54 protein-coding genes (1 of these 54 cut by a window edge) are annotated in these 55,686 nt (G+C 71.2%); 29 read left to right on the top strand and 25 right to left on the bottom strand.

The annotated features are described in order from the left end of the window. Both P0Y48_10825 and P0Y48_10820 read left to right on the top strand, forming a co-directional pair. Positions 1–143, top strand: the final stretch of a protein-coding gene (locus P0Y48_10825; GenBank protein WEK12952.1) for a DnaJ C-terminal domain-containing protein. 850 nt of this gene lie to the left of the window's left edge; 143 of the gene's 993 nt are visible here — the last part of the coding sequence; the start codon falls outside the window, past its left edge; the stop codon is at positions 141–143. Beyond that, a complete protein-coding gene (locus tag P0Y48_10820; protein WEK12951.1) occupies positions 140–577 on the top strand; it encodes a MerR family transcriptional regulator in 438 nt (145 codons plus the stop codon). The genes P0Y48_10825 and P0Y48_10820 overlap by 4 nt, the downstream gene beginning before the upstream one ends. A gap of 49 nt (positions 578–626) precedes the next feature. Here the strand turns inward: P0Y48_10820 and P0Y48_10815 are convergent, their stop codons facing one another. Both P0Y48_10815 and P0Y48_10810 read right to left on the bottom strand, forming a co-directional pair. After that, positions 627–1,976 (bottom strand): DUF2252 domain-containing protein, encoded by a 1,350-nt coding sequence (locus P0Y48_10815; protein ID WEK12950.1) that lies wholly within the window; start codon positions 1,974–1,976, stop codon positions 627–629. A 4-nt stretch (positions 1,977–1,980) separates the two neighbouring features. Further along, entirely contained in the window at positions 1,981–2,706 is a 726-nt protein-coding gene (locus P0Y48_10810) for a potassium channel family protein (protein WEK12949.1), read from the bottom strand. Between the two features lie 46 nt (positions 2,707–2,752). On the opposite strand from P0Y48_10810, the gene P0Y48_10805 reads away from it, so the two are divergent. Further along, a complete protein-coding gene (locus P0Y48_10805; protein WEK12948.1) occupies positions 2,753–3,754 on the top strand; it encodes an FUSC family protein in 1,002 nt (333 codons plus the stop codon). 3 nt (positions 3,755–3,757) lie between these two features. Here the strand turns inward: P0Y48_10805 and P0Y48_10800 are convergent, their stop codons facing one another. After that, a complete protein-coding gene (locus P0Y48_10800) occupies positions 3,758–4,363 on the bottom strand; it encodes a hypothetical protein (protein WEK12947.1) in 606 nt (201 codons plus the stop codon). Positions 4,364–4,393: 30 nt separating this feature from the next. On the opposite strand from P0Y48_10800, the gene P0Y48_10795 reads away from it, so the two are divergent. The 7 genes from P0Y48_10795 to P0Y48_10765 all read left to right on the top strand — a co-directional run bounded on the left by P0Y48_10795 (position 4,394) and on the right by P0Y48_10765 (position 12,989). Next, positions 4,394–5,614, top strand: coding sequence for an endonuclease/exonuclease/phosphatase family protein (locus P0Y48_10795; GenBank protein ID WEK12946.1), 1,221 nt, complete (start codon positions 4,394–4,396; stop codon positions 5,612–5,614). A gap of 90 nt (positions 5,615–5,704) precedes the next feature. Beyond that, complete coding sequence (locus P0Y48_10790) at positions 5,705–6,925, top strand: glycosyltransferase (GenBank protein ID WEK12945.1); 1,221 nt, start codon at positions 5,705–5,707, stop codon at positions 6,923–6,925. A gap of 10 nt (positions 6,926–6,935) precedes the next feature. Next, complete coding sequence (locus tag P0Y48_10785; protein WEK15062.1) at positions 6,936–8,027, top strand: glycosyltransferase family 1 protein; 1,092 nt, start codon at positions 6,936–6,938, stop codon at positions 8,025–8,027. A 394-nt stretch (positions 8,028–8,421) separates the two neighbouring features. After that, positions 8,422–9,396 carry a helix-turn-helix domain-containing protein gene (locus tag P0Y48_10780; GenBank protein ID WEK12944.1) on the top strand — a complete coding sequence of 325 codons (975 nt, stop codon included), beginning with the start codon at positions 8,422–8,424 and terminating at the stop codon, positions 9,394–9,396. A 66-nt stretch (positions 9,397–9,462) separates the two neighbouring features. Further along, positions 9,463–11,625, top strand: a complete 2,163-nt coding sequence (locus P0Y48_10775) for an AAA family ATPase (protein ID WEK12943.1) — start codon at positions 9,463–9,465, stop codon at positions 11,623–11,625. A 55-nt stretch (positions 11,626–11,680) separates the two neighbouring features. After that, a complete protein-coding gene (locus P0Y48_10770) occupies positions 11,681–12,139 on the top strand; it encodes a hypothetical protein (protein WEK12942.1) in 459 nt (152 codons plus the stop codon). A gap of 7 nt (positions 12,140–12,146) precedes the next feature. Then, positions 12,147–12,989, top strand: a complete 843-nt coding sequence (locus tag P0Y48_10765) for a UbiA family prenyltransferase (GenBank protein ID WEK12941.1) — start codon at positions 12,147–12,149, stop codon at positions 12,987–12,989. A gap of 51 nt (positions 12,990–13,040) precedes the next feature. On the opposite strand, the gene P0Y48_10760 is transcribed toward P0Y48_10765, so the two are convergent. From P0Y48_10760 to P0Y48_10745, 4 genes are all read right to left on the bottom strand, one after another. Next, entirely contained in the window at positions 13,041–14,189 is a 1,149-nt protein-coding gene (locus tag P0Y48_10760) for an NAD(P)/FAD-dependent oxidoreductase (protein ID WEK12940.1), read from the bottom strand. Next, entirely contained in the window at positions 14,182–14,874 is a 693-nt protein-coding gene (locus P0Y48_10755) for a methyltransferase domain-containing protein (GenBank protein WEK12939.1), read from the bottom strand. The genes P0Y48_10760 and P0Y48_10755 overlap by 8 nt, the downstream gene beginning before the upstream one ends. Then, positions 14,871–16,073: a type III polyketide synthase gene (locus tag P0Y48_10750; GenBank protein ID WEK12938.1), complete on the bottom strand. Its 1,203-nt coding sequence runs from the start codon at positions 16,071–16,073 to the stop codon at positions 14,871–14,873. Before P0Y48_10750 ends, P0Y48_10755 begins: the two co-directional genes overlap by 4 nt. A 68-nt stretch (positions 16,074–16,141) precedes the next feature. Then, entirely contained in the window at positions 16,142–17,506 is a 1,365-nt protein-coding gene (locus P0Y48_10745; GenBank protein WEK12937.1) for an MFS transporter, read from the bottom strand. A gap of 56 nt (positions 17,507–17,562) precedes the next feature. Here P0Y48_10745 and P0Y48_10740 point away from each other — a divergent pair, with 56 nt between their 5' ends. After that, positions 17,563–18,060 (top strand): winged helix-turn-helix domain-containing protein, encoded by a 498-nt coding sequence (locus P0Y48_10740; protein WEK12936.1) that lies wholly within the window; start codon positions 17,563–17,565, stop codon positions 18,058–18,060. A gap of 31 nt (positions 18,061–18,091) precedes the next feature. Here the strand turns inward: P0Y48_10740 and P0Y48_10735 are convergent, their stop codons facing one another. Then, on the bottom strand, positions 18,092–18,673 hold the full coding sequence (locus P0Y48_10735) for a nitroreductase family protein (protein ID WEK12935.1): 582 nt from the start codon (positions 18,671–18,673) through the stop codon (positions 18,092–18,094). Between the two features lie 317 nt (positions 18,674–18,990). Between P0Y48_10735 and P0Y48_10730 the strand changes: the two genes are divergently transcribed. Next, positions 18,991–19,371: a VOC family protein gene (locus tag P0Y48_10730; protein WEK12934.1), complete on the top strand. Its 381-nt coding sequence runs from the start codon at positions 18,991–18,993 to the stop codon at positions 19,369–19,371. Between the two features lie 207 nt (positions 19,372–19,578). Here P0Y48_10730 and P0Y48_10725 read toward each other — a convergent pair whose 3' ends face one another. The 4 genes from P0Y48_10725 to P0Y48_10710 form a co-directional block, all read right to left on the bottom strand. Beyond that, complete coding sequence (locus tag P0Y48_10725; protein ID WEK12933.1) at positions 19,579–20,676, bottom strand: ABC transporter permease; 1,098 nt, start codon at positions 20,674–20,676, stop codon at positions 19,579–19,581. After that, a complete protein-coding gene (locus tag P0Y48_10720; protein ID WEK12932.1) occupies positions 20,673–21,557 on the bottom strand; it encodes an ATP-binding cassette domain-containing protein in 885 nt (294 codons plus the stop codon). The genes P0Y48_10725 and P0Y48_10720 overlap by 4 nt, the downstream gene beginning before the upstream one ends. Positions 21,558–21,794: 237 nt before the next feature. After that, positions 21,795–22,457 (bottom strand): response regulator transcription factor, encoded by a 663-nt coding sequence (locus P0Y48_10715; protein ID WEK12931.1) that lies wholly within the window; start codon positions 22,455–22,457, stop codon positions 21,795–21,797. Next, positions 22,454–23,752 carry a histidine kinase gene (locus P0Y48_10710; GenBank protein ID WEK12930.1) on the bottom strand — a complete coding sequence of 433 codons (1,299 nt, stop codon included), beginning with the start codon at positions 23,750–23,752 and terminating at the stop codon, positions 22,454–22,456. The genes P0Y48_10715 and P0Y48_10710 overlap by 4 nt, the downstream gene beginning before the upstream one ends. A 462-nt stretch (positions 23,753–24,214) precedes the next feature. Between P0Y48_10710 and P0Y48_10705 the strand changes: the two genes are divergently transcribed. Together P0Y48_10705 and P0Y48_10700 are read left to right on the top strand one after the other, a co-directional pair. After that, positions 24,215–24,472, top strand: coding sequence for a hypothetical protein (locus tag P0Y48_10705; protein WEK12929.1), 258 nt, complete (start codon positions 24,215–24,217; stop codon positions 24,470–24,472). Between the two features lie 25 nt (positions 24,473–24,497). Next, complete coding sequence (locus P0Y48_10700; protein ID WEK12928.1) at positions 24,498–25,127, top strand: dihydrofolate reductase family protein; 630 nt, start codon at positions 24,498–24,500, stop codon at positions 25,125–25,127. 46 nt (positions 25,128–25,173) lie between these two features. On the opposite strand, the gene P0Y48_10695 is transcribed toward P0Y48_10700, so the two are convergent. Next, a complete protein-coding gene (locus P0Y48_10695; GenBank protein WEK12927.1) occupies positions 25,174–26,010 on the bottom strand; it encodes an exodeoxyribonuclease III in 837 nt (278 codons plus the stop codon). Here P0Y48_10695 and P0Y48_10690 point away from each other — a divergent pair. Continuing rightward, complete coding sequence (locus P0Y48_10690) at positions 26,009–26,593, top strand: hypothetical protein (GenBank protein WEK12926.1); 585 nt, start codon at positions 26,009–26,011, stop codon at positions 26,591–26,593. The genes P0Y48_10695 and P0Y48_10690 overlap by 2 nt on opposite strands. Before the next feature lie 12 nt (positions 26,594–26,605). On the opposite strand, the gene pntB is transcribed toward P0Y48_10690, so the two are convergent. Beyond that, complete coding sequence (gene pntB / locus P0Y48_10685) at positions 26,606–28,021, bottom strand: Re/Si-specific NAD(P)(+) transhydrogenase subunit beta (GenBank protein ID WEK12925.1); 1,416 nt, start codon at positions 28,019–28,021, stop codon at positions 26,606–26,608. Next, positions 28,018–29,565, bottom strand: coding sequence for a Re/Si-specific NAD(P)(+) transhydrogenase subunit alpha (locus P0Y48_10680; GenBank protein WEK12924.1), 1,548 nt, complete (start codon positions 29,563–29,565; stop codon positions 28,018–28,020). Before P0Y48_10680 ends, pntB begins: the two co-directional genes overlap by 4 nt. Positions 29,566–29,701: 136 nt before the next feature. On the opposite strand from P0Y48_10680, the gene pyrE reads away from it, so the two are divergent. Then, on the top strand, positions 29,702–30,280 hold the full coding sequence (gene pyrE, locus P0Y48_10675) for an orotate phosphoribosyltransferase (GenBank protein WEK12923.1): 579 nt from the start codon (positions 29,702–29,704) through the stop codon (positions 30,278–30,280). Positions 30,281–30,464: 184 nt separating this feature from the next. On the opposite strand, the gene P0Y48_10670 is transcribed toward pyrE, so the two are convergent. Further along, positions 30,465–31,274: an HAD-IIA family hydrolase gene (locus tag P0Y48_10670; protein WEK12922.1), complete on the bottom strand. Its 810-nt coding sequence runs from the start codon at positions 31,272–31,274 to the stop codon at positions 30,465–30,467. Between the two features lie 42 nt (positions 31,275–31,316). Between P0Y48_10670 and P0Y48_10665 the strand changes: the two genes are divergently transcribed. Further along, positions 31,317–32,270 (top strand): SDR family NAD(P)-dependent oxidoreductase, encoded by a 954-nt coding sequence (locus P0Y48_10665; protein ID WEK12921.1) that lies wholly within the window; start codon positions 31,317–31,319, stop codon positions 32,268–32,270. 143 nt (positions 32,271–32,413) lie between these two features. Here the strand turns inward: P0Y48_10665 and P0Y48_10660 are convergent, their stop codons facing one another. Further along, positions 32,414–33,052, bottom strand: coding sequence for a metal-dependent transcriptional regulator (locus P0Y48_10660; protein ID WEK12920.1), 639 nt, complete (start codon positions 33,050–33,052; stop codon positions 32,414–32,416). 8 nt (positions 33,053–33,060) lie between these two features. Next, positions 33,061–34,335: an Nramp family divalent metal transporter gene (locus tag P0Y48_10655; GenBank protein ID WEK12919.1), complete on the bottom strand. Its 1,275-nt coding sequence runs from the start codon at positions 34,333–34,335 to the stop codon at positions 33,061–33,063. Between the two features lie 531 nt (positions 34,336–34,866). Between P0Y48_10655 and P0Y48_10650 the strand changes: the two genes are divergently transcribed. Continuing rightward, the gene (locus P0Y48_10650; GenBank protein WEK15061.1) at positions 34,867–35,451 is read left to right on the top strand and encodes a TrmH family RNA methyltransferase; all 585 of its coding nucleotides are present in this window, start codon (positions 34,867–34,869) and stop codon (positions 35,449–35,451) included. Positions 35,452–35,850: 399 nt separating this feature from the next. Here P0Y48_10650 and P0Y48_10645 read toward each other — a convergent pair whose 3' ends face one another. Next, positions 35,851–37,170, bottom strand: coding sequence for an MATE family efflux transporter (locus tag P0Y48_10645; GenBank protein WEK12918.1), 1,320 nt, complete (start codon positions 37,168–37,170; stop codon positions 35,851–35,853). Positions 37,171–37,221: 51 nt separating this feature from the next. Between P0Y48_10645 and P0Y48_10640 the strand changes: the two genes are divergently transcribed. From P0Y48_10640 to P0Y48_10630, 3 genes are all read left to right on the top strand, one after another. Continuing rightward, positions 37,222–39,024, top strand: a complete 1,803-nt coding sequence (locus P0Y48_10640) for a lipase family protein (protein ID WEK12917.1) — start codon at positions 37,222–37,224, stop codon at positions 39,022–39,024. Between the two features lie 20 nt (positions 39,025–39,044). Continuing rightward, positions 39,045–41,024 carry a peptidase M13 gene (locus P0Y48_10635; protein ID WEK12916.1) on the top strand — a complete coding sequence of 660 codons (1,980 nt, stop codon included), beginning with the start codon at positions 39,045–39,047 and terminating at the stop codon, positions 41,022–41,024. Between the two features lie 81 nt (positions 41,025–41,105). Beyond that, positions 41,106–42,059, top strand: a complete 954-nt coding sequence (locus P0Y48_10630; protein WEK12915.1) for a class A beta-lactamase-related serine hydrolase — start codon at positions 41,106–41,108, stop codon at positions 42,057–42,059. A gap of 533 nt (positions 42,060–42,592) precedes the next feature. Here the strand turns inward: P0Y48_10630 and purU are convergent. The 3 genes from purU to P0Y48_10615 all read right to left on the bottom strand — a co-directional run bounded on the left by purU (position 42,593) and on the right by P0Y48_10615 (position 46,543). Further along, positions 42,593–43,474: a formyltetrahydrofolate deformylase gene (purU, locus tag P0Y48_10625; protein ID WEK12914.1), complete on the bottom strand. Its 882-nt coding sequence runs from the start codon at positions 43,472–43,474 to the stop codon at positions 42,593–42,595. Between the two features lie 70 nt (positions 43,475–43,544). Then, positions 43,545–44,921: an oligopeptide:H+ symporter gene (locus tag P0Y48_10620; protein ID WEK15060.1), complete on the bottom strand. Its 1,377-nt coding sequence runs from the start codon at positions 44,919–44,921 to the stop codon at positions 43,545–43,547. Positions 44,922–45,148: 227 nt separating this feature from the next. After that, positions 45,149–46,543, bottom strand: coding sequence for an MFS transporter (locus tag P0Y48_10615; protein ID WEK15059.1), 1,395 nt, complete (start codon positions 46,541–46,543; stop codon positions 45,149–45,151). Between the two features lie 92 nt (positions 46,544–46,635). Here P0Y48_10615 and P0Y48_10610 point away from each other — a divergent pair, with 92 nt between their 5' ends. Together P0Y48_10610 and P0Y48_10605 are read left to right on the top strand one after the other, a co-directional pair. Further along, the gene (locus P0Y48_10610) at positions 46,636–47,364 is read left to right on the top strand and encodes a GNAT family N-acetyltransferase (protein ID WEK12913.1); all 729 of its coding nucleotides are present in this window, start codon (positions 46,636–46,638) and stop codon (positions 47,362–47,364) included. Continuing rightward, entirely contained in the window at positions 47,361–47,738 is a 378-nt protein-coding gene (locus P0Y48_10605; protein ID WEK12912.1) for a hypothetical protein, read from the top strand. Before P0Y48_10610 ends, P0Y48_10605 begins: the two co-directional genes overlap by 4 nt. Before the next feature lie 4 nt (positions 47,739–47,742). On the opposite strand, the gene P0Y48_10600 is transcribed toward P0Y48_10605, so the two are convergent. Further along, positions 47,743–49,704 (bottom strand): PKD domain-containing protein, encoded by a 1,962-nt coding sequence (locus tag P0Y48_10600; protein ID WEK12911.1) that lies wholly within the window; start codon positions 49,702–49,704, stop codon positions 47,743–47,745. Positions 49,705–49,899: 195 nt separating this feature from the next. Between P0Y48_10600 and P0Y48_10595 the strand changes: the two genes are divergently transcribed. From P0Y48_10595 to P0Y48_10575, 5 genes are all read left to right on the top strand, one after another. Continuing rightward, the gene (locus P0Y48_10595) at positions 49,900–50,022 is read left to right on the top strand and encodes a hypothetical protein (protein ID WEK12910.1); all 123 of its coding nucleotides are present in this window, start codon (positions 49,900–49,902) and stop codon (positions 50,020–50,022) included. Positions 50,023–50,087: 65 nt separating this feature from the next. Next, on the top strand, positions 50,088–50,642 hold the full coding sequence (locus P0Y48_10590; GenBank protein WEK12909.1) for a cysteine hydrolase family protein: 555 nt from the start codon (positions 50,088–50,090) through the stop codon (positions 50,640–50,642). Positions 50,643–50,671: 29 nt separating this feature from the next. After that, positions 50,672–51,805, top strand: a complete 1,134-nt coding sequence (gene menC / locus P0Y48_10585; protein ID WEK12908.1) for an o-succinylbenzoate synthase — start codon at positions 50,672–50,674, stop codon at positions 51,803–51,805. Between the two features lie 58 nt (positions 51,806–51,863). Then, entirely contained in the window at positions 51,864–52,637 is a 774-nt protein-coding gene (locus P0Y48_10580) for a hypothetical protein (GenBank protein WEK12907.1), read from the top strand. A 95-nt stretch (positions 52,638–52,732) separates the two neighbouring features. Beyond that, a complete protein-coding gene (locus P0Y48_10575; GenBank protein ID WEK12906.1) occupies positions 52,733–53,140 on the top strand; it encodes a DUF4870 domain-containing protein in 408 nt (135 codons plus the stop codon). A gap of 12 nt (positions 53,141–53,152) precedes the next feature. On the opposite strand, the gene P0Y48_10570 is transcribed toward P0Y48_10575, so the two are convergent. Together P0Y48_10570 and P0Y48_10565 are read right to left on the bottom strand one after the other, a co-directional pair. Next, positions 53,153–54,211, bottom strand: coding sequence for a class I SAM-dependent methyltransferase (locus P0Y48_10570; GenBank protein WEK12905.1), 1,059 nt, complete (start codon positions 54,209–54,211; stop codon positions 53,153–53,155). 77 nt (positions 54,212–54,288) lie between these two features. Beyond that, on the bottom strand, positions 54,289–54,897 hold the full coding sequence (locus tag P0Y48_10565; protein WEK12904.1) for a hypothetical protein: 609 nt from the start codon (positions 54,895–54,897) through the stop codon (positions 54,289–54,291). A gap of 130 nt (positions 54,898–55,027) precedes the next feature. Between P0Y48_10565 and P0Y48_10560 the strand changes: the two genes are divergently transcribed. Continuing rightward, positions 55,028–55,288 (top strand): hypothetical protein, encoded by a 261-nt coding sequence (locus P0Y48_10560; protein WEK12903.1) that lies wholly within the window; start codon positions 55,028–55,030, stop codon positions 55,286–55,288. Positions 55,289–55,686 lie beyond the last annotated feature (398 nt).

Genomic DNA, 55,686 nt, shown 5'->3' with positions numbered 1-55,686 from the left:
GCACCGGCGACCTGCTCGCCGAGGTCCAGGTGGCCGTGCCCGCTCACCTCGACGACCGCGCGCGCGAAGCCCTCGAGCGGTTCCATGAACTGGAGCCGAAGGAGAATCCTCGCGCCGACCTGATGAGCAAGGCGCGCGAATGACCGAGCCCGAGGTCGACGAGGAGACCCCGATCTTCGCGATCGCGGTCGCGGCGGAGCTCGCGGGCATGCACCCGCAGACGCTCCGGCAGTACGACCGGCTCGGCCTCGTCGTCCCCGGTCGCACACAGGGCGGATCGCGGCGCTACTCGCTGCGTCACGTCAAGCAGCTGCGCGAGGTGGCGGCGCTGTCGGCGGAGGGAATCAGCCTGCCCGCCATCTCGAGGATCATCGAACTGGAGAACACCGTCCGCTCGCTCCGCCGACAGGTGGGCGAGTTGGAGCAGCGGGTGCGCGACGAAGTCGACCAGCGCCGCGGCGCGCGCGTCTTCGCCGCAGGTGCCACCGGGTCGGTCGTGACCCTGCGCCACGGCACGCGCGTGCGTCGCGCGACGGAGGTCGTCGTGTGGCGACCGCCCGAGGCCGAGCTCGACTGACCGGCGCCACCGAGTCGGCGAGCGCGCCGAGCGGCCCGCGCAGGATCCGCTACGGCTGCGCGGCCAGGAACGCGTCGTAATCCGCCCGGGAGACGGCCGCGTAGGCAAACGCCCACTCCAGGAGCGCGGCTCCGGCCCGCCGTCCACCGCCGATGTAACCGGCGACGAGTGTCGCGTTCGGCGACTGGCTGTGCGCGCGGGCGAGCGTGGTCGCGCACGCCTGCGCGTAGAGCGCGAACGGGCGGTCATCGAGCGTCTCGATGTCGATCCCGCCCTTCATGTCGCGGAACTGGCGGACGTAGTAGTCACCCGTCGTCCCCCGCAGGTACCCGAGGAACGGGTCGGACACGCCCTGCAGGATGCGCTGCATCCCCACGACCCGCGCTCCCTCGCCGTGGGTCCGACGCAGGGCGGTCAGGTCGGGGGGCTGGATGCAGCCGCCGTACTCGACGAGCACGCTCCTCCCCGCCTCCTTCGTCTGCAGCAGGAGCGCGTGGCCGTCGCCGTCCTGCAGGAGCGTGACGTAGCAGCGCGTGCCCACGCTCCCGACGCCCACCGCCCGGCGCACGGTGTCCGACACCCGGTAGTGCTGGAGCAGCAGGCGGATGTCGTCCCGCGCGGTCTCCAGGTAGCCGGCGATCGCCCCTTCGACGAGCGCCGCCGTCGCCGCGTCGAGGTGGGTCATGGCCGGTGGCACCTCGATGAACCGCAGCCGTCCGTCGGCATCCGGCTCGGTGAGCTTGCGGGCCGCGCGCTCGCCCGTGCGCCGCTCCGCGTGACGCACCGCATCGCGCACGACACGCCGCCCGGCCTTGTCGCGAAGGGCCCGCGCGCCGGAGACGTCGAAGTGCTCGTAGTAGCGCGAGAGCGCGCTGCGGCGCGTGTAGGCATCGATCGCGTGGGCGTAGGCGCGGACGGTGGCGATGACGGCATCCGTCACGACCTTCTCGTCCCTACTGGTCGCCTGCCCGGCGATGACGATGCTCGTGACCAGCCGCTTGAGGTCCCACTCCCAGGGCGCCCAGGCGGACTCGTCGAAGTCGTTGAGGTCGAACACGAGCGTGCGCTGCGGCGAGGCGTAGAGGCCGAAGTTCGCGACATGAGCGTCTCCGCACGAGGCGACGGGGATGCCGCTGCCGCTGTCGCGGGCGAGGTCGGCGGCCATGAGGGCGGCCGTGCCCCGGTAGAACGCGAACGGGCTCGCCGCCATGCGCTCCCGGCGCAGCGCCAGCAGCTCCGGCACGCGCGTCGCGTTCTGAGCGGTGAGGATGCCAAGGGGATCCCGGTCCGTCGTCGTCAGATCGGCGAGACGGTCCAGCGGAGCGGTCCGCCGCGCGGCGCGGCCGGCCGCGAGCCGAGCCGCGCGAGACGGCAGAAGATCCCAGGAGTCCACGGTCATGCGCTCATCCTGGCATCCGCGAGTCGTTCGGATCGCGAGGGGCGTCGTCGTCATCTCGCTCGTGGGCGCGCAACGTGGCGGTATGGCGGATCTGGTCGTTCAGGGCGGAGATCACCGTCGCGCTCGTGACGCCGAGCACGACCAGCCCGCCCATCATGAGGCCGACGGCGATCGTCCGTCCGGCGAACGTGACGGGAGCGAAGTCGCCGTATCCGACCGTGGAGATCGTGGTGAACCCCCACCAGATCGCATCACCCAGGTCGAGGATGGTCGCGTGCGGGTCGTGACGCTCCGCGAGCCAGACCAGCGTCGACCCCGTGAAGACGAACAGGAACGTGAACATCGACACCATGAGGAGCAGGCGCGCACGCTGGCGCGCTGCCGTCGCACGGAACCACGGGACGCGCCAGATGTACGCGATGATCACGAACGGCCGCAGGTAGGCGATGAGCAGCGAGACCGCCTCGAACCATCTGGTACGCAGGAAGGTGCGGGGTGCGCCGCTGAGGACGAGCCGGAGGGCGAAGTCGGCGATGAAGACCGCCCATGTCACCGAGACGAAGGCCGTCAGCGCTCCCCGGTAACCCCGGTCGAGCTCCGGATCGGCCAGGAGCCACACCCACGCCGCGAAGAACGCGAGCGACAGGAGGAACATCGGCCACGCGGTGCGATCCTCCCACGTGAGCGCACGCGACGAGATCCGGCCATGCGAGGGCATGCGGGTCGTCATGCGCTCATCCTGGCACCGGCCGGCCCCGGTCGATAGCGTGAGCGACATGACGGGCGACCGCCCCACCCATGGTCTGGCCTGGCACGGATCGGCATTCGTGCGGGGTCTCGTGTACGCGTTGCCGGCGACCGTCGCGGGCGTGTTGGACCCCCTCCTCGGCCTGGCGCTCGCGGTCGGCGTGCTTCCGGTCGCCGCTTTCCCCTTGCCCCGGCGCAAGCGCGCACGTATCGTCCTCGCCCTTCTCGGTGTCGTCAGCGCCGCGTGCTTCCTCCTCGGTTCGCTGCTCGCTCCACACCCGGTCATCGCTGTCATCGCCCTCTTCGTGGGCGGCATCGCGTTCGGGTGGTGGGCGAGAGATGCCGTGGCCGGCCGCGCGGCGATGACCCTCTGTCTGCCCCTCATCGGTATCGGCTTGAGCTTCGACGACTTCGACACCGCGGTCGCCGCTGCGGTGCTCATGATCGTCGGATCGCTCTACGCCTGGGTGGTCTCGCTCCCGTGGGTGGAGCGGGCACCCGCGCCACCCGGTCCAGCGGGCTCCGCGGCGGCCGCTCACCAACCACCCGCCGGGTACCCCCTTCTCCTCGGGCTCACCGGTGCGATGGCTGCCGCGATCGGGTTCGGGTTGGAGCTCGAGCACGTCGGATGGGTGACCGCTGCGGCGCTGTTCGTCCTGCGGCCCGATGCGGAGCTCATGATCCTGCGCGTGATCGGACGCGTCGCGAGCGTGGCGGCGGGTGCGCTCGCGGCGGCGCTCCTCGCGTGGTGCGACGCGGGTCCTGTCGTGGGGGTGGCGGTTGCCGCGCTCGCTCTCGGGGCACTCGCGGCGACCGTCGGAAGCCGTTGGTACGTCGCTCCTGCCTTCACGACGTACATCGTGCTGAGCCTGATCCTCGTAGCGCCGGGGGAGAGTCCCGGCGGGCGCTTCATCGAGCGTGTGGGGGAGACGGGCGTCGGCATCGGGGTCGCGGTCGTCATCGGCATCCTGCTCCCCGTTGCGCTGCGGTGGGCGCGAGCGCGGCGCCCGGGAGACCGCCGGGCGAGCTGACGGTCAGCTCGGGTCGAGGCGCAGGATGCCGGGGGTCTCGCCGACCGTCAGATCGTCGATGATGCGCAGCGAACGGGCGAGGTCGTCGACGGCGCCGAGAACCGTGCCGAAGCGCTCCCGGTCGGAGCAGACCGCGGTGACCGTGACGAACTGCGCGCCGGTGTCCCACGTGTACGTGGCGAACGGGGGAGCGGTCGACCCGTCGGGCCGCGACGGCGGGAGGGGCAGCACGAGCTTCTCGCCCGCCCCGAGGTAGGTGCCTCGGAACGTCTCGGTGTCGTCGTACTCGATCGGCATCATGGCCCGCGCCGCGCGCAGCTGGGGTGTCGCCTGCTGCACCTGGGCCATGACGACGAGGAGTTCGGGGTCGTCCTTCCAGACCCACACGAGCACCCTGCCCGCGGCCTTCCGCATGAGCGCGGGGGCGGCCTGACTCATCGCCCAGGCGGCCATTCCGCTGCCGGGGCGCGCCGCCCCGCCCATCGTCGCGTTCGCCTGCGTGAGCAGCATGCGGATCGCGCGTTTGCGGGCGCGACGGCCGCGCAGACCGAACGAGCCCGTGACCGGCACCCAGCGGGAGCGGTCGGCTTCGGCAGACAGTCGTACCATTCCACCAGCGTAGGTTGCTAGCATCCCGCTATGCGCCTCCTCTCCCCCCGGGGGGCCGTCGCCGTGCTGGCTACCGTCGCCCTGCTCGCCGCGACGCCCGTCGCCACCGCCACCGCCGCCGCACGCCCTGACCGCGTCGGCCTCGTCAACGTCGTGGGCGCATCGCTCACCGCCTCGGGGGCCACTCTCACGGTCGACTGGACCGACGTGCCGGGAGCCGACCGCTACGAGGTGTTCGCCTCACCCTCGTTCGACAAGCTCCCCACGAAGACGACACCGTCGGCCACCGTCACCGCATCGAAGGCGACGGTGGGGCGACTCGATCCCGGCCGCGACTACTACATCCAGGTCCGCGCGGTGAACAGTGCCGGTCCGGGGCTACGTTCGCTGCGCATCGGACACGGGACCATCGCCGACGAGGTGGCCCTGCGCGCAGACACACCCGTGTACCGCCTGCTCACCTGGAACGTCTGCTCGAACGCGTGTGGGTCGTTCTCCACGCGCGCGAAAGTGATCACCTCCCGCATCCGCGAGCTCGCGCCCGACATCGTGGCGCTCCAAGAGGCATCGAAGTACACGACCGCGCCGACCGGATATCGCCACGTGGTCGACGGCCAGAACGACATCCTCGTCCGTCGGGGGGAGTTCGGGGCCGTGCCCGCGACAGCCTCCAAGCCCACGAGCGGCAGCGTCCGGTTCTCGAGCACGTACGCGACGTCGGGCAAGGGCGTCGCATGGGCGGCGCTCCATCACCGGTCCGGCGCCTACATCCTCGTCCTCGACGTGCACCTGGTCACCGGCACATCGCGTTCCGCGGTCGCCCAGCGCGAGTACGAGGCGGGCCGAGTCGCCTCGCTCGTCACGTCGCTGCGGAAGAAGCTCGCGGCGTCGCATCGCTCGGTCGCCGACTGGACGCGGGTGCCGGCGATCTTCCTCGGCGACTTCAACACCCACAAGTCGCGCACGGACGACGACACGATGGCGGTGCTCGAGGGGCGCGGCTATCGGGATGCGTTCGATCAGGCGCGCGCCCTCACGCGGCAGCACCACAACACCGCGAACCCGGAGTGGAGCACCCGTCCCGTCATCGGACAGCTGTGGGGTGCTCACGTCGACAAGGTCGTCGTCCGTCCGTCGCGCGCCGTCGTGCGCAGCTGGGCGAACGCGGGAGAGATGTCTTCGAGCAGGAGGTACGTCACCCCGCTCGGCTCCGATCATCATCCGCTCCTCGTGGAGGTGTCGCTGCGCTGAGCCTTCGAGTCTCGTGAGGGTGCTCCGGTAGACTCGGATCGGCGCGCACGCGACCGCGTTCCGCCGCCGCACAGATTGGCCCCGTACCCCGTGACCGAATCCGCGACGCCTGCCGAAGACCAGCACCGCGCCCGCAGCCCGCTCACCATCGTGATGGCCGCCGACACCTTCGCGCCCGATGTCAACGGCGCCGCGCGCTTCGCCGAGCGGTTGTCCGCCGGCCTCGCAGCGCGCGGCCACGACGTCCACGTCGTCACCCCGAGCGTCGGGCACCGCAACCACGGTGTCTTCACGGAGCACATCGAGGGGCAGGATCTCACCGTCCACCGCCTGCCCGGTGTGCGCTGGCCCCCGCACGACTGGCTGCGCTTCGTGTGGCCGTGGCGCAGCAAGTACTACGCCCGACGGGTGCTGAGCGCCGTGAAGCCCGACGTCGTCCACAGCCAGTCGCACATCGTCATCGGGCGCGGGCTCACGCGCATCGCGCGCCAGCGCGGCATCCCGGTCGTCGCGACCAACCACGTCATGGCCGAGAACATCATCGACTTCACGACGCTGCCGCCGCTGCTCGACAAGGTCGCGATCAAGCTCGCCTGGGACGACGCGGAGCGCACGTTCAAGATGTCGCGCGCCGTGACGACGCCCACCCGTCGTGCCGCCGAGTTCCTGGAGTCGACGATCGACATCTCCGGCGTCATCGCCATCAGCTGCGGCATCGACAAGCGGAACTACACCCCCGATCTCACCCCGCGTGCGCCGCGTCGGGTGCTCTTCGTGGGCCGCCTCACGACCGAGAAGCACGTCGAGCTGACGCTCGAGGCTGTCGCGCGGCTCGCGCCTGAGTTCCCCGACCTCAGCTTCGACGTCGTCGGCGGCGGCGACCAGCGCCGCAATCTCGAGCAGACGACGCAGCGCCTCGGGATCGCCGACCGCGTCGTGTTCCACGGCCGCGTCGAGGAGGAGCAGCTGCGCGCCGCGTACACGAAGGCCGATGTGTTCGCCATCGCGTCGATCGCCGAGCTCCAGTCCATCGCGACGATGGAGGCCATGGCATCCGGTCTCCCGATCGTCGCCGCGAACGCGGTGGCCCTGCCGCACCTCGTGCACGACGGGGAGAACGGCTACCTCTTCGAGCCGGGCAGCGTCGACGACCTCGCCGACAAGCTGCGCCGCGTGCTCACGGCATCGCCGGAGGAGTACAGCCGGATGCAGCAGGCCTCACTCGACGGGGTCGATATCCACGACATCGAGAAGACGCTCGACACGTTCGAGGCGCTGTACCGCGGCGAGCCCCTCCCCGACCGCCGATGAGGGTCGCGTGATCCGGCTCTTCTTCGACGCGCGCTACATCCGCACCGACTTCCACGACGGCATCAGCCGCTACTCGGCCGAGCTCGCCGCCGCCGTGGCCGCGCAGGCTCCCGAGTGCGGTGTCGAGGTGACGTACCTCATCCACGACGAGCGTCAGCGCGCTCTCCTGCCGCGGGATGCCGTCACCCTCACGATCGGGTCGCCCACCGCCGTCACCGAACCGCTGCGCGCGCGGGAGCTGAACCGTCACGCCCCCGACGTCGTGTTCTCGCCGATGCAGACGATCGGCACGTGGGGGCGGCGGTATCGGCAGATCCTCACGCTCCACGACACGATCTACTACCGGCACCGCACACCGCCGAAGGACCTTCCCTGGTTCGTGCGTCTCGGCTGGCGTCTGTTCCACCTGTCGTATGTGCCGCAGCGTCTCACGCTGAACGCGGCCGACGTGGTGGCCACCGTCAGCGACACCAGCGCCCGGCAGTTCGCGGCGGTGCGCCTCACGAAGCGGCCCGTCGTCGTCATTCCGAACGCGCCGCAGCGCCTCGCCGATCTGCTGCCCGCCGGGGTCGGTGTGCACCCCGGAGCGCAGAACCTCGTCTACATGGGCTCGTTCATGCCCTACAAGAACGTCGAGACCCTCGTGCGCGCGATGGCGGAGCTCCCGGGGCGCACGCTGCATCTCCTGTCGCGCATCACCCCTTCCCGCCGCGCCGACCTGGAGTCGCTCGTCGCGCCGGGGTCCGACGTCGTGTTCCACGGCGGCGTGACCGACGCGCAGTACGCGGCTCTGCTGGCCGACCGCGCGGTGCTCGTGAGCGCGAGCCTCGACGAGGGTTACGGACTCCCCGTGGCGGAGGCGCTGGAGCTGGGCGTGCCGGCGGTCGTCACCGACATGCCGATCTTCCGCGAGGTCGCCGGGTCGGGTGCGCTGTACGCGCCGGGGACGGATGCCGCGGCGTTCGCGCGCGCCGTGCGCTCCCTCGACGACCCCGACGAGTGGGGACGCCTCGTCGCGGCAGGAACCGCGCACATCGCCCGCTTCGAGTGGGGCCGGTCGGCCGGCATCCTTCTCGACACGGTCGTAGATCTGGCGCGCTGACCGCCGCCGCTTGCGGGCGCACTGTGTGTGTTCGCGTGCAGGATTTCGGAGATGTCACGATCTGCGGAGCCGAATGCCTACGGGCATCCGCGATCCTGCACATCTCCGAAATCCTGCACACCGGCCCGCGAGGGATGCCACGGGTGTGCCCGGGAAGGATGCCACGGCACCTCGCCGGCGCCGCGGACGTGCGCGACGAACGCGCGTCAGGGCAGACGCGTGGGGTCGGTGGGAACGCGGCGGTAGCCGTCGGCCGGGAGGCCGCGCAGTGTCGCAATGACACCCGCGAGGGCGAGGCCCGCAATCATCAGCAGAATCATCATGGCAGAAACGCTACGCGCGTCGGATAACAGCCACTAGTGGCAGGACTGCACATAAGTGTAGGATTTCTGCCATGAAGACCGTCGCCTGTGTCGTCCTCCCCGGCTTCGCCCCGTTCGAGTTCGGTCTCGCCTGCGAGGCGTTCGGTCTCGACCGCTCCGACGACGGCATCCCGAACTTCGACTTCCGCATCGTGACGCCCGACCCCGGCGCCGTTCCCAGCAATCTGGGCTTCACGATCAATGTCGACGCCGACCTGACGTTCGCCGACGAAGCCGACCTCGTCGTGCTCTCTCCCATCCCCCGTGAGCGCTGGGCGCACGTCGACGAGCGCACGCAGGAGGTCGTCCGGCGCGCCGTCGCCCGCGGCGCGTGGGTGCTCACGGTGTGCAGCGGGTCTTTCGTGGCCGCTGCCGCCGGCATCCTGAACGGACGTCGCGCGACGACGCACTGGCGCTACGCCGACACGATGTCGGCGATGTACCCCGAGATCGAGGTCGACCCGAACGTGCTCTACGTGCAGGACGGCCGCATCATCACGAGCGCGGGAACCGCCGCAGGGATCGACGCGTGCCTGCACCTGCTCCGTATCGAGCTCGGCGCCGAACTCGCCAACAAGATCGCCCGCCGCATGGTGGTGCCGCCGCAGCGCGACGGCGGCCAGGCCCAGTTCATCGACAAGCCGCTGCCGCAGACGGCATCCCTCTCCCTCGCGCCGGTGACCGACTGGATGCTGCAGAACCTCCGCTCCGAGCTCTCCGTCGACCAGCTCGCGGCCCGCGCGCACATGTCGCCGCGCACGTTCGCCCGGCGGTTCAAGGCCGACTTCGGCACCACGCCGGCGGCGTGGCTCGGCCGTCAGCGGCTGCTGCACGCCCAGCGGCTGCTCGAGCAGACCGAGTTGGGACTGGATGCCGTGGCCTACGAGTCGGGCTTCGGTTCGGCCGCCGTGCTGCGTCAGAACTTCGCCCGCGCGCTCGGCACCACCCCGACCGCGTACCGCGCACGGTTCACCTGCCGAACGGACATGTCGGCGCTCGCCTCCTGACGCGGTGAGTGGTAAACTTGAGCCAAACGGACTCAAGTTTGAGTCTCACGCCATCCAGGAGCACCGATGAACGCACAACCCGCACCCGGGCAGGAGGAGCAGCAGAGCGCCCTCGAACAGTTCGGGATCAACCTGACCGATCGCGCGCGGCAGGGCAAGCTCGACCCGGTCATCGGCCGTGACAGCGAGATCCGCCGCGTGAGCCAGGTGCTGACCCGTCGCACCAAGAACAACCCCGTCCTCATCGGCGAGCCCGGCGTCGGCAAGACCGCCGTGGTCGAAGGGCTCGCGCAGCGCATCGTCGCCGGCGACGTCGCCGAGTCGCTCAAGGACAAGGAACTCGTCACCCTCGACATCTCCGCCCTGGTCGCCGGCGCCATGTACCGCGGCCAGTTCGAGGAGCGCCTCAAGAGCGTCCTCAAGGAGATCACCGAGTCGGAGGGTCGCGTCATCACGTTCATCGACGAGCTCCACGTGCTCATGGGGGCGGGCGGCGGCGAGGGATCGGTCGCGGCATCCAACATGCTCAAGCCCATGCTCGCCCGTGGGGAGCTGCGCCTCATCGGCGCGACCACGCTCGACGAGTACCGCGAGTTCATCGAGAAGGATGCCGCGCTGGAGCGCCGCTTCCAGCAGGTGTACGTGGGCGAGCCGTCGGTCGAGGACACCATCGCGATCCTCCGCGGACTCAAGGGCCGGTACGAGGCGCACCACGGAGTGACGATCAGCGACGGCGCCCTCGTGGCCGCCGCGGCGCTGTCGAACCGCTACATCCCGTCGCGCCAGCTGCCCGACAAGGCCATCGACCTCATCGACGAGGCCATGAGCCGTCTGAAGATGGAGATCGACTCCAGCCCCGTCGAGATCGACCAGTTGCGGCGCCGCGTCGACCGGATGCGCCTGGAAGACCTCGCGCTCAAGAAGGAGAAGGACGACGCATCCAAGGAGCGTCGCGCCAAGCTCCGTGAGCAGATGGATGCCGCGGAGTCCGAGCTGCGTGTACTCGAGGCGCGGTGGGAGCGCGAGCGCGCCGCCCTCAATCGCGTCGGCGATCTGAAGAAGCAGCTCGACCAGGCCTACACCGACCGCGACCGCGCGCTGCGCGAAGCCGACTACGCGCGCGCGTCGAAGCTCGAGTACGAGACCATCAAGCGGCTCGAGCAGGAGGTCGCCGCCGCCGAGCGCGCCGAGGCCGACCCGACCGCCGGCGAAGAGCGGATGGTGAACGAGCAGGTCACCGACGAGGACATCGCCGCCGTGATCGCGGCGTGGACCGGCATCCCCGTCGGACGTCTCCTCCAGGGGGAGGGCGAGAAGCTCGTGCACCTCGAGTCCGAGCTCGGCAAGCGCCTCATCGGGCAGAAGGACGCGGTCAAGGCCGTGTCGGATGCCGTCCGCCGCTCGCGTGCGGGCATCAGCGACCCGAACCGGCCGACGGGGTCGTTCCTCTTCCTCGGTCCGACCGGGGTGGGCAAGACCGAACTCGCCAAGGCGCTCGCCGACTTCCTCTTCGACGACGAGCGCGCCATGGTGCGGATCGACATGAGCGAGTACGGCGAGAAGCACTCGGTGGCACGCCTCGTCGGCGCCCCTCCGGGCTATATCGGCTACGAGCAGGGCGGACAGCTCACCGAGGCGGTGCGTCGCCGTCCCTACTCGGTCGTGCTGCTCGACGAAGTGGAGAAGGCGCACCCGGAGGTGTTCGACATCCTCCTGCAGGTGCTCGACGACGGTCGCCTCACCGACGGTCAGGGCCGGACGGTCGACTTCACGAACACGATCCTCGTCCTGACGAGCAACCTCGGATCGCCGATCCTCATCGACCCGACGCTCACGCCGGAGTCGCGTCGGGAGCAGGTGATGGCGCTCGTGCGTCAGGCCTTCCGTCCCGAGTTCCTGAACCGACTCGACGACATCGTCATGTTCCAGGCGCTCAGCGAGGACGACCTCGCGCAGATCGTCGAGCTCTCCGTCGACGCCCTCCAGCGTCGCCTCGCCGATCGCCGGCTCACCCTCGCCGTCACCCCCGACGCGCGGGCGTGGCTCGCCGAGCGCGGGTACGACCCGATCTTCGGCGCGCGGCCGCTGCGCCGTCTCATCCAGTCGGAGATCCAGGACCGCCTCGCGATGGCGCTGCTGTCGGGCGGCATCCGCGACGGCGACCTCGTGCGGGTCGACGTGGCATCCGATGGGTCCTCCCTCGTGCTGACGGGCGAGTCCGCCGCCTGACGCTTCGGCATCCGCGCGCTGCCGTCCGGGCGAGCGGATGCCGTACGGTCGGAGGATGCAGTTCGCCTCCTCCGGCCGCATCGTCGTCGTCGCCCAGTGGGTGCTGGCGGTGCTGATGCCCGTGTTCCTGTTCATCGGACGCGGTTTCGTGGGGGCCGAACTCGGCTGGATGTCGGTCATCGGCATCGTGTACGGCTGGATCCTCATCGTCCTGCTGCTGATTCCGCCGATCCTGACGCTCTTCGACACGGAGGCGCGCAGCTCGGGCACGGTGCGCGAGGGGTATGCGATCTTCTCGGCGCTCGTGTGGTTCGGGCTCCTGGTCGCCGGCATCTCGATCCCCGACTCGGGTGACAGCGGACACCTGCAGACCGCACTCATGACGTGGACCGGTGCGTCGGAGCAGTTCTCGACCGCCGTCTTCACCGCCGGGTTCGGGCTCGCGGTGTTCGCGTGGCTCGTGACGATCGTGCAGGCGATCCGCGGCATCGTCTACTCCCGCCGCGCGGGATGACGGACGCATGACCGCGCCGTCGCGACTGCGCGCCCTGTGGGGAGCGTCGCACCCTGGACCGACGCTCGTCGTGACCGCGCTCGCCGTCGCGCTGGGGATCGCGGCGGGACTCGATCCCTGGCGGGTGGTCGTCCTGGCATTCGCCGTCATCGCCGGCCAGCTCTCCGTCGGCATCTCGAACGACGCGATCGACGCGGCCCGCGATCGCGCCGTCGGGAGGACGGACAAGCCGATCGCCCGCGGGGACGTCTCGGTGCGTGCCGCCTGGGTGGCGGCCGGGCTGCTCGTGCTCGTCTCCCTCGCCGCCTCGGCGGTGCTGGGGCTGCTCATGGCCGCCGTCCATGCGCTCGCGCTCGCCTCCGCCTGGGCCTACAACGCGGGGCTGAAGAACACGCCGGTCTCGATCGTGCCCTTCCTCGTGAGCTTCGGGCTTTTCCCCTCCCTCGCGACCCTCTCCGCCTCCTCGCCCGCCTTCGCGTCGCCCTGGGCGACGGTCGCGGGCGCCGCGCTCGGCGCCGCCGTGCACCTCACGAACGTGCTGCCCGATCTCGACGACGACGCGCAGACGGGCGTGCGCGGTCTCCCGCATCGGCTGGGAGTGCGGTGGGCGGTGACCCTGGCGGTGGTCGGCATCCTCATCGGTGCGCTCGCCGTGCTTCTCGGACCGGCGTTGCAGGGCACCACCGGGGTCGGGCCCGTGGCCGTCGCGTTCTTCTCCGCCGTGGCGATCGTCGCCGGCGCGACCCTCGTGCTGGCCCTCACGCGGCGCCCCACCCGCGCGCTCTTCCGGCTCACGATGCTGGCGGCGCTCCTCCTGGCGGTCCAACTGGTCGCGACGGCGGCCGGCTGAACCGCGCTCGGCTGAACCGCCGTCAGCCGATCCGCTCCCTGGCGCGCGCGGTCACGCCCCCCGGTCGAACCCCATCGCGTACGTGTGCGCGAAGAGGCGCCCGCCGACGCCTGTGAGCGCCGCGCCCAGCACCCCCGACCGCACCCCGTGGATGCCGGGGCCTCCCGGGCGGCCGAGAGACGTGTTGGCGCTCGCGATCGCGGCGGCGATGCGCGCCGACCGCACCCGGCGGCGCTCCCACCGGTGCAGTTCCGCCTCGGGCGCGTCGCCCGTCGCGATCCACCGGGCGAGCAACGGCGCGAGCCCGGCCGCGTCGAGCAGCCCGAGGTTCATCCCCTGGCCGCCGATGGGGCTCACCTCGTGCGCCGCGTCGCCGACCACGAACATGCCGCCGCGGCGCAACCGAGGAGCGACCGCCCGCTTCACCCGGAACGAGGTCGCACCGGACACGTGATCCGCGGCATCCGCTTCGCCCCTCGTGCGCATCGCCGCCCGCAGCCGTTCGTCGCGTTCGGCGTCGGCCGTGTCGGTGTCGTCGCCGCGACCGTCCCACGCGACGAAGCGGCGCCTGCCGCCGGGGAGCGGGAACGACTCCAACACGCCGCCGCGCGAGAGGTGGACGACCGCCACGTCGGCGTCGGGGCGCGCCGCGACGTCCGCGTCGGCCATGAGGTAGCGGTCGGCGTACGTCCGCACCGCGACCGCACCCGGGCGGTAGACGAGGTCGCGCCCGCCCGCACCGGATGCCACGACCGCCGCCGTGGCCTCCCACTCCTCCTCGCCCGACGTGGTCTCCGCGCGTACGCGCACGCGCCCGGCGACCGTGCGCACACTCGTCACGGTCGCCCCGCGCACCACCTCGGGGGCGCCGACGGCGAGAGCGGCTTCGGTCGCGGGCTGCGGAAGGGTCGCGACGAAGGGGAACCGGGCGGACAGGGCGTCGAACCGCACGACGCCGAGCACGCGGCCGTCGGTGCGACACTCGCCGCGGTCGACGCGCGTCGCGGTGGCGAGGATGCGGTCGGTCGTGCCGCTGTGCTCGAGCGCGGCGAGCACGGGGGCGTGGAGCCCGATGGCCCGCGAGCGTGAACCGGGTTCGGGCCGGCGCTCGAGGGTGACGACGTCGATGCCCCTGCGGGCGAGCTGGGCGGACAGCAGGATGCCGACCGGTCCCGCCCCGATCACGACGACGTCAGGCACGACCGACTCCCATCGCGAGGAGCCGGAACGGTGCCGGCTGGTGGACGGTCCAGCCGCTCCCGAGGGCGGCGCCGAGCTCGGCGGGGCGGTAGCTGCGGCGGATGGAGCGCAGCCCGTCGGTGCGCAGGAACGTTCCCGGTGCCAGCGGCGTGATGCCCGCCGCGTAGAGCGCATACGCGGCGGGGGAGCGCCGGATGTCGGCGTGGAGCACCGGCCCGCGGGAGAGCGCGAGCGAATCGGCGGCGAACTCCGCGAGCTCGTGCGCGTCGAGGTGGTGGAGGACGTGGTTCGACAGCACGACGTCGAACGCCGCGCCCTCGCGGAGCAACTCGGCCGAGTCGGCGCACCGGAAGTCGACGCCGGGCCGTGAGCGAGCGGATGCCACGGCGTGCGCCCGCGGGTCGGGGTCGGCGCCCAGCCATGTCGCGTCGAGACCGTCGCGGCGGGCGAGGGCAGCGAGCCGGGTCACGACGTCGCCGCCGCCGGAGCCGAGGTCGAGCACCCGCGCGGGACGCCCGAGAGCGGCGAGGTGCGGCGCCAGCACGCGGCGATACACCCGGCCCCACCCCGAGATGAGCCGGTTCACGGTGTCGAAACGGCGGAGCGTCGCCGCCAGGCGTGCCGGGTCGCAGTCGGGATCGTCCATGAGCTCGCGCACGACGGTGTCGCGTTCGCGCAGGCTCATACCTTCGCCGCCACCCCGGCGACCGGCCCCGACGCGACCGACACCGATGCGACGGACACGGGTGCGACGGGTGCGGACGCGACCGGCGACGCGCGCCGCGTGAGCAGAGCCGACTCGACCGTCAGCCCGGGGCCGAACGCGAGCGCGGCGAGCGTCTCGGACGGCGGGCCGTCGAGGAGCGTCCTGAGGATGAAGAGGATGGTCGCGCTCGACATGTTCCCGTGCGTGCGCAGCACGTCGCGGGATGCCGCGAGCGCATCGGGCGGGAGGTCCAGCCCCGACTCGACGCGATCGAGCACGCTGCGGCCACCGGGGTGCACCGCCCAGGTCGTCGGCGTCTCGCCGGCCAGGAACGCGCCGACCGCCGCGCGGATCTCGCGGCCGATGATGCGGGGGACCTCCGCCGACAGGGTCATCTCGAAGCCGGCGTCGCCGATGGTCCACGCCATGTCGTGCTCGCCCTCGGAGGTGAGCGTCGTGCCGAAGCGGCCGAGTTCGAGCGACGGCCGGGGCGTGCGCCCGGGAGGGTCGGGGCGCGCGCTCACGACCGCGGCGGCGGCGCCGTCGGCGAACACCGAGGCGGCCACGATCTGCTCCGGGTCGGCGGACGGGCGGAAGTGCAGGGTGCACAGTTCGCCGCACACGACCAGCACGACCGCCTCGGCATCCGCCGCGCACAGCGCCGACGCGAGGCGGAGCGCCGGGAGCGCCGCGGCGCAGCCCACGAATCCGAGATGGAACCGCTGGGCGGTGGCCGGGAGGCCGAGGTCGCGGACGAGTCGGTAGTCCGGGCCCGGCGCGAACAGGCCCGTGCACGAGACGGTGACGACGTGCGTGACCTCGTCGGGCGACACCGCGGCGTCGGTGAGCGCGGCGTGCGCCGCCGCGGCGAAGAGCGGTGGCGCGGCGCGCACGTACTCCGCATTGCGCGCTCCCGTCGACGGCGTGAGCAGGGTGCCGTCGGCATCCAGGACGGGGAAGCGGCTGTCGGCATCCGCCGTGGACTCCGCGTCATCGGGGAGGAATCCGGACAGGACCGTGTGGCGCGTGTCGATCGCCGCGGCGTCGAACGCGGCGTGCACGAGCCGTCGGGTCAGCCGGTCGATGCCGGGCTGAGATGCGAACAGGTCGCGGACGTGCTGCTGCGGCAGGCGCGTCGGGGGAACGGCGGTGCCGATCGACAGGATGCGGGCGGGCATGGTTCACCGTAACCGGGTCGCGCGGATTCCGGCACGGGGGTTGCGCGCGTCAGCGGATCGGCCCTGCGTCAGTGGATGCCGGGTGGGAGGTCGCGGGTGCGCCAGAACGGTCCGATGACCACCGGCAGGGCCGACAGCACCGAGCCGGCGGCACCGATCCACAGCGCGGGGACCGTGCCGAGCCACGTGCCCAGCCAGCCCGCGGCCAGGGCCGACAGCGGCATGACGCCCCACACGCAGAACCGGATCGAGGCGTTCATGCGACCGAGGAGGCGTGACGGGGTGATCCGCTGCCGGAACGTCACCTGCGTGATGTTGTAGACCAGCACCGCGAAGCTCATGACGAATCCCTGCACGACGAGCAGCGCGAAGGCGCCGGGAGTGGGCAGGAGCACCGCGAGCGGGAACGGGATCACCGAGAGACTGAAGGCGATCGCGCTCAGCGGGATCGCGCGGCCCTCGCCGACGCGCGCCACGATCCGCGGGGTCGCGATCGCGCCGAGCAGCCCACCGACGGCCCCCAGCGAGAAGACGAGTCCCATCACCTCCGGCGTGAAGCCGATGATGCGCAGGTAGTAGATCGGCATGAGCGTGAAGATGAACGTGCTGAAGAGGTTCGAGATGCCCGTCGTCCCCACGATGCGGCGCAGGAACGGGTTGCGGAACACCCAGCGGAGGCCTTCGGCGATCTCGCGATGGAGCGGGGCGTGGTCCTCGGGCGCGCGCAGCTGTTCGTGGTCGCGGGTGCGCAGCAGGGCGATGAGGGATGCCACATACGTGCCGACCGTCGTCAAGATCGCGAGCGGCGCCGTGAGGATGCCGACCAGCCAGCCGGCGACGGCCGGACCGCTGAGACCGGCGATCTGCTGCGTCGACTCGAGCTTGCCGTTCGCCTCGGCGATCTGGTCGGGGCGGACGAGGGACGGGACGATCGACTGGTACGACACGTCGAAGAAGACGGTGGCGATCCCCACGACGAGGGCGACGGCGTACAGGTGCCACATCTCGAGGTGGCCGGTGAGGTACAGCACGGGCACCGCGGACAGGGCGAGTGCGCGGACGGCATCCGCCCAGATCATGACGTGGCGCTTGCGCATGCGGTCGATCCACGCCCCGGCGGGAAGGCCGACGAGGAGGAAGGCCGCCATGGCCGCCGCGTTGAGGTAGCCGACCTGCGCCTCCGTGGCCTGCAGGAGCAGCACGGCGAGCACGGGGAGGGCGAGCTCGGTGATCTGCGATCCGAACTGGCTCAGCGCCTGGCCGCCCCACATGGTGAGGAAGTTGCGGTCGCGCCACAGCGACCCGCGTGGGCCCGGGGCCGGGGGTGCTCCCTGATCGGCCTCGACGGCGTCGCCGGCGTCGGCGCGCGACATGCCGGACGGCGACTCCGCGCGCGCTGCCGCGACGGTCTCGGGCGACTCCGATTGGGACATGCCAATCAGTGTCGCCGAGTGATTGGGAGAAGTCAATCGAGCGCTACCATGGCCGCATGGACGACGACACGGTCCAGACGACCGCGCGGGCATTGAGCTCGCCTCTGCGCATGCGCATCCTTCGCCTCTGCCGCTTCGACGCGCGCACGAATAAGCAGCTCGCCGAACTGCTGGGGGTCAACCCGGGCACGATGCTCCACCACGTGCGCACCCTCGTCGATGCCGGCTTCCTGGAGGCGCAGCCGGCCCGCGCCGGCGCGAAAGGCGCCCGCGAGGTGCCGTACCTGGCGACGGGGCGATCATGGAACGCGCCGATGGACGAGGCGGTGCCCGTCATGATGGAGACCGTGCGGCAGCAGGTCGCGCTCGCCGACCCCGGACAGGTGCAGCTCGCCTGGCTCGGGCTCCGGCTGTCCGCCGCGCACCAGGCGGCGCTCAGCGAAGAGATCGTGGCACTCTTCGACCGCTACAAAGACCTCCCGCCCGATCCGGACGGCGAGGCCTACTCGCTGACGATGATCCTCCACCCCGACCTCAACCCCCGACAGGACTGAACCCGCCGGGCGGGGGGCGGAGGCGGCGGGCTCAGCCGCCCGCGACCACGAGGGTCGACAGGGGCAGCCGCGCGCGCGGGGCGAGCTCGCGCTCCCGCAGCGCTTCCGGAGCGCGGTCGAGGTCGCCGAGCGCACCGACGGCCATGACGGTCACGGCGGCGAGGTCGTCGCCGAATCCGAAGGCCTCCGCGATCGCGGCGCGATCGAATCCGCCCATCTGGTGGGTGTGCAGGCCGGAGGCGTGCGCCTGGATCGTGAAGTAGGCGGCCGCCTGTCCCGCGTCATACGACGCCCAGGCGAGGGGCTTGCCCTCGATCGAGGTCGTCGTGGCGAACACCACGAGCGCGGCAGCGTCGGCGGCCCACGCCTGGTTGAAGCCCATGAGCGACGCGACGATCGCCGCGTGTGCGTCGGAGCCGCGGCGTGCGACCACGAAGCGCCACGGCTGCGTGTTGTTGGCCGACGGTGCCCAGCGGGCCGCCTCGAGGGCGCTGCTGAGTGCGTCCTCGTCGATGGGCGTCTCGGGGTCGAACACGCGGGTGCTCCAGCGTTCGGCCATGACGTCGAGGATCTCGGCGTCGGTCTGGGCGGTGTGGACGGTGATGGTGCTCATGGCGTCTCCTCGGGTCTTCCGGTACGGTCGGACGCCATCGTCCAGGTGTATGCAACCGCATGGGATGCCGTTCTGTTCCCACCGCCTCCCGCCCGGTCGTTGAGCGAGCGCGGAACCCTCCCGGTCGTTGAGCGAGCGCGGAACCTTCCCGGTCGTTGAGCGAGCGCGGAACCTTCCCGGTCGTTGAGCGAGCGCAGCGAGCCGAAACGCAGAGCCGAATCACGGAACCGAAACGGCACACCCCCTGGCGTCGCCGCACCGGGACCGACAGGCTGTGATCGTCGCCGCATCTCAGCGCCGTACCTCAAGGAGGAGAAATGGTCGCGTTCGTCTCATCGTTCTCGGGGTTCTCCGTGAACGACATCCCCGCCGCGGAGGCGTTCTACCGCGATGTCCTCGGCCTCACGGTCGAGAGCAACAGCATGGGCATCCTCGACATCTCGCTCCCCGGAGGCGGACACACGATCGCCTACCCGAAGGACGATCACGAGCCGGCCACCTTCACGATTCTGAACTTCGTGGTCGACGACATCGATGTCGCCGTCGATGCATTGCGCGCGGCGGGCGTGGAGACGAAGATCTACACCGACCCCGACTTCGGCACCGACGAACGGGGGATCGCCCGCGGCAACGGCGGGCCGGACATCGCATGGTTCCGCGACCCGGCGGGCAACGTGCTCTCCGTGCTCGTGGACTGAGGCGTTTCGTCTCGTCGCTGCGCTCCTCGCTCAGCGACCGGTGAGGCACCGCCTCCTCGGGTGGCGTTTCGTCTCGTCGCTGCGCTCCTCGCTCAGCGACCGGTGGGGTACCGCCTCCTCGGGCGGTACCCCACCGGAGCGGCAAGCCACCGGTCGTTGAGCGAGCGCAGCGAGCCGAAACGCAGAGCCGAGACGCCGCGCCGAGCGTCAGGCCTTCAGCGCCTCCGCGAGCTTCACGCGCGCACCCATCCGCAGGAGCGAGTTCTCGTAGATCTTCGCCCCCACCGCGATGGCGACCGCACACGTGGCCAGCAGGATCGCCAGCGACAGGAGCGGCTCCCACCACTGCGCCTCGCCGAGGAAGATGCGCACCGGCATCCCCACCGGCGCCGAGAACGGCACGTACGACATGACCGTCATGACGACGGGATTGTCGTTGAAGAAGATCACCAGGAAGTACGGCGCCATCACGAGGAAGGTGAGCGGGGTCGTCGTGGAACCGATGTCCTCCTGTCGCGACACCATCGCCGCTGCCGCCGCGAACAGCGACGCCAGCAGGATGAAGCCGAAGAGGAAGAAGACCGCGAACCACACGAGAGGCGCCCCGAGCCCCGTCAGCAGCGCCCCCTGATCGGTGACCGTGAGGCCGACGATCGCGATCGCCGCGAGTCCGATGATCTGACCCATCGCGAGCACCGTGTTGCCGAGCACCTTGCCGGCCAGCAGCGCGCGGGTGGGGATCGCGGAGATCAGCAGTTCGACCACTCGGGTCTGCTTCTCCTCCACGACGCTCTGCGCGATGGTCGATCCGAAGGTCAGCGCGGCCATGAAGAAGATGAGCCCGAACCCGAGGGCCACGAAGTACCGCAGCGCCCAATCGACGCCACCGGTGTCGAGCAGCTCGACGGTCGGCGTGATGCTCAGGAGCTGAAGCAGCCCGCTCGGGGGTGCCTCGTCAGCGACCACGGTGAAGCCGAAGGTGTCACCGGCCGCGTCCGAGGGCACGAGCGCCGCGTCCACGTCGCCCGCGCGGACCAGGTCGCGTGCGGCATCGGCATCCGTCGCTTCCGTCACCTCCAGGGCGTCGGCATACGGCGTGACGGCCGACGACGTCTGCGGCGTCACGGCCACCGGGATGCGGTTGTCGGCACCGGCCGAGATGCCACCCCAGACGACGGATGCCAGGGCGATCACGAACAGGATGCCCGTCGAGATGAGGAACGCCTTGCTGCGCAGCTTCGAGCCGATCTCGCGCTCGGTGACGAGCCAGACGCTCTGGGCGAAGGAGGGGGCGGACGCGGTCACTGGATGACCTCCTTGAAGATCTGGGCGAGGGACGGATGGCGGGGGGCGAAGCAGGCGACGTCGCCAGCTTCGACGGCGCGGCGGAGCACCCGTTGCGCGGCCTCCTCGGTGTCGGCGTCGAAGAGCGCGTACCCGCCGTCGAACTCGAGAACCTCGATGCCCGGCTCGTCGCGGAGCCAGCCGGCATCCCCCGTCGAGACGAGCTCGAATCGGCGTTGGGCGTGCTGAGCCCGCAGGCCCTCCCGCGTGCCCGAGGCGCGGATCGTGCCGCCCGCGATGATGACGAGGTCGTCGCACAGGCGCTCGACGACGTCGAGCTGGTGCGAGGAGAACAGCACGGCGACGCCCTCGGCGGCGCGGGCCTGCAGCACGGCGGCGACGACGTCGACGGCGAGCGGATCGAGTCCCGAGAACGGCTCGTCGAGGATGAGCACCTTCGGGTCGTGGACGAGCGCGGCCGCGATCTGCGCGCGCTGCTGGTTGCCCAGTGACAGCGTCTCGATGTTGTCGTTCAGCCGCTCCCCGAGGCCCAGGTCTTGGAGGAGCACGGTCGCGCGCGACGTGGCATCCGCCTTGGAGAAGCCGTGGAGCCGCGCGAGGTAGACGATGTGCTCCAGCACCCGCATCTTCGGGTACAGGCCGCGCTCCTCGGGCATGTAGCCGAACTGGCGGCGGTCGCTCGCGGTCACGGGCTCGCCGCCGAGCGTGACGGTGCCGCCGTCGCGGGCGAGAACGCCCAGCACGATCCGCATCGTCGTGGTCTTCCCGGCGCCGTTGCCGCCGACGAAGCCGGTGAGCCGGCCCGGCGCGACGGTGAAGCCGACGTCGTCGAGCACACGGCGCCCGCCGTAGCTCTTGGTGATCCCGCTCAGTTCGAGCATGCGCTCCTCCTCAGGTGGTGTGGTTCCACGCTACGGAGCGGCGCCTGCGGTCGCCTCCGCCCGGCGGGGGAGATCCGCGTGTCCACCGCGCGGCGGAGCGCGGCGGAGCGCGGCGGAGACCGGTGTTCACAACTCCGGAAGCCGGGTGTGGCGAACCGCGGCGCGGTACGTTCCGCCGGAGCGTGTCGGCGACCGGCGGCGCCGCGGCGAGCGGAGTTCCGGAGTTGTGAGCGAGGCTCAGGCCAGACCGTGCCGGTGCGCGAAGACGACGGCCGCCACGCGATCGCGCGCGCCGAGCTTCTGCAGCACGTTCGACACGTGCGTCTTCACCGTCGCCTCGCCGATGTACAGCTCCTGCGCGATCTCCGCGTTGCTGCGCGCCTGCGCGAGCAGCCGCAGCACCTCCGCTTCGCGCTCGGTGAGATCGACCGGCGGGGGTGCGGGCGCGGCCGCGGGCTCCGGCGGGGTGGCGCCCGCGGCGAACCTCTCGATCACGCGCCGCGTCACGGCCGGCGCGAGCAGGGCGTCGCCGGCCGCCGCGACGCGCACCGCGGCGATCAGCTCCTCCGGTCCGGCGTTCTTCAGCAGGAAGCCGCTCGCCCCCGCCGCGAGCGCCTGGAACAGGTAGTCGTCGCGGTCGAAGGTGGTGACGATGACGACGGATGCCGCGACCGCCGGATCGGCGACGATCCGCCGCGTGGCCTCCAGCCCGTCCATGTCGGGCATCTGCACGTCCATGCAGATCACGTCGGGGCTCAGTCGCGCCGCGGCGGTGACGGCTTCGACGCCCGTCGCCGCCTCCCCGACCACGACGATCCCCTCCTGGCTCTCCAGGATCATCCGGAACCCTGCCCTCATGACGGCGTGGTCGTCGACGAGCAGCACCCGCACGGCGCTCATCGCGCGGCCCCCGAGGCAGCCGCCCGGGCCGGGACCGGCACCCGCGCGCGCACGAGCCAGCCGTCGCCGCGGGGCCGCGGTCCGACGTCGAGCACGCCCCCGGATGCCGTGGCCCGCTCCCGCATGCCGACGAGCCCCAGCCCGGGCCGGCCACCCCCGCGGACGACGCCCGTGCTGGACACATCGAGCTCGATCACGTCGGCGCCGAAGCGCAGTCGCACGTCCGCAGTCGCGCCCGGACCGCCGTGCCGACGCGCGTTCGTCAGCGCCTCCTGGGCGATCCGGTACAGGTTCACCTGCACGAGATCCGGTGCGTCCAGCGGCTCGCCGACCACCGACAGGGTCGTCGGGAGCCCGTTCGCCGTTGCGTGCGCGACCAGGTCGGGAAGGGCCACCAGGCGGACAGTGGATGCCGGACTGTCGGCGCCGTCGGCATCCGTCGCATCCGGTGTGCGCAGCGTGTCCAGGAGGTTCCGGAGGTCGGTGAGCGCGCCGCGCGCGGAGGTCTCCACCGCGGCCAGGGCGGTGCGGGCCGCCTCGGGGTCGCGGTCGAGCACGGCCCGCGCCGCCCCCGCCTGCACCCCCATGGCGGAGACGTGATGGGCGACGACGTCGTGGAGTTCCCGCGCGATGCGCACGCGGTCGAGGGCGACGGCCTGCGCCGCCGTCAGCTCCCGTTCATGCTCGAGCTCCGCCGTGCGCTCTTCGAGGGCGCGCCGCGACTGGGCGTCGGCCCAGGCGCGCTCGCCGAAGAAGTACGCGCCCCCGAAGAACGCGGCGTTCACGAGGAACTGGATGAGGATCCATGCCGCGAACGGGGAGAACAGTCCGGCGCGGGAGAAGCCGTCGTCGCCGGGTTCGGTCGCCGCCTGGAACGTGGTGACGAGGAGCCACACGAACATCCCGACGATGACGGCGAGCCGCACGAAGGTGGCCCGACGCCGGTCGGCGACGTACGCGCCGACGGTGTACATCGCGAGGAACAACGACACGTTCGCGACGTAGACCTCGGGGATGCGGAGGGTGACCCCGACGAAGAAGCCGATCGCCACGACGACGAGCACGATCTCGGGGTGCTTGCGGCGGACCGCGATGGGCAGCGTCAGCACGGCCGCGTACACGAGCGACCACGCGAAGGGCGGCGACTCCTCGCCGTAGAAGCCGGCCACTTGACCGAGCCAGGCGCTCACGATCGCGGCGACGAACAGACCGGCGGCGAGCCACACGTCTCGCCGGGAGACGGCGGCGCGCGGGGCGGCGCCGTCGGCGAGGGGTGCTGAGTCGGGGGAGCTCATGCCTCCACGGTACGGGGGAGGCGCCGGCGCGACCTCCCCCGTGAGACGGAGCCGTGGGCGCGTGGAGCGGATCGGGCGCGGTGATGGGCGGGTGCGGGGGTGGGCCGGGGGTGCCGGGGGTGCCGGCGCGTGGCGCGGGCGGGGGTGCCGGCGCGGGGTGCGGGCGGTGCGTGTGGCTAACTCCTTCGATTCGTCGCGCGGGGCGGTGGCTTGGCCCGGAAACACGCGCTGCGGCCTCCGAACCAGCGACGGATCGAAGGAGTTACCGACGCCGGGGGTAGAACACGGGCGCGCGCAACCCGGCATGCGAGCCAGGCCCCGCCCGGCCGGGCCACCGCCCCGCCCGGCCCGCCCCGCCCCGATCCCGGCCCGGCCACCGCTCCGCCCCGCCCGGCCCTCGCTCCGCCCCCGGCCACGCGGCCTGCCCTGGTGGTCCGGCGCGCCGGCCGATACTGTCGGGGCATGGCAGAGAAGCCGGGCGCGCGGGGCGCATGGAACCTCGTGGGAGCGATCGTCTCGAGTGTCGCGGCGACGGTGCTCGTCGTGGCCGCCGTCGCGATGGTCGTGCTGTGGAGCGCCCAGGGCATGATGCCGTGGTCGGGCGACAGCGCCGGCTTCATGTTCTGGTGGGTCGCCCCGCTCATCGGACTGATCGGCGTCTCCCTGTTCGCCGTCGGCTCCAGCTACGCGAAGCAGTGGCGGAGCAGGCGGATGCCGTGACCCTCGGACGCGGGGAGCAGCGGGCATGACCGGGCGCATCGTCATCGACGTGTTCAGCACGCTCGACGGCGTGGGGCAGGGCCCCGGCGGTCTCACGGAGGACACCTCGGGCGGGTTCCGCTATGGCGGGTGGCAGGGACCCCTCACCGACGATGTCGTGGGCCGCGAGATCATGGCCGGCATCGACGCGCTCGACGCGCTGCTGCTCGGACGGAAGACCTACGACATCTGGGCGCCCTACTGGCCGTCGTACGGCGACGGCGCCGCCCATCCGATCGCCGCGAAGTTCAACAGCGTGCCCAAGTACGTCGCGTCACGCGGTCGCCCGTCCCTGGAGTGGGAAGGGTCGGAGCAACTGGGGCCGGACACGCTCGCCGAGGTGGCGGCGCTGAAGGAGCGGCACCGCGAGATCCACGTCGTCGGCAGCCTCGACTTCGCCCGCACCCTGATCGACGCCCAACTCTTCGACGTGCTCAACCTGTGGATCTTCCCCGTCGTGCTGGGCGAGGGCAAGCGGCTCTTCGCCGAGGGGATCGCCGCCGGCCAGCTCGTGCTCCAGGAGCCACCCCTCGCGGCGGGCACGGGGGCCGTGCTCCTCCGGTACGGGCCGGCGGGGCGGCCGCGGATGGGCGACATCGACCCGCGCGACGACTGACCCGGCGAACGGACCTCCGGCGCCGCCATCATGCCCTCGGGCGGCGTCAGAAGATCATCGGTCGATCGTCGTCGGCGCCGTCGAGGTCGAGGTCGACGACCACGGGGACGTGGTCGCTGGGGATCTCGCCCTTGCGCTCCTCGCGGTGGATCGCGGCATCGACGACGGCGTCGGCGAACGCGTGGGATCCCAGGATGAAGTCGATGCGCAGGCCTTCATTGCGGGGGAAGCGCAACTGCTTGTAGTCCCAATAGGTGTAGCCGGTCGGCACGAGCGGGCGCACGGTGTCGGACAGCCCGGCGTCGAGGAGCGCCTGGAACGCGGCACGCTCCGGAGGCGACACGTGGGTGGTCACGCCTTCGATCACCGTGGGGTCGCCGTTGTCGGCATCCGTCGGCGCGATGTTGAAGTCGCCCGTGAGCGCGAGAGCGAGGTCGGGGGATGCCGCGAGCGTCTCGGCGGTGTAGCCGCGCAGGGCTTCGAGCCAGTCGAGCTTGTAACGGAAGTGGGGGTCGTCGAGCGACCGGCCGTTGGGAACGTAGAGGCTCCACACCGTGACGCCGCCGATCGTCGCGCCGATCGCGCGGGCCTCCTGCGGGGCGCCTGGTCCGTCGTGCCCCTTCGCGAACCCCGGCATGCCCGGGAAGCCGATCTGCAGATCTTCGATGGGCTCGCGGCTCGCGATCGCGACGCCGTTCCACTGGTTCAGGCCGTGCGCCTCGACCGTGTACCCCGCGGCCTCGAACTCCGCGTAGGGGAACTGCTCCGGCTTGCACTTGATCTCCTGCATCGCGAGCACGTCGATGTGCTCGCGCACGGCGAAGTCGACGGTGCGGGCGACGCGGGCTCGGATCGAGTTGACGTTCCAGGTGGCGAGGCGCATGGCATCCAGCGTATTGGCCGTCGCCGACGTCGCCGTCCGTGTCCCTCGCCACCGCCGAGGCGTCGCGCCGGCCGTGACGGCGGGCGGCGGATACTCCCGGCGCGAGCGGCGGGAGCCGGTGCCCGCGCCGGGTAGCGTCGGCGGCATGTCCGCAGCGGTTCCTCCGCCCGTGTCCGCCGTCTCCCGCGGAGTGCGGGTGGGGTTGCTCGCGCTGGCGTGGTTCCAGGCCGTCTCGGCGCTCGCCGGATGCGCGGGCCTCACGTTCGGCGGGGGCCTCGGCATTCCGCTGGAGTGGTTGGAGGCGACGCCCTTCGACTCCTACGTCTGGCCGGGCATCGTGCTGGGGGTGGTGGTCGGCGGGGCGCAGGCGGTCGCGCTCGGCGCCCATCACGCGCGCTACCGCCTCGCATGGGGGCTCCATGCGGCGGCCGGGATCGTGATGATGATCTGGATCTTCGTCGAGATCTCTCTGCTGCTGGTGTGGTCGCCGTTGCACGGCGTCTACTTCGTGACGGGCACGGTGCAGGTCGTGCTCGCCGTCATCGCCCTGGGCGCGTGGCCGCACCCGTTCCTCTCCCGCTGAGCGTGCCCGGGCTCAGGCGGAGAGCGCGGTCAGGATGTCGGAGACCCGCTCCTTCGCGTCGCCGAAGAGCATCTGCGTGTTCTCGCGGAAGAACAGCGGATTCTGCACACCGGCGTAGCCCGAGGCCATCGAACGCTTGAAGACGATGACGTTCGCCGCCTCCCAGACGTGCAGCACCGGCATTCCGGCTATGGGGGAGCCCGGGTCTTCCGCGGCGGCGGGGTTGACGGTGTCGTTCGCCCCGATCACGAGGACGACGTCGGTCGCCGCGAAGTCGTCGTTGATCTCGTCGAGTTCGAGCACGATGTCGTACGGCACCTTCGCCTCGGCCAGCAGCACGTTCATGTGACCCGGGAGTCGGCCCGCGACGGGATGGATGCCGAAGCGCACCTCGATCCCGCGGGAGCGCAGCGCCGCGGTGAGCTCGGCGACCGGGTACTGCGCCTGCGCGACGGCCATGCCGTAGCCGGGCGTGATGATGACCGTCGACGCGGATGCCAGGAGGTCGGCGGCGCCGGCGGCGTCGATCTCGCGGTGCTCGCCCTGCTCCTCGTCGCCGCCGCGGGGAGCCTCGATGCCGAACCCGCCCGCGATGACCGACAGGAACGACCGGTTCATCGCCTTGCACATGATGTACGACAGGTACGCACCGGACGAGCCGACGAGGGCGCCGGTGACGATCAGCAGGTCGTTGTTGAGCAGGAAGCCCGCCGCGGCCGCCGCCCATCCCGAGTAGCTGTTGAGCATCGAGACGACGACGGGCATGTCGCCGCCGCCGATCGACGCGACCAGGTGCCACCCGAGCGCGAGCGCGAGCACGGTGACGGCGATGAGCAGCCAGATCGACGGCACGACGACGTACCAGACCGTCAGCGCGACGAAGGCGACGAGAGCGCCCACGTTGAGGGCGTTCTTGCCGGGCAGCATGAGGGGCTTGGAGCTCATCCGCCCCGAGAGCTTGAGGAACGCGACGATCGACCCGGTGAAGGTGACGGCGCCGATGAAGACGCCGATGAACACTTCGGCGTGGTGGATGTCGACGAGTTCGGCGGGCACGTCGCCCGCCGCCAGGTGGCCGTTCCAGCCGACGAGCACCGCCGCCAGCCCCACGAAGGAGTGGAGCAGGGCGATGAGCTCCGGCATCCCGGTCATCTCCACGATGCGGGCGCGCCACAGTCCGATCGCGCCGCCGATCGCGACCGCTCCGATCAGCAGCACGAGACCGACCGTGGCTCCCGGCGATCCCCACGCGCCCGCCGCGGTGACCCACACGGTGGCCACGAGCGCGATCGTCATGCCCGCGATGCCGAAGCCCACCCCGCGCCGCGAGGACGCGTGGGTCGACAGGCCGGCCAGGCTCAGGATGAACAGCAGCGCCGCGACGACGTAGGCGGCGGCCGCGACGGAGGACGCGAGATCGAGGGTCACTTGTCGGCCCCCTTCTGGAACATGGCGAGCATGCGCCGGGTGACGGCGAACCCGCCGAAGACGTTGATGGATGCCACGAGCACCGCGATCGCGGCGAGCACCCGCACGAGCGGGTCGTCGCCGGTGATCTGCACCATCGCGCCGACGACGATGATGCCGCTGATCGCGTTCGTGACGCTCATGAGGGGGGTGTGGAGGGCGTGGGCGACCTTGCCGATGACGTAGAAGCCGACGACGACGGCGAGGGTCAGCACGAGGAAGTGCTGCGGCAGGGGTGGCGGCGCGACGGCGCACACCAGGAAGAGCGCCGCGATGCCCGCGGCGGTGAGGGCCGTCCTTCCGCGCCGCGAGAGCGTGCGGCGGGGCGTCGGGGCGGCGACCTCGGCCGCGGCGGAGGGTGCGGGTGCGGCCGAGACCTGGACGGGAGGCGGCGGCCACGTGACGGCGCCGTCGTGGGTGACCGTCACGGCGCGCTGCACGACGTCGTCGTGGTCGAGGACGAGCGTGCCGTCCTTGTCCGGGGTGAGCAGCGCGAGGAGGTTGACGAGATTGGTGCCGTACAGCTGCGACGCCTGCTGCGGCAGTCGCCCCGGCAGGTCGGTGTAGCCGAGGATGACGACGCCGCCCTCCGTGATGACGCGCTCGCCCGCGACCGAACCCACGACGTTCCCGCCCTGCGCCGCCGCCATGTCGACGATGACGGAGCCGGGCTTCATCGACGCGACATCGTCGGCGGTCAGCAGCACGGGGGCCGCGCGGCCGGGGATGAGGGCCGTGGTGATGACGATGTCGACGTCGGCGGCCTGTTCCGAGTAGATCTCGGCCGCGCGACGGTCGTACGCCTCGCTGGTCGCCTTCGCGTACCCGTCGGCCGACACCTCCTTGTGCTCGTCGGGCACGACGACCTCGAGGTACTCGCCGCCGATCGAGCGCACCTGGTCGGCGACCTCGGGGCGTGGATCGGTCGCCCGCACGATCGCGCCGAGACTGGATGCCGCGCCGATCGCGGCCAGTCCGGCGACACCCGCACCCGCCACCAGCACCTTCGCCGGCGGCACCTTGCCCGCGGCGGTGACCTGGCCGGTGAAGAAGCGGCCGAACTCGTGCGCCGCTTCGACGACGGCGCGGTAGCCGGCGATGTTGGCCATGGAGCTCAGCACGTCCATGGACTGCGCCCGCGAGATGCGGGGCACGGCATCCATCGCCAACGCCGTGACGCCATGAGCGGCGAGACGCTCGAGCAGGTCGGGGCGGAAGGCGGGGCTCAGGAGCCCCACGAGGGTGGCGCCGGAGCGGAGCAGGGCGATCTCGGCATCCGTCGGCGCACCCACGGTCAGCACGACGTCGGACCCCCAGGCCTCGCGGCGGTCGACGAGCGTGGCGCCGGCTTCGACGTAGGCGGCGTCGGGGAACGACGACGTCGCCCCCGCGCCACGCTCGACGACGACCTCGTGGCCGAGGCCCCGGATCTTGACGACGGTCTGAGGTGTCGCGGCGACCCGCGTCTCCCCGTGCTGCTCCGCGACGACGGCGATGCGGGCCATGGTGCTCCTTCTGGTGCCGGTCGCGGTGCCTCGGGAGTCGGCGACGGCGACTTTCCCGACTCTAGGCCCCGTGTCCACCGTGCCGGTGGAAAAGTCACGTGAAAAACGGCGGTTCTTGCTCAATAGACTCGGGGGCATGACCGCCGCCTCCACCCCCGCGCTCGAAGCCGACCGTCAGTCCCTCATCGGCCTGATCCGCGAGGAGGCCGTCTTCCACGGCGACTTCACGCTCTCCAGCGGCAAGAAGGCCTCGTACTACGTCGACATGCGCAAACTGACGCTCGACCACCGTGCCGCACCCGCGATCGGGCGCATCATGCTCGACCTCATCCGCGACGTCGACGGCATCGTGGCGGTCGGCGGCCTCACGCTCGGCGCCGACCCGATCGCCAACGCGGTCATGCACGAGTCGGCGCGCACCGACGCCCCGCTCGACGCCTTCGTCGTGCGGAAAGAGCCGAAGGACCACGGGCGCGGCCGTCAGGTCGAAGGCGCCGACGTCGTCGGCAAGCGCGTCGTCGTGGTGGAAGACACCTCCACCACCGGACAGTCCGCCCTCAAGGCGGTCGAGGCGCTGCGCCGCGAAGGCGCCGAGCCGGTCGCCGTCGCCGTGATCGTCGACCGCAAGACCGGCGCGCAGGCCGCCGTCGAGGCGGCCGGGCTCACGTGGCTCGCCGCCATCGACCTCGACGACCTCGGCCTGCAGCCGCAGTGAGTCGCCGCCGCTCGGGAGGCAGCCCTCGCCCCTGAGCCGGGCGTCAGTCGTCGTTGCCGCGGTTGCGGAAGAACTGCACGGCGAGCACGATGACCGTGCCGACCATGACGACGCCGGTCGCGGCGAACAGCAGCGTCTGCTCGAACTCGTTCATGGCATCCCCTGTCTTTCGGCAGCTCGCGTCTTACAGCAGCTCGGGCATCTCGGACTCGACGGGCTCGGATGCCAGCAGGTCGGCGACCGAGTCGAGGATCTCGTCCGGGCGGAACGGGTAGCGCTCGATCTCCGCGTCGTCGGAGATGCCGGTGCGGACGAGGATCGTGTGCAGTCCCGCTTCGATGCCGGCGATGACGTCGGTGTCCATGCGGTCGCCGATCATGCCCGTGTTCTCCGAGTGCGCACCGATCCGGTTCATCGCGGAACGGAACATCATCGGGTTCGGCTTGCCCACGACGTAGGGCGCCTTGCCGGTGGCGTGCGTGATGAGCGCCGCGAACGACCCCGTGGCGGGAACGACACCCGACGGCGTCGGGCCCGTGGCATCCGGGTTGGTGATGATGAAACGCGCGCCGGCGTTGATGAAGCGGATGGCGTGCGTGATGCGATCGAACGAGTAGTTGCGCGTCTCGCCGACGACCACGTAGTCGGGATCGGTCTCGGTCATGACGAAACCGGCCTCGTGAAGCGCGGTCGTGAGTCCCGCCTCGCCGATGACGAACGCCGAGCCGCCGGGGTGCTGCGACTTCAGGAACTCCGCCGTCGCGAGCGCCGACGTCCAGATGCGGTCCTCCGGCACCTTCAGCCCCGAGCGGGCCAGGCGCGCGCTCAGATCGCGCGGCGTGTAGAACGGGTTGTTGGTCAGCACGAGGAACGGGGTGCCCGTTGCGCGCCACTGCGCCAGAAGCTCCGCAGCCCCGGGGATGGGGCGGTTCTCATGGACGAGAACGCCGTCCATGTCGGTGAGCCAGCACTCGATATCGGCGCGTGTCCGCATGGGGCCAGCCTATCGGGGCGAAGCCGCCCTAAGGTCGGTTGCGTGGCACGCGACGAGTGGGACCCGCACGACCTGCCCGACCTGACGGGCCGGCGCTACCTCGTCACGGGCGCGACCGCCGGGCTCGGCTTCTTCTCCTCGCTGCAGGTGGCCGGCGCGGGCGGACACGTCATCATGACGGGACGCAACCCGCATCGCCTCGCCGCGGCACGCGCCGCCGTGATCCGCCACCACCCCGACGCCTCTGTCGAGACGCTGCTGCTCGACACGAGCAACCTCGGCTCCGTCCGCGCCGCCGCCGCCACCGCGCGCGGGCGGACGGGGCTCCACGGCCTCCTGCTCAACGCGGGCATCGTGCATCCTCCGCGCGAACGCGAGGAGACCCGCGACGGCCACGAGATCGTGTTCGCGACGAACGCGCTCGGCCATTACGCGCTCGCCGGGGAGCTGCTGCTCGCCCTCGCCGCGGGGCGCGGCCGGATGGTGTGGGTCGGCTCGATGTCGACCTGGCTGACCCCGATGGAGCTCATCGACCCCGAACTGCAGAACGAGTACACGCCGTGGCGGGCGTACGTGCAGTCCAAGATCGCGACGGCCTCGCTCGGCTTCGAAGCCGACCGGCGCCTGCGGGCCTCGAACGTCCCCATCGAGAGCGTCGTCGCCCACCCCGGCTACTCGATCAGCGGACGTACCCGCGGCATCATCGGCATCAACACTCCGAGCCGGCTCAAGCGCTTCGGGGCGAACCTGCAGGCGCCCATCACCCAGTCGAAGGAGCACGGCGCCTGGACCCTCGTGCGCGCCCTCGTCGACCCGCTCGTCGAGGGCGGTCAGTTCTGGGGCCCCGCGCGCGGCTTCTCCGGCCCGCCGCGCCTCGCCGTCCCCACCCGCTCCGCCCGCGAACCCGACCTCGCCGCGCGCCTGTGGAATTACTGCGAACACGCCACCGGCACCGTCTGGCCCTACCTCAAAGCCAGCAAGGCCCGTCGGCGCTGACGCCGCTCTCTGCTGAGCTCGGCGCGGTCGAGCATGTCCCCATTTCGGTCGTTCTGGGCCGTCTCACGCAGCCGAAAGTGGGACATGCCCTGCGGAAAGTGGGACATGCCTTGCCGAAAGTGGGACATGCCCTGCCGGCCGGCTCAGGCCGTGAGCCACACGGCTGCCGCCGCGCCGTCGGGCAGCGTGAGTTCGCGACCGCCGTCGACGCGCACGGCATCCGCCGCCGTCACCGTCACCGTGTGCCCCACGTCGATCCCCGCCTGCTCCAGCGCCCGCAGCAGGGCAGGATCGCGGTCGCTCACCCGCAGCACCTGGCCGGTGTGGCCCGCGGCCGCTTCGTCGAGACGCACGAACGCCGACCGGTCGACGCGGCCCTCGGCATCCGGGATCGCATCGCCGTGCGGATCGAACCGCGGATGCCCGAGCCGCGTCGAGATGCCCTCCAGGAGTCGGTCGCTGATCGTGTGCTCCAGCACCTCCGCCTCGTCGTGCACCTCATCCCACGCGTACGCGAACTCCCGCACCAGCCACGTCTCGATCAGCCGGTGGCGCCGCACGATGGCGGCCGCGCGCTTCTCGCCCTCGTGGGTGAGCGCGATCGGTCCGTACGGGCGATGCGACACGAGGCCCTGCGCGGCGAGCTTCTGCACCATCTCGGTCACCGTCGACGGGGCGAGCCCCAGTTCGGCGGCGAGCTGAGACGGCGTGATGTGCGCCGTCTGCCACTCGGTGTGGTGGTAGATCGTCTTGAGGTAGTCGTCGACCGCGGCGGAAGGCACGCTCCAGGCTAACCGCCCGAGAACACCAGCCACAGGAGCACGACATTCAGCGTGATGAGGAACGCGGATGCCGCCACGCCCGTCGCCGTCGTCAGCCACCGATTTCGGTAGTCGCCCAGCACGTCGCGGCGCGCCGTCAGCGCCACGAGGGGCACCAGCGCGAACGGGATGCCGAAACTCAGCACCACCTGGCTCAGCACGAGGGCGAGGGTCGGATCGACGCCCGACGCCAGGATGACGAGCGCCGGCACGAGCGTGACGAGCCGTCGGGCCAGCAGAGGCACCCGCACCCGCAGGAGGCCCTGCATGATCTCCGCCCCCGCATACGCGCCGACCGCGGTGCTCGCCAGGCCGCTCGCGAGCAGCCCCACCGCGAACAGCGTCGCCACCACCGGGCCGATTCCGTCGCGGAGCGCCGCATACGCCCCCTCCAGACTGTCGGTGCCCGGCACCCCGGCGAGGGCCGACGCCGCCAGGAGCAGGATCGCGAGGTTCACCGTGCCCGCGATCGCGAGGGCGATCGTGACATCCCAGCGCGTCGCGCGCAGCAGCCGGGGCGTCGCGATCGCCCGGTCGGCGGGGTCCGACGTCGCGGCGGTGAAGCGGTCGCGGGCGAGGGCGCTGTGCGCGTAGATCGCGTGAGGCATGATCGTCGCGCCGAGGATCGACGCGGCCAGTAGCACCGAGTCGGTGCCCTCGAAGCGAGGGAGGAGACCGGCTGCGACGCCCGCGGCATCCGGCGGCGCAGCGAACACGCCGTAGGTGAAGCCGAACGCGATCACCAGTAGCAACCCGATCACGACGAACTCGAAGCTGCGCGCCCCGCGCCGCTGCTGCACCAGCAGGAGCGCGAGCGAGATCGCCCCCGTGGCGAGGCCGCCCCACAGGAGCGGCACCCCAAACAGGAGCCACAGCGCGACGGCGCCGCCGATGACCTCCGCGACATCCGTCGCCATCGCCACCAGCTCCGCCTGGAGCCAGTACGCCCGCCGCCCCCACCGGTTCTGAAGGCGCATGCCCAGCGTCTCGGCGAGGCTCCGGCCCGTGACGACCCCGAGCTTCGCCGACAGGTACTGGATGAGCCAGGCCAGCACGTTCCCCAGCACGACGACCCACACCAGGAGGTAGCCGTACCGCGCTCCCGCGGTCATGTTGCTCGCGACATTGCCAGGGTCGAGGTAGGCGACGCCCGCGACGAGCGCCGGGCCCAGCAGCCACGCGACGCGGCCCGGGCGCGCGTTCGTCGTACGCCGCGACGGTGCGGTGATGGGAGATTTCGGCATGCCGAAAACTGTAGCAGGGGGTCTTTCGGGTGGCCGAAATCTTGGCTGGATGTGGCGAACTCCTTCGACCCGTGTGCCGCCGTAGGAGCGGGCCGCGGAAGGGCGCGGTGTCTGGCGGCGGGGAGGGGCGGATCGAAGGAGTTGGCCACGCGCCGCGGTGGCCACTCCGGAGGAAAGGTGGGTCGAGTGCCCATGCGCCGCGGTCGCAACTCCGGAAGAACGGTGGGCCGGTTGCCCACTCCCCGCGGTCACAACTCCGGATGAACGGTGGATCTACGGCCGCTGACCGTGGCTGCGCGGTGGCGCGGCCGTCCGCGCCGCGCAGGATTCCGGAGTTGTGGCGACGGCGCTGGATACCCTGAGTCGGTGACCGTCCCCCACACCCCGTCCGAGCCGGCATCGCCCGAGGCTGCAGAGCCCGAGGTCGCGCCGGAGCCGCCGGTCGAGCCGGAGCAGGCGGTCGAGCCGGAGCCGGCTGAGTCCGGGTCGGCTGAGCCGGAGCCGCCGGCCGAGCACGAGCTCCCCGTCGGCATCGGGCCGTGGGCGGACGGACCGTGGCCCGACGACGAGCGATACGACCGTGAGCTACTCGCGGCCGGCGATCGGCGCAACGTCATCGACCGGTATCGGTACTGGACGATGGCGGCGATCGTTGCCGACCTCGATGAGCACCGGCATCCGTTCCACGTCGCGATCGAGAACTGGCAGCACGACATGAACATCGGATCGATCGTGCGCAGCGCCAACGCGTTCGGTGCGGCCGAGGTGCACATCATCGGACGGCGCCGGTGGAATCGCCGCGGCGCGATGGTGACCGATCGATACCAGCACGTGCGTCACCACGAAGACGTCGCCGGGTTCACGGCCTGGGCCGCCGGAGCGGACCTCCCCGTCGTCGCGATCGACAACGTCGACGGCTCCGTCCCGCTCGATCGTGCGGATCTGCCGGAGCGCTGCGTGCTGCTCTTCGGTCAGGAAGGTCCCGGACTCTCCGCGGAGGCGCTGGCCTCGGCATCCGCTGTCGTCGAGATCACGCAGTACGGATCGACGCGCTCGATCAACGCGAGCGCGGCCGCTGCCGTCGTCATGTACGACTGGTGCCGGCGCTGGGCCTGACCCCGCGCCTCGGCATCTGAGTCGCACCCCGCGTCCAGAGCATGGGGGTGTCCCCGTGTGTGCAGAGCATGCCCCGGTTTCGGTGGGGCATGTCCCCGTTGTGGTCGTTTGGGGATGCCGGTTTCGACCGAATGTGGGACATGGTGGTGCCCTTGCCGGGGCGGTGGCAGAGCATGTCCCGGTTTCTGCGGGACATGTCCCAGTTGTGGTCGATTGGGGATGCCGGTTTCGACCGAATGTGGGACATGGTGGTGCCCCTGCCGGGGCGGATGCACCACCCCCGGCCTCACCCCCGGCCCCACCCCGCCGCCACCCCCGGCCTCACCCCGGCCCCACCCCCGGCCTCACCCCCGGCCCCACCCCGCCGCCACCCCCGGCCTCACCCCGGCGGCCGCGGGGTCACACCTGGACGGTGAGCCACTCCGGCCGGCGGACGCGCCAGCCGAGCGTCGCGAGCCGCGCCAGCATGTACACGCCGAAGAAGCAGGCCGCTAGCCACGCAAGTCCGGCCGCGCCGCCCGGCTGCAGCACGCCGACCAGCACCAGGGCCGGCGCGTACGGCACCAGATTGAGCACGCCGGCCAGCGCGAGGTACTTCGCGTCGCCCGCTCCCATGAGCACCCCGTCGAGCACGAACACGACACCGCACACCGGCTGCGCGACGGCGAGCACGAGCAGCGCCGGCTGCACGAGAGCGGCGACGGCGGGATCCCCCGTGAAGGCGAGTCCGATGACGCCCGACAGTGCGGCGATGAGCGCCCCGACCAGGATGCCGAACCACGCGCCCCACGCGACGGTCCGCCCGAGCACGCGTCGCACGAACGGTTCGTCGCGGGCGCCGAGGCCACGGCCGATGAGGGCTTGCGCCGCGATCGCGAGCGCGTCGAGGGCGAAGGCGGCCGTCGAGAAGATCGTGAACGCGACCTGCCAGCCGGCCAGCTCGTCGGTGCCGAGCGCGGTGGCGACCGCGACGGTCGCGAGCAGGGCGACGCGCAGCGAGACCGTCCGCAGGAACAGCCACCCTCCCGAGCGGGCGGAGCCACGCACCCCGTCGCGCTGCGGCAGGACGGATGCCGAGTGCCGCCGTGCGAGGCGACCCACCACGAGCGCGTATGCGCCGACCATTCCCCACTGGGCGGCGACGGTGCCCGCGGCGGAGCCCGCGATGCCCCAGCCGAACCCGTAGATGAAGAGCCAGTTGAGCAGCGCGTTTGCGGCGAACCCGAAGCCCGCGATCCACAGCGGGGTGACCGTGTCCTGCATGCCGCGGAGAAGGCCGGTCGCCGCGAAGACGATCAGCATGGCCGGAAGTCCCCACATCGACAGCTGCAGGTAGATCCGCGCCTGCTCGGCGACATCGGGGGAGGCCCCGAACATCGCGACGAGCGTCGGCGTGAGGACGGAGCCGGCGACGGCGAGCAGCGCCCCCAACCCGAGCGCGAGCCACAGCCCGTCGATCCCGGCGCGCACCGCGCTCGTGTGGTCGCCCGCGCCGAATCGTCGGGCGACGGCGGGGGTCGTCGAGTAGGCGAGGAAGACCATGAGCCCGACGATCGTCTGCAGCACGGCCGAGGCGATGCCGAGGCCCGCGAGCGGCACGACCCCCAGGTGTCCGACCAGCGCGGCGTCGACGATGAGGAACATCGGCTCGGCCACGAGCGCGCCCAGCGCGGGGACGGCGAGGCGCAGGATCTCCCGGTTGAGGGTCAGCGCGGCCATGGGACGAGCCTAGGCTGGGGGGACGACGCGCACGTCGAGCGGAGGAGGGGTATGTCGCTGTCGCGCCTCTCCCGCCCCGTCGCCCGCCTCCGGCGCCGCCTTCCCACGTGGGCTCGCGTCGTGCTCGACGTCGCGGCGATCGTGCTGGGTGCGGTCCTGGCGATCCGCCCGACGACGGCGCTCGACGTGCTGGCGCTCCTGCTGGGCGGCGGCATGGTGCTGACCGGCATCCTGCAGTTCTTCGACGACGCGCGCGCGGAGTCGACGCGCGCCCGCTGGCGGTTCGCGCTCGTGGGGGTGTGGCTGGCGGGGGGCGCTTTCGTCCTGGTGTGGCCGGGCCTGACCGTGCGTGTCGCGGCGGTACTCGTCGGCGGTGCGCTCCTCCTGGCGGGCACCCTGGGCGTCGTGGGCGCGTTCCGTCGCGGGCGGGGCCTCGACGAACGGATCTCGGATGCCGCGTTCGGCGCATCCGGACTGATCTTCGGTGCGGTGTCCCTCGCGTGGCCCGACATCACGCTGCTGGTGACGGCGGTGGCCTTCGGTGCATGGCTGCTCGTGCTGGGGATCTCGGGGCTGTGGACGCTGCTGCGCGCCCGACGCGACCGCGCCGCGCGCGGCACGCGCACTCCTGCCCGCCGCTGGGGGCGCACGGTCGTGGCGCTCGGCGCGGTGGCGCTGGCGGTGACGACGGCTCTCGTGACGACACCGCTGCGTGAGGGCTCGTCGGTGGTGGACGAGTTCTACGCCGCGCCCCGCGACATCCCCGACGAGCCGGGCCGCCTCATCCGCGCGGAGCCGTTCGAGAATCAGGTGCCGGCCGACGCGAACGCGTGGCGCATCCTGTACACGACGACCGGTGTCGACGGTGCGGTGCGGGTGGCCAGCGGACTCGTCGTCGCGCCCCGGAAGGGCGACGGCCCGTGGCCGGTGATCGACTGGAACCACGGCACGACGGGGTTCGCGCAGCACTGCGCGCCGTCGCTGCTGGAGAAGCCGTTCTGGGCGGGTGCGCTCTTCCAGCTCCCGCAGATCATCGACGAGGGCTGGGCGCTCGTGGCGACCGACTACATCGGGCTCGGCACGGAGGGGCCCCACCCGTACCTGATCGGGCCCCCCAGCGCCTACGCGTCGCTCGACGCGGTGCGCGCGGCGCAGGAGCTCGACGAGGCGCGACTCAGTGCGAACACCGTCGTGTGGGGTCATTCGCAGGGCGGTGGCGCGGCGCTGTGGACGGGCGCGCTGGCCCGCTCGTATGCGCCGGAGATCGTTCTGCGCGGCGTCGCGGCGCTCGCCCCCGCCGCCGATCCGGCCGCGCTCGTCTCCCAGCTCACCGATGTCACGGGCGGCAGCATCTTCGGCTCCTTCGCCTTCGCGTCGTACGAGGCGATCTACGACGACGTGTCCTCCCGCGACTACTTGCGCCCGGGGGCGGTGGTGACGGTCCGTGCGATGTCGGAGCGGTGTCTGAGCGATCCGGGCACGATCGTGTCGGCGCTCGCCGCCCTCGGCCTGTCCGGCGATCCGGAGATCTTCGCGACGCCGCCGACCTCCGGCCCCCTCGGCCGTCACCTGCGCGAGAACACTCCGCCGCCGACCGTGTCCGCCCCGCTCCTGATCGCGCAGGGCAGCACGGACGGAATCGTGCGTCCGTCGACGCAGCGCAGCCTCGTCGACCGCTACTGCGAGGCCGGGCAGCTGCTCGACTACCGCCTGTATGACGGATTCGGTCACACGCAGATCGTCGAGCTGAAGTCGTCGCCGCTGCGCGAGGAGCTCCTCGCGTGGACGGCCGACCGCTTCGCGGGCGAGCCCGTGGAATCCGGATGCCGTCAGACCGAGATCCCGTCACCGTGACGCCCTCTAGCATGGATGCCATGACCGACACTCCCCGCCGTTCGGGCATTGTGCTCGCCGAACTCAGCTCCGAGATCCGTCCCCAGGACGATCTGTTCCGTCACGTGAACGGGGCGTGGCTGGACCGCACCGAGATCCCCGACGACAAGGCGCGGTGGGGATCGTTCCACCTCATCGCCGAGCAGGCCGAGAAGGACGTGCGGGCGATCATCGAGGAGTCGCAGTCCGCCGACGAGGGGTCGGAGGCGCGCAAGGTCGGCGATCTGTACGCGAGCTTCATGGACACCGCCCGCATCGAGGAGCTGGGTGCCGCGCCGCTGCAGCAGCAGCTCGCCCGCATCGACGCGGTCGACGGCATCGCCGCTCTGCTGCGCACCGTCGGCGAGCTCGAGCGGGAAGGCGTCGGCGGTTTCCTCGGCACCTACATCGAGCCCGACCCGGGCAACCCGCAGCGCTACGTCGTGTTCTTCGTGCAGGGCGGCCTATCGCTCCCCGACGAGAGCTACTACCGCCTCGAGAACTTCGACGCGACCCGATCGGCGTTCCGCTCGTACGCCGCGACGGTGCTGGGTCTCGCGGGCGTCGCCGACGCCGATGCGCAGGCGGAGAGGGTGCTCGCGCTCGAGACGGAGCTGGCATCCCACCACTGGGACAACGTCCGCAGCCGCGACGCGGTCGCGACCTACAACCTGCTGACATGGGATGCCGTCGTCGACCTGCTGGGGGTGGACCTCGCGCCGTGGCGCGACGCCGTGGCTCCCGGCCACGCGCACGGCTTCGCGGAGATCGACGTCAACCAGCCGAGCTTCCTCGAGGGCTTGGGCGCGCTGCTGACCGAAGAGCGACTCGACGACTGGAAGGCGTGGCTGCGCCTGCACGTCGTCCGCTCGTCGGCGCCGTTCCTCTCCGACGCGTTCGTCGATGCGAACTTCGCTTTCTACGGCACGGAGCTCACGGGCGTCCCCGTCAACCGCGAGCGCTGGAAGCGCGGCGTCGGCTTCGTGGAGGCGGCGATGGGCGAGGCCGTCGGCAAGGTGTACGTGGAGCGTCACTTCCCGCCGGCCGCGAAGGAGGCGATGGACGAGCTCGTCGCGAACCTCATCGAGGCGTACCGGCAGTCGATCTCGCAGCTCGAATGGATGACGGCGGCGACCCGGGAGCGCGCGCTCGAGAAGCTCGCCGCGTTCACCCCGAAGGTGGGCTACCCCGTGCGCTGGAAGGACTACGGCGCGCTGGAGGTCGATCCCGCCGACCTCATCGGCAACGTCCGACGCACGAACGCGTGGGAGCACGAGCGCCAGCTCGCCAAGCTCGGCACGCCCATCGACCGCGACGAGTGGTACATGACGCCGCAGACGGTCAACGCGTACTACAACCCGCTGATGAACGAGATCGTGTTCCCGGCGGCCATCCTGCAGTACCCGTTCTTCGACCTCGAGCGGGATGCCGCGGCCAACTACGGCGGCATCGGTGCCGTGATCGGCCACGAGATCGGCCATGGCTTCGACGACCAGGGGAGCGCGTTCGACGGCACCGGCGCGCTCAACGATTGGTGGACCGACGACGATCGTGCCGCCTTCCAGGAGCGCACGGCGGCGCTCATCGAGCAGTACAACGCCCTCGTGCCGCTCGGTCTCGGCGAGGAGCACACCGTCAATGGTGCGCTCACGATCGGCGAGAACATCGGCGACCTCGGCGGACTCGGCATCGCGATCAAGGCCTACCGGCTCCACAACGCGGCCGTCGGCGCCGACCCTGACGGTCCGGTGATCGACGGCTTCACCGGCATCCAGCGTCTGCTGCTCAGCTGGGGGCAGATCTGGCAGCAGAAGGGCCGGGATGCCGAGACGATCCGGCTGCTGACGATCGACCCGCACTCGCCCAACGAGTTCCGGTGCAACCAGATCGTCCGCAACGTCGACGAGTTCTACACCGCCTTCGACGTCACCGAGAGCGACGCTCTCTGGCTCGACGCCGATCGTCGCGTCACCATTTGGTGACGCGCGCCGCGTGAGCGGCACCCTCCATCCTCCGCAGGGGGAGCGGAGCGATCGCAGGGAAAGTCCAGCGGGAGGATCAGCGTGAACGCCGCCGAGCCGTTCGAGTCGCACGCCGCCGCACTCGCGGCTGGCGGACTGCGCCGCGATGCCGCCTCGGGGGCGGGCGCGCGGCGGTCGGGAGGCCGCACGCGACGGTCGGGGGCGGGGCGTCGGTCCTTCACCGCGACGCTGCGGGCCCTCGACGGACTCGCGTCGTCCGGTGCGCAGGTCTCCGTGCGGGTGACCGACCTCGACCGCGACACGGAGGTGTTCGCCGGCGACGACCACTTGACCCTGCCGGTCGGGGGCATCGGGGTCGTGCCGCTCCTCATCGAGACGGCCTCGCAGCTGGAGACCGGCGCGCTCGACGCCCTCGAGATCGTCGACCGGTCGACCGTCGACCCCGTCGACGTCGGAGGCCTGTGGCGGCACCTCAAGGCGCCCGCGCTGCCCGTGTGCGACCTGGCTGTCCTCGCCGCAGCCACCGGCGACGCCCTCGCGACCAACGCGCTGCTGGCCCGCGTCGGGCTCGACGCCGTGCGGGAGCGACTGGAGCGGATCGGGCTCGTCCGCACCGCGCTCATGGACGGCTTCCGTGACCGCCGCGGTCCCGACGACGCGCCGCATGTGGCGCTCGCGTCAGCGGGGGAACTGGCATCCCTGTTCGGCGCTCTCGTCAACGCGCGGGTGGTCTCGCCCGCCGTCAGCGCGCAGGTGTCGGAATGGTTGAGCCTCGGCCACGACCTCTCGCTCGTGGCATCCGCCACCGGCCTCGACCCGTTCGCTCACGACGACGACCGGCACCAGCTGCTGTTCGTGAACAAGACCGGCCGGGCCGACGGGGTGCGCGCGGAGGCGGGGGTGCTCGCCGGGCCGCGCGCGGGCGTCGCCTACTCGCTGATCGTCTGCTTCGACGACCTCTCGGTCGCGCACCGGCTGCGCGCGCACGACGCGTTCCGCACCCTCGGCGTCGAACTCATGGAGTACATCCACTGACCTGGGCTGGACATGTCCCGGTGTGGGTGGCTTCGGCCGGGGCTGGCGGGGGCATGTCCCTGTTTGTGTGGGGCATGACCCAGTTTTGGTGGGTTCATGTCCCAGTTTGTGCCGTTCCGGCCTGCCCGAAACGACCGAATGTGGGACATGGGCTGTGGCGGATGCCAGTGACGGTGGCTCTGTGGGGAGGCTGCCGGGGCATGTCCCAGTTTGGCTAGTTCATGACCCAGTTTGTGCCGTTTCGGCCGGTCGGAAACGACCGAATGTGGGACATGGGCTGTGGCGGATGCCAGTGACGGTGGCTCTGCGGGGCGGCTGCCGGGGCAGGTCCCTGTTTGGGCAGTTCATGTCCCAGTTCCGGTGAGGCATGTCCCAGTTTGTGCCGTTTCGGCCGGTAGAAAACGACCGAATGTGGGACATGGCCTGTCGGAAACGACCGAATGTGGGACATGACCTGCCCGAAACGACCGAATGTGGGACATGGGCTGTGGCGGATGCCAGTGACGGAGGCTCTGCGGGGAGGCTGCCGAGGCTCAGAAGATGATGGTGTGGTTGCCGTGGCGGATCACGCGGTCCTGCGCGTGCCACAGCACCGCGCGCGAGAGCACCTGGCGCTCGACGTCGGCGCCGCGACGCGCGAGCTCCGTGACCGTCTCGGCGTGGGTGACGCGGATGGTGTCCTGCTCGATGATCGGGCCCTCGTCGAGGTCGCTCGTGACGTAGTGGCTGGTGGCGCCGATGAGCTTGACGCCGCGTTCCTTCGCCTTCTTGTAGGGCTCGGCGCCGATGAAGGCGGGCAGGAAGGAGTGGTGGATGTTGATGACCGGCACGCCGAGCTGCTCGAGGAACTCGGGCGACAGGATCTGCATGTACCGCGCGAGCACGACGAAGTCGACGTTGCCGACGAGGAGCTTCAGGATCTCCGCCTCCGACGCCGACTTGTCGGGGCCCGTGACCGACGGCACATGGAAGAACGGCACGCCGAAGCTGCGCACATCCTCGGCGGTGGTCGTGTGGTTGGAGATCACCATCGGGATGGTGACGGGCAGGTCGCCGCGGCGGTGGCGCCACAGCAGGTCGAGCAGGCAGTGGTCCTGCTTGGATGCCAGGACCGCCATCCGCTTGGGCACCGACTGGTCGGTCAGCGACCACTCCAGTTCGAAGTCGGCGAGGGTCCGGTCGATCTCCGCCTCGATCTGCGGCCGGTCGGCGGCGAAGTCGGGGCGGTGGAACACCACCCGCTGGAAGTACGCGCCGCCGCGCGGGTCGTCGGAGTACTGGTCGAACGCGACGATGTTGCCGCCGATGCGCGTGATCATCGCCGAGACGGCGGCGACGATCCCCGGAGTGTCCTTGCCGTGCACGATGAGGCAGGCGTGAGCGGGGAGCAGGTGCGGGTTGTGCACGGGAGGCATGCATCGATTCTGCCGTGTCCGAACGGATGCCACGGCATCCGCCCGTCGCCGGGGCGTCGCGCGCCCGCCGCTAGCGCACCCCGCGCATGAGCGACAGGACGGGCTTGACCGCCAGCAGCAGGGCGACGCCCACGCCGATCGCGAGAAGGCCGAGGGTCGCGAAGTAGGGCACCTCGTTCTCGGGGTCGTAGAGGGTGGCCAGCTGACCGGCGACAGCCGTGCCGAGCGACACCGACAGGAAGAACAGCGCCACCATCTGGGTGTGGAAGCGCTCCGGGGCGAGCTTCGTCGTGACCGACAGTCCCACGGGTGAGAGGAGCAGCTCGGCGATCGTGAAGACGAGCAGGATGCCGACGACCGCCAGCAGCGGGGTCGAATTCGCCCCGCCGCCGGCGAACGGCAGGAACAGCAGGAACGCGGCGCCCATCACGATGGCGGACAGGCCGAACTTCACCGGCGTCGACGGCTGGCGCGAGCCGAGCTTCGTCCACAGCCAGGCGAAGACGCCCGACAGCACGATGATGAAGATCGGGTTGATCGACTGGATCCACGGCACCGGCATCTCCCAGCCGAAGAGGTTCCGGTCGAGTCGCTGGTCGGAGTAGAACGTCAGCACCGTGAACTGCTGCTGGTACAGCGACCAGAACGCGACCGACGTGAGGAACAGCGGCAGGAAGCCCCACACGCGCGACCGCTCGACCGACGTGATGGCGCGGCTGGTGAGGATGACGGCGAAATAGGCGATCGCGGCGCCGATCACGGCGACGATCACGACGAGCGCGAGATTGTCGGCGCGGATGACGCCCACGAGCACGAGCACGACGATCAGGGCGACGCCCGCCACGGCGACACCGATCATCAGCGGGTAGCGCTGCCGGGGGAGCGGGTTGGGAACGAGCGATGCCTCGGCGGGGAGCGCCTTCCGGCCGAACGAGTACTGCAGGAGGCCCGCGGCCATCCCGACCGCGGCCAGTCCGAAGCCCCAGTGGAAGCCCAGTCGATCCTGCAGCAGACCGGTCAGGAGCGGACCGGCGAACGCCCCGAGGTTGATGCCCAGATAGAACAGGGAGAAGCCGGCATCCCGTCGGGTGTCCTCCGGCGCGTACAGAGTGCCGACGACGCTCGTCGCGGTCGCCTTGAGGCCTCCCGAGCCGATCGCGACCAGCACGAGTCCGACGCCGACCCCGAGGAACCCGGGGAGGAGCGCGAGCGCGATGTGCCCCGCCATGATGACGATGGCGCTCAGGAACAGCACGCGCTCGGCTCCCAGCAGCCGGTCGGCGATCCACGCGCCGAGGATCGTCGACAGGTACACGGCGCCGCCGTACGCCCCCACGATGCTCGCCGCGACCGTCTGGTCGACGCCGAGACCGCCGTCGGACACCGAGAAGTACAGGTAGATGAGCAGGATGCCCTGCATGCCGTAGAAGCTGAAGCGCTCCCACATCTCCACGCCGAACACATGGGCGAGCGCCCACGGCTGCCCGAAGAAGCGCGTGTCACCGGCATCCCGTGCACCGGAGTCTCGGGTCGCCGCGTCGCGGGCCGAAGTGCCGGGCGTGTTCCCCGCCGACGCCGTCTCGGGGCCGACGGGCTTCTGACTGCGGTTGTCGTCCATGGCATCCACGCTAGCCGCGCGCCCGCCGCCGCGTCAGGAGGCGGACATCTGCCGGCTTACGCGGGCAGCGCCGGATGGGCCTCTTCGGCGGGCCGCGTCGGGATGAACGCGGCCACCACCAGGGCCACCACGGCCGCGCCCCCGCCGAGCAGGAACGACAGGTGGAACGCGGATGCCGTCGGCACCTGCACGTCGCCCTGCGTCGTCGACATGGTCGCCAGCACCGCGCCGATGACGGCCGCGGCCGTGCTCGTGCCGAGCGAGCGGAACAGCGCGTTCAGGCCGTTCGAGGCGCCCGTCTCGCTCTGCGGCACCGACCGCATGATGAGCATCGGCATCGCCGCGTACCCGAAGCCGATGCCCACACCGACGAGGATGTTCGCGACCAGCAGGTGCCACACCTCCGAAGAGAACAGGAGCGTGAAGCCGTAGGCGGCGATGAGGGCGACGGCGCCGAGCACCAGCAGTCGCCGCGGGCCGACCGTGCGCGCGAGCCGGCCGGAGTACGGCGACAGCACCATCATGACGAGGCCCGCCGGCATGATGACCAGGCTCGCGGCCAGGAGCGACAGGCCGAAGCCCGCCGGCGGCGGCAGCTCGAGCAGCTGCGGGTACGACACGTTCGACGCGAACAGCGAGAAGCCCATCGCGATCGAGGCGATGTTCGTGAGCAGCACCGGCCGTCGCGCGGCGACCCGCAGGTCGAGGAGGGGTTCGGCGATGCGCAGCTCGTACCAGCCCCATACGAGGAGCACGACGATGCCGCCGATCCCGAACGCGAGCACCGGCGCCGACGTCCAGCCCCATTCGTTTCCGCGCGAGATCGCCAGCAGGATGCCGGTGAGCCCGACGGCCAGTCCGGCGGCTCCCGCGTAGTCGAAGCGCCCGGCCGTGCGCAGGACGCTCACGGGCACGATCCAGAGGACGAGTCCGAACACGACGACCCCGAGGCCCGCGGACATCCAGAACAGCGCGTGCCAGTCGGCGTACTGCGTGACGAGGGCGCTCAACGGCATCCCCAGCGCCCCGCCGACACCCAGCGTGGCGCTGATGAGCGCGATCGCGCCGTCGACGCGGTTCTCGTGCAGGATGTCGCGGAGGATCGAGATGCCGAGCGGCACGACGCCCGTCACGGCGCCCTGGAGGCCACGGCCCACGATCACGCCGATGATGTCGGTCGAGAGGGCCGCGATGATCGACCCGACCACGAGCGCGGCCAGCAGCACCAGCACGATCCGCCGCTTGCCGTACATGTCACCCAGGCGCCCCGCGATCGGCGTGACGACGGCGGCCACCAGGAGCGTGACGGTGACGACCCAGGCTGTGTCCTCACGACTCGCGTGGAGGAGCTCGGGCAGTCGTGCCTGGATCGGCACGACGAGCGTGAACATGAACGACGAGCACAGTCCCGCGATGGCGAGGACGGCGACCACCGCGCCCTGCGGCGGGATTCGGGTGAGGCGGCGGCGGGCATCATCCTCACGGTTCACCGATTCAGGCTACCGGGGCGGCGGGGGTGGAGGGCCGGGGCTAGGGTGCTGACATGGCCGACTTCGAAGACGCCACCGCTCCCGAGGGCATCGAGATCCGTGCGCTCGAGACGGTCGAGCAGGTGTTCGCCGCTTCCGAGGTGCTCTCGCAGGTGTGGGGCGGCGACCGCACCGGAATGCCCCCGAACCTGCTGCGCGCACTCGCCCACTCGGGCAACTACGCCGTAGGGCTGTACGACGGCGAACGGATGATCGGGGCTTCCGTGGCCTTCTTCGCCGCCCCGGCGTCCCGCTCGATGCACTCGCACATCACGGGCGTCCTCGACGGCTACCGGTCGCAGGGCCTCGGACGGGTGCTCAAGCAGCACCAGCGCGCGTGGGCGTTCGCGCGCGACGTGGGTCACATCACGTGGACGTTCGATCCGCTCGTCGCCCGCAACGCGTCGTTCAACCTCCGCGTGCTCGGCGCTCGCGTGACGGAGTACCTGACCGACCACTACGGCGCGATGGACGACGGCGTGAACCGCGGTGACGAATCCGACCGGCTCATGACCTCGTGGGCGCTCGCCGCCCCGGCACCGATCCCGGCCGAGGAGACGGTCGTCACGACGGTGGCCATTCCGCGCGACATCGAGCGGCTGCGGCGCGACGACCCCGCCGAGGCCCTCGAGTGGCGCTACCGCGTGCGCGACGCGTTCGGCGGGCTGCTCGACGACGGTTTCGTCGTCGTCGGGTTCGACGAGCGCGGCTATCTCTTCTCGCGCGGTCCGGCGAAGCCGTGATCGGCACCGACTGGACTCCGCATCGGCGCGACGACGGCGAACTCGTCGGCTGGATCGCGCCCGAGGGCGACCAGTGGGTTCCGTTCGATCTGCTGGGCCGCCGCGCGTCGGAGCCGACCGAGTGGCTGGATGCCGAGGCGGTGCTCGAGACGCTCGGCCTCTCCTATCTCGCGGAGCCGTGGATGCTCGAGGGGGAGTCGGACCGTCCCCTCCGCGTGCGGTTCGTCGAGGTCACACCCGAGCGCATCGTCGTCAAGGGCGAGGACTTCGGCGCGATCGACGCGTACGCGCGCCGTTGGGAGCTGCCCTGGCCCGTGCCGCCGACGCTGCGACCGACGCGCTCGGACGACCCCGACGCCTTCGTCATCGGCTGAGCCGTCACGGCGTGCTGTCGATCACGCGCAGGTCGGGGATCGAGACGCGCACGGGTCCGTTCGTGACGCTCGTGGAGGTGTAGACCTCGAACCCGAGGCTGCCCGCACCCTGGAGGCCCGCCGTGGCATCCGTCGCCGTCCGCTGCCAGGTGCTCGGCTCGGTCGCGCCGGTCCACACGCGGGCGCTCAGCTGCGTGGGAGCGGCACCGGATGCCGTGAACCGCAGATTCAGCGGGGTCCCCGCGGTGAGGGTGAGGCCGGTGATCCGGGTCTCGGAGGCGATGGAGGTCTGGGCCCCGCCCGCCGTGACACGCGAGAGGGTGAGGTACACGGCACCTCCCGGAGCGACGCGGATCTTCGCCCAGTAGCGTCCGTCGGCGGTGCGTCGGATGAACGTGGAGACCGTCGTGCCGGTCGAGCCGCCCACGGGAATCTTGTCGAGCACGAACGAGGTGCGCAGGTCGACGTCGGCCGCCGACACGGCGGTGAGCGTCGTCGACGGCACGGCACCGACGGCCGAGGAGATCGTCCCCGACCCGCCGGCGACGGAGAGTGCGGAGTGCGAGCTCCAGGCGCCGCCGACGTCGGCCTGTCCCCAGGAGCCGCTCAGGGTGCGGTCGAACGCGTCGGCCGCGCGCACGGTCGCCGTCCCCGGCGCGGCGACCGTGACGGTGCGGTTCGTGGCATGAGTGGCGCCGTCGTCGTCGGTGACCGTGAGCGAGACGGTGTAGATGCCGGGCTCCGCGTAGGTGTGCGAGCCGCGGTCGCCGGTCGCGGCATCCCCGTCGCCGAAGGTCCACGCGTACGACGTCACGGTGCCGTCGACGTCGCTGGAGGCGCGGCCGTCGTAGGCGCACGTGAGCGCGGTGCACGTGACGTCGGCGCGCGCGACGGGGGCGGTGTTGGGCACCGCGGCGCCGTCGCCGATCGTGAACGCGTCGGTGAACGGCCCCACGGCGTTCTCGAAGTGCGCGGTCATCGTCGTCTCGGTGAGCGTCGCGGAGAGGAATCCGTACGAGGAGTTGAGGTTCTGGCCGCTGAGGGCCGCGAAGTAGGGGGCCTCGGCATCCGCTTGGTCGACGGTGCGGTTCTGCACGCCACCCAGCCCGACGGTGAGGAAGACGGTGCCCGCCCCCTTCGTGAGCGACGTGTCCGCGTCGACGACGCACGCCGCCTCGTACCCGCCGACGGTCAACCGCGTACAGCCGGCACCGTGGGCGAGCTGCTTCGTGCGCTGGTAGAGGTGCTCGTGCCCGGTCAGCACGAGATCGACCCGCTTCGCGACGAAGAGGTCGGCGAGGTCGGCCCCCATCGGGCACGCGTACATCCCCACCGAGAGGCACTGGTAGTGCATGCCGGCGACGACCCAGGGGATGCCGGCAGCCCGCGCGCCGTCGATGGCCGCCGCCGTCCAGTTGTATCGCGCCGAGCCCGCGCCGTAGAACCACGCCGAGGCGCCGTTGAAGGCCATGTTCGGCGAGACCATGACGAAGCGCACGAGCGGGTCGTCCTGCGGATAGTCGACGTAGTACTGCCGGCCATAGGTGCCGACCAGGCCGGGGAGCTGGTTGGGCAGGCACGCCGAGAAGTCGTTGATGTTGCCGTTGCTGCCGTTGTCGTGGTTGCCGGCGATGAGCTCGAACGGGTACCCCGCGCCGACCCGCTCCACCACGTAGTCACAGAAGGTCTGCTCGGTGCCGGTGACCCCGCCCGCGCCGAGCATGTCGCCGAGCGCGAGGGTGAGATCGTTGCCCGACGCGCGCATGCCGCGCAGCACGGCATCCCCGTTGACGTTCATGCCGTAGTCGCCGGCGGCGCTGAAGCTCACCGACGGCTCGGCCGCCTGCGACGGTGGACCTCCGATCGCGGTGCCCGCCGTGAAGAGGAAGGCGCCCGCGATGGCCGCCGCCAGCAGTCGACGCACGGCGGGGAAGCCGCCACTCGGGTGTGCAACGGAGTCGGTCATGATCGTCCCCCCGGAGATCTGATCCCGTCGCGGTCCCCATTGAGCGCGACGCGTTCATGGTCCCGCTCGCGACGGCGTCGGTCAAGGGGGCCACGTATCACCCGGCGCCGCCCGCTCCTCTTCGCAGAAGAGGGACCGCGAGTCGCGTCATAGATGGGCGGGGATCGCGTCTCTCTGATGAGGAAAGGGGATGCCGTGCCCGCACTGTTCGACACCATCGCGCGCCGCTGGCGTGCGCCCCGTCTCCGCCGCTCCCGCGGTCGGCGGAGCACGTTCGTCGCCCCGCGCGACCGGGTGCTCGCTCGCGCCCTGCGCTGAGCGCCAGGCCCCTCTCGTGCGTGTCGGAGGCCGGTGGCAGGCTGTCGGTGACACAGGAGGTCGCCATGAGCAGATTCCCCGACCGTGACGCTACGGCGCTCGTCGTCATCGACATGCAGCGCGGTGTGGTCGCCGGCAACTACGAGGTCGAGGCGGTCACGCGCAACGTCGCGGCGCTCGTCGAGCGAGCCCGTGCCGACGGCGTGCCCGTCGTGTGGGTGCAAGACCACAACGAACTCGAAAAGGGGTCGCCGGAGTGGCAGCTCGTCGACGAGCTCGTCCCCGCGGAGGGGGAAGCGCGCGTCGACAAGATCTACGGAGACTCCTTCGAGGGCACCGACCTCGAAGAGCGGCTCGCCGAGCGCGGCGTCGACCGGCTGGTCGTCGCGGGCGCGCAGACCGACGCCTGCATCCGCTCGACGCTGCACGGAGCGCTGACGCGAGGCTACGACGTCACGCTCGTCGCCGACGCCCACACCACGGAGGACATGCGGGAGTGGGGGTCGCCCGTGAGTCCCGAGCAGTCGATCGGCTACGCGAACCTCTACTGGTCGTTCTCGCGCACCCCCGACGCCGCTGGTGAGGTCACACCGACGGCCGAGGTCGCCTTCACTCGCTGACCGCGACGCGGCAGGGCTAGCCTGAGCGCATGCCGATCGCCCGCCCCGCCGCGCCCGTCACGATCGACGCCGTGGAGTTGCGGGTCCTGCATCTGCCGCTCGTCGCGCCCTTCACGACCTCTTTCGGCACGGAGACCGTGCGTGAGGTGATCGTCGTCCGGGCGCGCACGTCCGCCGGTGACGGGTGGGGCGAGATCGTCACGCAGCAGGCGCCGCTGTACTCCTCCGAGTACACGCAGGGCGCGTGGGACGTGAGCCGTCGGTTCCTCGCTCCCGCGCTGCTGGAGCGGGGCGCCGTCGCGCCGGAGGAGGTCGCCGGCATCCTCTCGCCGTTCGTCGGCCACCGGATGGCGAAGGCGGGCATCGAGCTCGCCGTGCTCGATGCCGCCCTGCGCGCCGCGGATCGCTCGCTCGCGACCCACCTCGGCGCCGTGCGCGACCGCATCCCGAGTGGTGTCTCGGTGGGCATCCAGCGCGACCCGGCCGCGCTCGTCGACACCGTCGCGGGTTATCTCGACGAGGGCTACGCGCGCATCAAGATCAAGATCAAACCCGGACGCGACCTCGGCGACACGGCCGCGGTCCGCGACGCGTTCGGGTCGATTCCCCTCCAGGTCGACGCGAACTCGGCATACACCCTCGCCGACATCGACACCCTCGCCGAACTCGACCGGTTCGACCTTCTCCTCATCGAGCAGCCGCTGCAGGAAGACGACATCGTCGACCACGCGACCCTCGCGGCGCGGCTGCGCACGCCTGTCTGCCTCGACGAGTCGATCGTGTCGGCGAAAGCCGCCGCCGACGCGCTCGCGCTGCGTGCGGCATCCGTCATCAACATCAAAGCCGGCCGAGTCGGGGGCTACCTCGAAGCCGTTCGGGTGCACGACCTGTGCCGGGCGGCCGGCGTGCCCGTGTGGTGCGGGGGAATGCTCGAGACGGGCATCGGGCGCGCGGCGAACGCGGCGCTCGCCGCCCTCCCCGGGTTCACGCTCACCGGTGACGTCTCGGCATCCGACCGGTTCTATCACCGCGACATCGTCACCGCGCCGATCGTCCTGGAAGACGGACACGTGAGGGTGCCGTCGGGGCCGGGCATCGGGGTGGAGGTCGACACCGCCTTCCTCGACGAGGTCACCGTCGACCGCGTCGAGATCCGGCGCTGAGGTGCGCACAACTCCGGAACGAGACGGCGGGTGGCGGCCGCAGGGTCGTCGTCGCCGCATGATCGGAGCGTCGTTCCGGAGTTGTGTCGCGCTCGCCCTGTTCGCCGTGCTGGCGGTGGGTTGCTCCCCGACCGCGGAGCAACCCCCCGCGTCCGCCGACGGCCTTCCCGCCGGCGTCACCGTGGAACTGCGGCAGACGCGCGCCGACGTGGCGGGGCGGCAGGCTGCCGTCGCCGTGCACAACGGCACCGGGAGATCGATCGAGATCGGTGCCGTATCGGTTGCCGATCCGCGGTTCGCGCAGCCCGCCACACGCACCGTCGCGCGCACATCGACCGTGCCGGCGGGCGCAACCGTCGACATCCGAGTGCAGTTGACCGAGGTCGCGTGCGATGCCCCGGCCGACGCGACGGCCACCGTGACCCTCGACGTCCGCGACGCCGAGACGGATGCCATGACGGCACGCACCGCGCCGATCGTCGATGTCGTGCCGTTCGTCGCGGCGCTTCACGAGAACGAGTGCCTGCAGGTCGCGGCCGGACGGTCGGCGGCGGTGAGCCTCGGGAGGTTCACGGCATCCGCGGCGGGGGAACCTGCCCGTCTCGACCTCGACGTCGTGCCCGCTCCCGGTGAGGGGACGCTGCGGATCGTCGGCATCCACGAGACCAACCTGCTCACATTCCCCGGACTCGTCGATGCGGTCTACCCGCTCGATCTCGATCAGACCGGCACCGATCGCAAGCGCCAGTCCGTCGCGCTGCCGCTCCTCCCGGCGCGGTGCGACGCGCGCGGGGTCGTACGACCTGGCCGCGACCCCGGAGCAGCGCGGTGAGATCCTCGCGTGGGTCGCCGCGTGGTGCGGCCTGTGAGGCGGAAATTCGGGGTAACCGGATGCCGTCGACCCCGCGCCGCCCCTAGGCTGACACCGTGACCACTCCTCCGCAGCCTCCGCAGCAGCCCCCGTTCCCGCCTTCGCAGCCGCCCTACGGCGGTCCGACTGCGCCGCAGGCCCTGAACCCGTCGGACGAGAAGCTGTGGGCGACGCTCGTCCACATCGGCGGCATCTTCTTCAGCTTCCTGCCCGCCCTGATCGGCTACCTCGTGCTGAAGGACCGCGGGCCGTTCGTCCGCGCGCACACCGCCACGGCGCTGAACTTCCAGATCACGATCGCCCTCGCCTTCTTCGTCGGCGGCGTGCTCAGCATCATCGGCATCGGCTTCCTGATCATCCTCGCCGCGTGGGTCGTCGACCTCGTGTTCTCGATCATCGCGGCCGTCAAGTCGAACCAGGGCCAGTGGTACACCTACCCGCTGGCGATCAAGTTCATCAGCTGACCGGCGGTAAGTTCAGGGCCTCAGGGCGGAGAACCGGAAGGCCGCGAAGCCTTCGATCGGCAGCACCTCGACCCGGGAGAATCCCGCTCCGCGTGCGTAGCGCTCGAGAGTGGGCTGACGCATCACCGTGCCCGTCGCGACCGAGCCCGGCGTCGACATCGAGTCCGGCAGGCAGATGAACAGGCTGTAGCCGTACATGATGCGCTCGATGTCGTCGCCGGGCGCGCCGTCGCCGGACGGCGCGAACACGTCGGCCACCGCCTCGTCCATCACGACGAGCACCCCGTCCGGCCGAAGTGACCGGCGCACCGCCGTGAGCACCGCGACGGGGTCGGGCATGTCGTGCAGTGCTTCGAACACGAACGCCGCATCGAACGTCCCCTCCCTGCCCTGGTCGAGGCGTTCCCCGTCGAGCAGGGTGAACGACACGGATGCCACACCCTCGGCGTGCATGCGTGCCGCCTCGAGCGACGGGGCGTCGATGTCGAAGCCCTCCACTTTCGCCGACGGATAGGCGCGCGCGAGCGCGATCGTCGACCATCCGTGCCCGCACCCCACGTCGGCGATGCACGCCCCCGGTCGGGAGAGCACGGCATCCACGTCCGGCACGGAGGAGAGCGCCGCTCCGAGGCGCTGCTCGAACCAGGGACGGTTGACGTCGCCCTGCGCGTCACGCGCGTCGGGTCCGAACGCCGCCCACCCCACGCCGCCTCCCGACCGGTACGCGGTGAGGAGCTCGGGGAGGCGCATCGCGGCGGCGGCCATCATCCTCGCCAGCGGCGCCGACGACAGCAGCGAGTCGGGATCGGCGAGCACCGCCGCGCGAGCCGGAGGAAGGGCGAACATGTCACCGTCCGCGGTGAGGATGCCGGCGGTCGCCTGCTGCTCAAGCCACTCCCGGGCGTACCTCGGATGCATCCCGGTGGCCTCGGCCAGCTCGCTGACCGTGCGCGGCCGCTCCACGAGCGCGCGGTACAGGCCCAGCCGATCGCCGACATAGATCGACAGGATCTCGAATCCGCCGACGAGCCGGTGGAACACCTCGTCCGCGAACGCCTCCGCCTCGTCCACCGCGCCTCCTCACCCGACCCGCGACATGGTAGTCCCGCCTGTGCGCCGGTGCGAGAGGGGCAGGCTCCGAGGTGGTGTCAGGCGGAGGCGAGCCATTCCTGCGCGCGAAGCTCGGGCAGCGAGATCAGCCGGTCGAGCAGTGAGTCCGGTCCGTGCGCGATCGTCGCGCCGGTATCGGGCGGTGACGCGACGAAAACCGAGCGATCATCGGTCCAGAGGTAGCTGAGCTCGACGATCGGGAATGGCGCGCCGGGCAGGAAAGTCCGCCCGGACCCCCAGCGTCGGTCGACACCGGCGTAGGCGCATTCGTGCAGTTCTCCCGAGAAGAGCACGTAGTTCAGCCGACCGCGGTGCCAGGTTCCGCTCGGTTCGTCGAAGCCTTCGGAGCGACCGTCATCGCTCTCCGAGAGGAAGCCCGCGTACAGCGCGATCGAGCACCGCGCACGCGGACCGAGAGTGTCGTGCAGGCACTGTTCCAGCAGGAGTCGCTGCTCCTCCGACGCCCGGGCATCGTCCGGACCGTTCTCGTACGGGGGGCGTCCGAGACGCACGCGCTCGGGCACCCACCTCGTACCCGGGTGGAGGATGACTACGCGACGGACCGCCTCTGCCGGCGGCGTCAACCGGTCCTGCTCGATCCACTGCTCGAACCACGTGAGCTCCGTGCGAGAAATCTCGCCGATCATCGTTTCTCCTCCTCGCCGATCGCTGGCCCGCGCGACTCCGATGCTGTCTCAGATCGCACCTGTGGAATACGCGCGCGGCCACTGCCACATTCTGTGACACTGCTGCTCTGTTCAATGAGGGGACGTTGTCATGATAAGGGAAGCCGATCGCGCCATTTCCAGAGTATTGCTGGTGGCGGTGGTAGCAGCGCTGATCTGGTCATTCGCCACGGCTGCGCCCCCAGCCGCGTTGGCGGCGGAGCAGGAGCCGGACGGTTTCGTCATCGGCGAGGCAGTCCGAGCGGACGGGGTCTCGGCTGATGCTCGCGATCGTGTCCACGCGATCGCCGATGGCCGGACCACGCTCGATGCGCTGCACAGCCGTGTCAGGACTGAAGACGATCACGTGTAAGGGGCGCTATGACTACCCACACGCGGGAGATAGTTCAGGCTTCAAGCGAGTGAACGCTCATCTGATCGTGACCTGCACAGGCACCGTGCCGTTGGACGCCCAGTTCACACAGATCACGGCATCTTCGAGAATGACCGACATCACGGGTGGACGCTTGGGCCTCGTGTCAACGAAGTCTGGGCGGGGAAGTTTGCGTGTCGGCGGCGATCTGGCATGTCTCGCTGCCACGCGCAGCTACCAGGCCGTAGGTAGTGTTTCGTTGCTCTTTCCGCCCGGTTACACGCCGGGCGGAAAGAGCGGAGCCAAGAGCGTTATCCGTGACTTCGCGCGGAACCCAAACACCGGCAACTGTGTCTTGAAGTGACGTTGCTTGCGTCGACGCCGAGATTGCGGCGGGA

This window comes from Candidatus Microbacterium phytovorans (assembly GCA_029202445.1).
In the GTDB taxonomy this organism is placed as follows: Bacteria; Actinomycetota; Actinomycetes; order Actinomycetales; family Microbacteriaceae; genus Microbacterium; species Microbacterium phytovorans.
This window is presented reverse-complemented; position numbering and strand designations above follow the sequence as displayed.

What these genes read in the sequence shown, in the direction of transcription:
- P0Y48_10780 (WEK12944.1), top strand. Translation starts at nt 8,422, where the DNA reads ATGAAGACCGTCGCCTGTGTCGTCCTCCCCGGCTTCGCCCCGTTCGAG.
- P0Y48_10720 (WEK12932.1), bottom strand. Translation starts at nt 21,557, where the DNA reads ATGCTCGAACTGAGCGGGATCACCAAGAGCTACGGCGGGCGCCGTGTG.
- P0Y48_10765 (WEK12941.1), top strand. Translation starts at nt 12,147, where the DNA reads ATGACCGCGCCGTCGCGACTGCGCGCCCTGTGGGGAGCGTCGCACCCT.
- P0Y48_10620 (WEK15060.1), bottom strand. Translation starts at nt 44,921, where the DNA reads ATGTGGGAGCGCTTCAGCTTCTACGGCATGCAGGGCATCCTGCTCATC.
- P0Y48_10590 (WEK12909.1), top strand. Translation starts at nt 50,088, where the DNA reads ATGAGCAGATTCCCCGACCGTGACGCTACGGCGCTCGTCGTCATCGAC.
- P0Y48_10560 (WEK12903.1), top strand. Translation starts at nt 55,028, where the DNA reads ATGATAAGGGAAGCCGATCGCGCCATTTCCAGAGTATTGCTGGTGGCG.
- P0Y48_10755 (WEK12939.1), bottom strand. Translation starts at nt 14,874, where the DNA reads ATGAGCCTGCGCGAACGCGACACCGTCGTGCGCGAGCTCATGGACGAT.
- P0Y48_10805 (WEK12948.1), top strand. Translation starts at nt 2,753, where the DNA reads ATGACGGGCGACCGCCCCACCCATGGTCTGGCCTGGCACGGATCGGCA.
- P0Y48_10645 (WEK12918.1), bottom strand. Translation starts at nt 37,170, where the DNA reads ATGGCCGCGCTGACCCTCAACCGGGAGATCCTGCGCCTCGCCGTCCCC.
- P0Y48_10670 (WEK12922.1), bottom strand. Translation starts at nt 31,274, where the DNA reads ATGCGGACACGCGCCGATATCGAGTGCTGGCTCACCGACATGGACGGC.
- menC (WEK12908.1), top strand. Translation starts at nt 50,672, where the DNA reads ATGCCGATCGCCCGCCCCGCCGCGCCCGTCACGATCGACGCCGTGGAG.
- P0Y48_10690 (WEK12926.1), top strand. Translation starts at nt 26,009, where the DNA reads ATGGCATCCAGCGTATTGGCCGTCGCCGACGTCGCCGTCCGTGTCCCT.
- pyrE (WEK12923.1), top strand. Translation starts at nt 29,702, where the DNA reads ATGACCGCCGCCTCCACCCCCGCGCTCGAAGCCGACCGTCAGTCCCTC.
- P0Y48_10775 (WEK12943.1), top strand. Translation starts at nt 9,463, where the DNA reads ATGAACGCACAACCCGCACCCGGGCAGGAGGAGCAGCAGAGCGCCCTC.
- P0Y48_10745 (WEK12937.1), bottom strand. Translation starts at nt 17,506, where the DNA reads ATGTCCCAATCGGAGTCGCCCGAGACCGTCGCGGCAGCGCGCGCGGAG.
- P0Y48_10705 (WEK12929.1), top strand. Translation starts at nt 24,215, where the DNA reads ATGGCAGAGAAGCCGGGCGCGCGGGGCGCATGGAACCTCGTGGGAGCG.
- P0Y48_10810 (WEK12949.1), bottom strand. Translation starts at nt 2,706, where the DNA reads ATGACGACCCGCATGCCCTCGCATGGCCGGATCTCGTCGCGTGCGCTC.
- purU (WEK12914.1), bottom strand. Translation starts at nt 43,474, where the DNA reads ATGCCTCCCGTGCACAACCCGCACCTGCTCCCCGCTCACGCCTGCCTC.
- P0Y48_10695 (WEK12927.1), bottom strand. Translation starts at nt 26,010, where the DNA reads ATGCGCCTCGCCACCTGGAACGTCAACTCGATCCGAGCCCGCGTCGCC.
- P0Y48_10795 (WEK12946.1), top strand. Translation starts at nt 4,394, where the DNA reads ATGCGCCTCCTCTCCCCCCGGGGGGCCGTCGCCGTGCTGGCTACCGTC.
- P0Y48_10715 (WEK12931.1), bottom strand. Translation starts at nt 22,457, where the DNA reads ATGAGCGCCGTGCGGGTGCTGCTCGTCGACGACCACGCCGTCATGAGG.
- P0Y48_10680 (WEK12924.1), bottom strand. Translation starts at nt 29,565, where the DNA reads ATGGCCCGCATCGCCGTCGTCGCGGAGCAGCACGGGGAGACGCGGGTC.
- P0Y48_10635 (WEK12916.1), top strand. Translation starts at nt 39,045, where the DNA reads ATGACCGACACTCCCCGCCGTTCGGGCATTGTGCTCGCCGAACTCAGC.
- P0Y48_10800 (WEK12947.1), bottom strand. Translation starts at nt 4,363, where the DNA reads ATGGTACGACTGTCTGCCGAAGCCGACCGCTCCCGCTGGGTGCCGGTC.
- P0Y48_10640 (WEK12917.1), top strand. Translation starts at nt 37,222, where the DNA reads ATGTCGCTGTCGCGCCTCTCCCGCCCCGTCGCCCGCCTCCGGCGCCGC.
- P0Y48_10600 (WEK12911.1), bottom strand. Translation starts at nt 49,704, where the DNA reads ATGACCGACTCCGTTGCACACCCGAGTGGCGGCTTCCCCGCCGTGCGT.
- P0Y48_10700 (WEK12928.1), top strand. Translation starts at nt 24,498, where the DNA reads ATGACCGGGCGCATCGTCATCGACGTGTTCAGCACGCTCGACGGCGTG.
- P0Y48_10820 (WEK12951.1), top strand. Translation starts at nt 140, where the DNA reads ATGACCGAGCCCGAGGTCGACGAGGAGACCCCGATCTTCGCGATCGCG.
- P0Y48_10750 (WEK12938.1), bottom strand. Translation starts at nt 16,073, where the DNA reads ATGCCCGCCCGCATCCTGTCGATCGGCACCGCCGTTCCCCCGACGCGC.
- P0Y48_10610 (WEK12913.1), top strand. Translation starts at nt 46,636, where the DNA reads ATGGCCGACTTCGAAGACGCCACCGCTCCCGAGGGCATCGAGATCCGT.
- P0Y48_10815 (WEK12950.1), bottom strand. Translation starts at nt 1,976, where the DNA reads ATGACCGTGGACTCCTGGGATCTTCTGCCGTCTCGCGCGGCTCGGCTC.
- P0Y48_10565 (WEK12904.1), bottom strand. Translation starts at nt 54,897, where the DNA reads ATGATCGGCGAGATTTCTCGCACGGAGCTCACGTGGTTCGAGCAGTGG.
- P0Y48_10770 (WEK12942.1), top strand. Translation starts at nt 11,681, where the DNA reads ATGCAGTTCGCCTCCTCCGGCCGCATCGTCGTCGTCGCCCAGTGGGTG.
- P0Y48_10580 (WEK12907.1), top strand. Translation starts at nt 51,864, where the DNA reads ATGATCGGAGCGTCGTTCCGGAGTTGTGTCGCGCTCGCCCTGTTCGCC.
- P0Y48_10735 (WEK12935.1), bottom strand. Translation starts at nt 18,673, where the DNA reads ATGAGCACCATCACCGTCCACACCGCCCAGACCGACGCCGAGATCCTC.
- P0Y48_10740 (WEK12936.1), top strand. Translation starts at nt 17,563, where the DNA reads ATGGACGACGACACGGTCCAGACGACCGCGCGGGCATTGAGCTCGCCT.
- P0Y48_10730 (WEK12934.1), top strand. Translation starts at nt 18,991, where the DNA reads ATGGTCGCGTTCGTCTCATCGTTCTCGGGGTTCTCCGTGAACGACATC.
- P0Y48_10655 (WEK12919.1), bottom strand. Translation starts at nt 34,335, where the DNA reads ATGCCGAAATCTCCCATCACCGCACCGTCGCGGCGTACGACGAACGCG.
- P0Y48_10710 (WEK12930.1), bottom strand. Translation starts at nt 23,752, where the DNA reads ATGAGCTCCCCCGACTCAGCACCCCTCGCCGACGGCGCCGCCCCGCGC.